Source organism: Acinetobacter indicus (assembly GCF_009914475.1).
GTDB lineage: Bacteria > Pseudomonadota > Gammaproteobacteria > Pseudomonadales > Moraxellaceae > Acinetobacter > Acinetobacter indicus.
In genome coordinates, this window is the sequence record NZ_CP045198.1 from 2,248,089 (window position 1) to 2,305,759 (window position 57,671).

Annotated in this window: 45 protein-coding genes and 3 pseudogenes (2 of these 48 cut by a window edge); 21 read left to right on the top strand and 27 right to left on the bottom strand. The window is 44.2% G+C overall.

What is annotated here, in order from left to right; all coding sequences use genetic code 11:
• Window positions 1-266, bottom strand: the 5' portion of a protein-coding gene (locus tag GA693_RS11160; protein WP_004681441.1) for a copper resistance CopC family protein. It extends 115 nt beyond the left edge of the window; only the first 266 of its 381 coding nucleotides appear in the window; its start codon is at window positions 264-266; its stop codon lies off the left edge, out of view.
• Between the two features lie 351 nt (window positions 267-617).
• On the opposite strand from GA693_RS11160, the gene GA693_RS11165 reads away from it, so the two are divergent.
• The 6 genes from GA693_RS11165 to GA693_RS11190 all read left to right on the top strand — a co-directional run bounded on the left by GA693_RS11165 (window position 618) and on the right by GA693_RS11190 (window position 6,632).
• On the top strand, window positions 618-860 hold the full coding sequence (locus GA693_RS11165) for a DUF2789 family protein (RefSeq protein ID WP_004281876.1): 243 nt from the start codon (window positions 618-620) through the stop codon (window positions 858-860).
• A 725-nt stretch (window positions 861-1,585) separates the two neighbouring features.
• The gene (locus GA693_RS11170; RefSeq protein ID WP_045796004.1) at window positions 1,586-2,017 is read left to right on the top strand and encodes a hypothetical protein; all 432 of its coding nucleotides are present in this window, start codon (window positions 1,586-1,588) and stop codon (window positions 2,015-2,017) included.
• Window positions 2,018-2,045: 28 nt separating this feature from the next.
• Entirely contained in the window at window positions 2,046-2,318 is a 273-nt protein-coding gene (locus GA693_RS11175) for a DUF2933 domain-containing protein (RefSeq protein WP_045796005.1), read from the top strand.
• Window positions 2,315-2,965, top strand: coding sequence for a methyltransferase family protein (locus tag GA693_RS11180; protein ID WP_004663997.1), 651 nt, complete (start codon window positions 2,315-2,317; stop codon window positions 2,963-2,965). The genes GA693_RS11175 and GA693_RS11180 overlap by 4 nt, the downstream gene beginning before the upstream one ends.
• 11 nt (window positions 2,966-2,976) lie before the next feature.
• Window positions 2,977-5,352, top strand: coding sequence for a heavy metal translocating P-type ATPase (locus GA693_RS11185; protein ID WP_138001011.1), 2,376 nt, complete (start codon window positions 2,977-2,979; stop codon window positions 5,350-5,352).
• Entirely contained in the window at window positions 5,349-6,632 is a 1,284-nt protein-coding gene (locus GA693_RS11190; RefSeq protein ID WP_045796007.1) for an MgtC/SapB family protein, read from the top strand. Before GA693_RS11185 ends, GA693_RS11190 begins: the two co-directional genes overlap by 4 nt.
• Before the next feature lie 38 nt (window positions 6,633-6,670).
• On the opposite strand, the gene GA693_RS11195 is transcribed toward GA693_RS11190, so the two are convergent.
• Both GA693_RS11195 and GA693_RS11200 read right to left on the bottom strand, forming a co-directional pair.
• Window positions 6,671-8,071: a heavy metal sensor histidine kinase gene (locus GA693_RS11195; protein ID WP_045796008.1), complete on the bottom strand. Its 1,401-nt coding sequence runs from the start codon at window positions 8,069-8,071 to the stop codon at window positions 6,671-6,673.
• On the bottom strand, window positions 8,064-8,744 hold the full coding sequence (locus GA693_RS11200) for a heavy metal response regulator transcription factor (RefSeq protein ID WP_004679347.1): 681 nt from the start codon (window positions 8,742-8,744) through the stop codon (window positions 8,064-8,066). Before GA693_RS11200 ends, GA693_RS11195 begins: the two co-directional genes overlap by 8 nt.
• A gap of 148 nt (window positions 8,745-8,892) precedes the next feature.
• Here GA693_RS11200 and GA693_RS11205 point away from each other — a divergent pair, with 148 nt between their 5' ends.
• The 4 genes from GA693_RS11205 (at window position 8,893) to GA693_RS11220 (ending at window position 12,287) form a co-directional block, all read left to right on the top strand.
• A complete protein-coding gene (locus GA693_RS11205; RefSeq protein ID WP_045796009.1) occupies window positions 8,893-9,189 on the top strand; it encodes a hypothetical protein in 297 nt (98 codons plus the stop codon).
• Window positions 9,190-9,278: 89 nt separating this feature from the next.
• Entirely contained in the window at window positions 9,279-11,135 is a 1,857-nt protein-coding gene (locus tag GA693_RS11210; protein ID WP_160240875.1) for a copper resistance system multicopper oxidase, read from the top strand.
• Entirely contained in the window at window positions 11,122-12,042 is a 921-nt protein-coding gene (locus tag GA693_RS11215; RefSeq protein WP_104988042.1) for a copper resistance protein B, read from the top strand. The genes GA693_RS11210 and GA693_RS11215 overlap by 14 nt, the downstream gene beginning before the upstream one ends.
• Before the next feature lie 23 nt (window positions 12,043-12,065).
• Window positions 12,066-12,287, top strand: a complete 222-nt coding sequence (locus tag GA693_RS11220) for a hypothetical protein (RefSeq protein ID WP_005180724.1) — start codon at window positions 12,066-12,068, stop codon at window positions 12,285-12,287.
• Window positions 12,288-12,321: 34 nt separating this feature from the next.
• On the opposite strand, the pseudogene GA693_RS11225 reads toward GA693_RS11220, so the two are convergent.
• Window positions 12,322-13,412: pseudogene (locus tag GA693_RS11225) on the bottom strand (IS3 family transposase).
• A gap of 117 nt (window positions 13,413-13,529) precedes the next feature.
• Complete coding sequence (locus GA693_RS11230; protein ID WP_019385588.1) at window positions 13,530-13,745, bottom strand: helix-turn-helix domain-containing protein; 216 nt, start codon at window positions 13,743-13,745, stop codon at window positions 13,530-13,532.
• A 96-nt stretch (window positions 13,746-13,841) separates the two neighbouring features.
• Here GA693_RS11230 and GA693_RS11235 point away from each other — a divergent pair, with 96 nt between their 5' ends.
• Complete coding sequence (locus tag GA693_RS11235; RefSeq protein WP_168382385.1) at window positions 13,842-14,330, top strand: hypothetical protein; 489 nt, start codon at window positions 13,842-13,844, stop codon at window positions 14,328-14,330.
• 76 nt (window positions 14,331-14,406) lie between these two features.
• Here the strand turns inward: GA693_RS11235 and GA693_RS11240 are convergent, their stop codons facing one another.
• The 3 genes and pseudogenes from GA693_RS11240 to GA693_RS11250 form a co-directional block, all read right to left on the bottom strand.
• Window positions 14,407-14,826: a hypothetical protein gene (locus GA693_RS11240; RefSeq protein ID WP_104988039.1), complete on the bottom strand. Its 420-nt coding sequence runs from the start codon at window positions 14,824-14,826 to the stop codon at window positions 14,407-14,409.
• 1 nt (window position 14,827) lies between these two features.
• Window positions 14,828-16,951, bottom strand: a complete 2,124-nt coding sequence (locus GA693_RS11245) for an integrase (protein ID WP_104988038.1) — start codon at window positions 16,949-16,951, stop codon at window positions 14,828-14,830.
• Window positions 16,944-18,029, bottom strand: a pseudogene (locus tag GA693_RS11250) (site-specific integrase); the annotation flags it as partial. The pseudogene GA693_RS11250 and the gene GA693_RS11245, both read right to left, overlap by 8 nt.
• Before the next feature lie 77 nt (window positions 18,030-18,106).
• On the opposite strand from GA693_RS11250, the gene GA693_RS11255 reads away from it, so the two are divergent.
• Window positions 18,107-19,239, top strand: a protein-coding gene (locus GA693_RS11255; RefSeq protein WP_223155595.1) for an IS3-like element ISAba14 family transposase whose coding sequence is annotated in 2 segments (ribosomal slippage) — window positions 18,107-18,359 and window positions 18,359-19,239 — 1,134 coding nt in all. Because the reading frame shifts where the segments join, the coding sequence is not laid out codon by codon here.
• A gap of 61 nt (window positions 19,240-19,300) precedes the next feature.
• Here the strand turns inward: GA693_RS11255 and GA693_RS11260 are convergent.
• From GA693_RS11260 to GA693_RS11280, 5 genes and pseudogenes are all read right to left on the bottom strand, one after another.
• Window positions 19,301-19,786 (bottom strand): annotated as a pseudogene (locus GA693_RS11260) (site-specific integrase); the annotation flags it as partial.
• Window positions 19,783-21,006 carry a site-specific integrase gene (locus tag GA693_RS11265; RefSeq protein ID WP_104988036.1) on the bottom strand — a complete coding sequence of 408 codons (1,224 nt, stop codon included), beginning with the start codon at window positions 21,004-21,006 and terminating at the stop codon, window positions 19,783-19,785. The pseudogene GA693_RS11260 and the gene GA693_RS11265, both read right to left, overlap by 4 nt.
• 156 nt (window positions 21,007-21,162) lie before the next feature.
• Entirely contained in the window at window positions 21,163-21,729 is a 567-nt protein-coding gene (gene ssb / locus GA693_RS11270) for a single-stranded DNA-binding protein (protein ID WP_005180729.1), read from the bottom strand.
• A gap of 51 nt (window positions 21,730-21,780) precedes the next feature.
• Window positions 21,781-23,145, bottom strand: coding sequence for an MFS transporter (locus GA693_RS11275; RefSeq protein WP_075167305.1), 1,365 nt, complete (start codon window positions 23,143-23,145; stop codon window positions 21,781-21,783).
• 152 nt (window positions 23,146-23,297) lie between these two features.
• Window positions 23,298-24,380, bottom strand: coding sequence for a DUF475 domain-containing protein (locus GA693_RS11280; RefSeq protein WP_005180731.1), 1,083 nt, complete (start codon window positions 24,378-24,380; stop codon window positions 23,298-23,300).
• Between the two features lie 267 nt (window positions 24,381-24,647).
• Here GA693_RS11280 and tenA point away from each other — a divergent pair, with 267 nt between their 5' ends.
• On the top strand, window positions 24,648-25,325 hold the full coding sequence (gene tenA / locus GA693_RS11285) for a thiaminase II (protein ID WP_075167304.1): 678 nt from the start codon (window positions 24,648-24,650) through the stop codon (window positions 25,323-25,325).
• A 250-nt stretch (window positions 25,326-25,575) separates the two neighbouring features.
• Complete coding sequence (gene uvrA / locus GA693_RS11290) at window positions 25,576-28,407, top strand: excinuclease ABC subunit UvrA (protein WP_005180735.1); 2,832 nt, start codon at window positions 25,576-25,578, stop codon at window positions 28,405-28,407.
• Between the two features lie 98 nt (window positions 28,408-28,505).
• Here the strand turns inward: uvrA and GA693_RS11295 are convergent, their stop codons facing one another.
• The gene (locus GA693_RS11295) at window positions 28,506-30,212 is read right to left on the bottom strand and encodes a GGDEF domain-containing protein (protein WP_104489298.1); all 1,707 of its coding nucleotides are present in this window, start codon (window positions 30,210-30,212) and stop codon (window positions 28,506-28,508) included.
• A 1,222-nt stretch (window positions 30,213-31,434) separates the two neighbouring features.
• Between GA693_RS11295 and omp33-36 the strand changes: the two genes are divergently transcribed.
• Window positions 31,435-32,322 (top strand): porin Omp33-36, encoded by an 888-nt coding sequence (omp33-36, locus tag GA693_RS11300; RefSeq protein WP_016658761.1) that lies wholly within the window; start codon window positions 31,435-31,437, stop codon window positions 32,320-32,322.
• 65 nt (window positions 32,323-32,387) lie between these two features.
• On the opposite strand, the gene GA693_RS11305 is transcribed toward omp33-36, so the two are convergent.
• Together GA693_RS11305 and GA693_RS11310 are read right to left on the bottom strand one after the other, a co-directional pair.
• Window positions 32,388-34,355 carry a BCCT family transporter gene (locus tag GA693_RS11305; protein ID WP_160240873.1) on the bottom strand — a complete coding sequence of 656 codons (1,968 nt, stop codon included), beginning with the start codon at window positions 34,353-34,355 and terminating at the stop codon, window positions 32,388-32,390.
• Window positions 34,356-34,527: 172 nt separating this feature from the next.
• Window positions 34,528-35,208 (bottom strand): ion channel, encoded by a 681-nt coding sequence (locus tag GA693_RS11310; RefSeq protein ID WP_160240871.1) that lies wholly within the window; start codon window positions 35,206-35,208, stop codon window positions 34,528-34,530.
• 99 nt (window positions 35,209-35,307) lie between these two features.
• On the opposite strand from GA693_RS11310, the gene GA693_RS11315 reads away from it, so the two are divergent.
• Entirely contained in the window at window positions 35,308-36,237 is a 930-nt protein-coding gene (locus GA693_RS11315) for a hypothetical protein (protein ID WP_160240870.1), read from the top strand.
• Between the two features lie 42 nt (window positions 36,238-36,279).
• On the opposite strand, the gene GA693_RS11320 is transcribed toward GA693_RS11315, so the two are convergent.
• Together GA693_RS11320 and GA693_RS11325 are read right to left on the bottom strand one after the other, a co-directional pair.
• On the bottom strand, window positions 36,280-37,995 hold the full coding sequence (locus tag GA693_RS11320; RefSeq protein WP_075167300.1) for a cation acetate symporter: 1,716 nt from the start codon (window positions 37,993-37,995) through the stop codon (window positions 36,280-36,282).
• A gap of 1 nt (window position 37,996) precedes the next feature.
• Window positions 37,997-38,329, bottom strand: a complete 333-nt coding sequence (locus GA693_RS11325) for a DUF485 domain-containing protein (RefSeq protein ID WP_005180745.1) — start codon at window positions 38,327-38,329, stop codon at window positions 37,997-37,999.
• Between the two features lie 184 nt (window positions 38,330-38,513).
• On the opposite strand from GA693_RS11325, the gene GA693_RS11330 reads away from it, so the two are divergent.
• Together GA693_RS11330 and GA693_RS11335 are read left to right on the top strand one after the other, a co-directional pair.
• Window positions 38,514-42,002, top strand: coding sequence for a hybrid sensor histidine kinase/response regulator (locus tag GA693_RS11330; protein ID WP_005180746.1), 3,489 nt, complete (start codon window positions 38,514-38,516; stop codon window positions 42,000-42,002).
• A 405-nt stretch (window positions 42,003-42,407) separates the two neighbouring features.
• Window positions 42,408-43,175, top strand: coding sequence for a hypothetical protein (locus tag GA693_RS11335; protein WP_160240867.1), 768 nt, complete (start codon window positions 42,408-42,410; stop codon window positions 43,173-43,175).
• Window positions 43,176-43,240: 65 nt separating this feature from the next.
• On the opposite strand, the gene GA693_RS11340 is transcribed toward GA693_RS11335, so the two are convergent.
• Window positions 43,241-43,891, bottom strand: coding sequence for a response regulator (locus GA693_RS11340; RefSeq protein WP_005180757.1), 651 nt, complete (start codon window positions 43,889-43,891; stop codon window positions 43,241-43,243).
• Window positions 43,892-44,266: 375 nt separating this feature from the next.
• Between GA693_RS11340 and msuE the strand changes: the two genes are divergently transcribed.
• Window positions 44,267-44,998, top strand: a complete 732-nt coding sequence (gene msuE, locus GA693_RS11345) for an FMN reductase (RefSeq protein WP_075167298.1) — start codon at window positions 44,267-44,269, stop codon at window positions 44,996-44,998.
• A 202-nt stretch (window positions 44,999-45,200) separates the two neighbouring features.
• On the opposite strand, the gene GA693_RS11350 is transcribed toward msuE, so the two are convergent.
• Together GA693_RS11350 and acs are read right to left on the bottom strand one after the other, a co-directional pair.
• Window positions 45,201-46,379, bottom strand: coding sequence for an acyl-CoA dehydrogenase family protein (locus GA693_RS11350; protein WP_160240865.1), 1,179 nt, complete (start codon window positions 46,377-46,379; stop codon window positions 45,201-45,203).
• Between the two features lie 136 nt (window positions 46,380-46,515).
• Window positions 46,516-48,459, bottom strand: coding sequence for an acetate--CoA ligase (gene acs / locus GA693_RS11355; protein ID WP_104483887.1), 1,944 nt, complete (start codon window positions 48,457-48,459; stop codon window positions 46,516-46,518).
• A gap of 343 nt (window positions 48,460-48,802) precedes the next feature.
• On the opposite strand from acs, the gene GA693_RS11360 reads away from it, so the two are divergent.
• Entirely contained in the window at window positions 48,803-49,774 is a 972-nt protein-coding gene (locus GA693_RS11360; RefSeq protein ID WP_075167295.1) for a mechanosensitive ion channel family protein, read from the top strand.
• Here the strand turns inward: GA693_RS11360 and GA693_RS11365 are convergent.
• The 5 genes from GA693_RS11365 to prfB all read right to left on the bottom strand — a co-directional run bounded on the left by GA693_RS11365 (window position 49,760) and on the right by prfB (window position 54,738).
• The gene (locus GA693_RS11365; RefSeq protein WP_104470770.1) at window positions 49,760-50,470 is read right to left on the bottom strand and encodes a 16S rRNA (uracil(1498)-N(3))-methyltransferase; all 711 of its coding nucleotides are present in this window, start codon (window positions 50,468-50,470) and stop codon (window positions 49,760-49,762) included. The genes GA693_RS11360 and GA693_RS11365 overlap by 15 nt on opposite strands.
• Window positions 50,471-50,664: 194 nt before the next feature.
• On the bottom strand, window positions 50,665-51,945 hold the full coding sequence (locus GA693_RS11370) for a 3-deoxy-D-manno-octulosonic acid transferase (protein WP_160240864.1): 1,281 nt from the start codon (window positions 51,943-51,945) through the stop codon (window positions 50,665-50,667).
• Between the two features lie 106 nt (window positions 51,946-52,051).
• A complete protein-coding gene (locus tag GA693_RS11375; protein ID WP_160240862.1) occupies window positions 52,052-53,131 on the bottom strand; it encodes an alkene reductase in 1,080 nt (359 codons plus the stop codon).
• 45 nt (window positions 53,132-53,176) lie between these two features.
• A complete protein-coding gene (locus tag GA693_RS11380; RefSeq protein WP_104489264.1) occupies window positions 53,177-53,476 on the bottom strand; it encodes an ArsR/SmtB family transcription factor in 300 nt (99 codons plus the stop codon).
• 166 nt (window positions 53,477-53,642) lie between these two features.
• A protein-coding gene (gene prfB, locus GA693_RS11385; protein WP_104470758.1) for a peptide chain release factor 2 occupies window positions 53,643-54,738 on the bottom strand; the annotation gives its coding sequence in 2 pieces (ribosomal slippage) (window positions 53,643-54,665 and window positions 54,667-54,738; 1,095 coding nt in all).
• Window positions 54,739-55,182: 444 nt separating this feature from the next.
• Here prfB and GA693_RS11390 point away from each other — a divergent pair.
• Window positions 55,183-55,959: a putative porin gene (locus GA693_RS11390; RefSeq protein WP_160240860.1), complete on the top strand. Its 777-nt coding sequence runs from the start codon at window positions 55,183-55,185 to the stop codon at window positions 55,957-55,959.
• A gap of 57 nt (window positions 55,960-56,016) precedes the next feature.
• On the opposite strand, the gene recJ is transcribed toward GA693_RS11390, so the two are convergent.
• On the bottom strand, window positions 56,017-57,671 hold the 3' portion of the coding sequence (recJ, locus tag GA693_RS11395) for a single-stranded-DNA-specific exonuclease RecJ (protein WP_160240858.1). 49 nt of this gene lie beyond the right edge of the window; 1,655 of the gene's 1,704 nt are visible here — the last part of the coding sequence; its start codon lies beyond the right edge, outside the window — the gene reads right to left on this strand; the stop codon is at window positions 56,017-56,019.

A 57,671-nucleotide genomic window follows, 5' to 3' on the forward strand; every position in this document is an offset into this window, starting at 1 on the left:
TCAAAGGATTTCTTTAAGTCATGAGTAACTTTATATTTTAAAGGAACATCTCTTCGCTGAGCATCCAGTAACTTAATATTCATCAACATAACCTCTGCACCAAAGTTAAGGGTCAAGTTCTTTGGTTGACTAAGGATAGATGCATTTTCCGCAGGAATCGCACTCACTAAACTCACATGAGCGAACGTAGTTGTAGTAGCCACAATCATTGTTGCAGCTACTACAACATTACGTAGAGCAGTCATTTTATTTTGAAATAATTTCATTTACGTTTCCTCTTGATTCGTTAGTTCATTAGAGATGACTTTATAAAATCTATATTTAATGAGACCACATCATCTCCTCTTATATTTCAATTATTAGTGAGAGACAGAAACAGAGCGATGACTTCAAAATTACATTTTTGTCATTTTTAAAATTTAAAATCTTTAACTATTAAAATAATCTTATTGAAAAATAATGATCATTTAACAAACAAATTATGCAGGTGGTTGATTTATGAAATGTAGTAATCATTTTGTCTAAGAAAATAGTAGCTATTTAATTTTTTATATTTTAGTTTAAATATAAACATGTTATGTTTAATTTGATCTAATATAAATTTGTGGGCTAAGCACATGACTCAAACACGTCCAAGAATGACCAAATTATTTGAACAGCTTGGTTTAGCTTCTACTGAAGAAGCAATTGCAAAATTCATAGAGAGCCATCAGCTAGCTGGAGATGTTTTTTTAACACAAGCAATTTTTTGGACTGATGCTCAACGTCATTTTTTAGAAGAAAAACTACACTCTGATGGTGAATGGACGACAGTGATTGATCAATTAAATGAGTCTTTACATGAAAATTCAGTAAAATAATTTTCCGTTAGTATTAAGGATCTACATTCTTCCCTGCATTGAATACAACTCATTCATACAGTAGTACTGTTTTGGAGATGGAATCTCTATTATATAAGTAGTAGATTCCTTACTCTGAAATTTGGATTATAAACCCTAATATTAAAAATAATCTTCTTTACCTTCTATCGGCTTTGTTGCATAAATATGTAAGCATCTGATTTAAATAAATTTAATTTTGGATCAAAAAATAATCAAAACTTCTAAAATCATATAGTTATGAAATCTTTGTGCAACAAAGCCCCTTCTATCTAATAAATATACCAATAAGTTTAATAATTAAATTATCCACCCTTTTTTCTATAAAAAACTATTTTGATCAACTGTATTTTTTCTTTAAAGGAATAAGAGTGTAAATTACATTAAGAATGTGTCTCTAACTAGCCTTGGAGTCATCTAATCATTTCATTTTTATTTTTTTAAGCACATAAAATCATAACAACTTTAATAGTTTTAAAAGATTAATATTAAATAAAATTTTTGTCATCTCAGCATAGACTATATATTTCGAGAAGATCTCAAAATTACATTTTTGTCATTTTTAAAAATAATTAATTAATAGTGCTAAAATTTTTAAGAGAGACAGAGAATAACCAAAAATTTCATCAGTTTAGTAGTCAAATTCCTAGACTCTGTTCAGTACTAAAACATAGCTTTTACTTCCAAATTATTTAAAGGAAAAAATTATGATGAAATTCAAAAACATTTTTTTGGGCTTATGTATCGCAGCCGCGTCATTGAATACATTTGCACAGCAATCCGATGAACACAAAGATCACCACCCTGAAAAAACAGCACCATCTGCAGTAACAATTAAGCAAACAGTTACCAGCACCACTGCTACAGATAAAATGGCTGCAATGGACCAGCACATGAAAGCAATGCAAGCCATGCATGCAAAGATGATGGCTGCAAAAAACCCTCAAGAACGTCAAAAACTTATGGCTGAGCACATGAAACTCATGCAAGGAGGTATGAGCATGATGAAACAGATGAGCGGCCAAAGCATGCATGCAAATATGGCTGACCGTCAGCAAATGATGGAAAAACGTATGGACATGATGCAATCCATGATGCAGATGATGATGGACTGTATGCCTCCCTCCACAACTAAATAATTACCCATGAATTAGAGAGGGAAGCACCATGAACCATCAACCTCAAGAACATAATTCAGTACCTAACTTTTGGTCTACACGTTATGCCATCGGCCTATTCGTGATTGGTGGTGTGGCAGCCTATTTTCTCTTAACCGAGCATTTGGCCCATGTCGTTGGTGTTTTACCCTTTTTACTCCTTTTAGCATGCCCACTCATGCATATTTTTATGCATGGTGGTCATGGACATCACCATCATCAACAGAAAAATCCAGACACATCAGATAATAAAAAATCAAGCGAACCAGGAGACCCCTCATGAATCATGCGGAATCGGCTTATGGTTTATGGACGCTGGTTATCATTAACTCAGCAGTTTTTATCATGTTCGCTTTCAGTTTTTTTAGACCTTCCACTGCGCGCGATTGGCGTACATTTGGGGCCTTTTCGGCTTTTATCATTGCTCTATTTGTCGAAATGTATGGTTTTCCTTTAACCATTTACCTGTTATCTGGTTGGCTTCAAACTCGCTTCCCTCAACTTGACTTACTTTCTCATAATGCAGGTCACTTGTGGTCAACGCTATTAGGTGAAAAAGGTGATCCACATTTTGGCATTTTGCATATCGCCAGTTACGTTTTCTTGGGCTATGGATTTTACCTGTTATCAACGTCATGGCACGTGCTGTACAACGCGCAACGTCAGCATTCTTTAGCGATCACAGGCCCTTATGCACGTATACGTCACCCACAATACGTGGCTTTTGTGATGATCTTGCTGGGTTTTTTATTGCAATGGCCAACTTTACTGACACTGATTATGTTTCCAATCCTACTCTTAATGTACAGCCGCTTGGCAATTAAGGAAGAGGCTGAAATGAGTAAACAGTTTGGCGCTGTCTATGACAGCTATGCTCAACAGACTCCGAGATTTATTCCAAAATTCGGCCATAAAACCACTTTTCCATAAGAGAATTATTTATGTCAGATCAAAAAAATCATAACCAGGACCATATGGCACAGGCTACAACAGACGTACTGAAAGACCCAGTCTGTGGTATGACCGTCACTGAAGAATCGAAATACCATGAGGAATTTAAGGGGAAAACTTACTTTTTTTGCAGTGATAAATGTCAATCAAAGTTTCATAGCAGCCCGGTGCAATATATCGCTAAACCCGCAACGACGACTGCCGATGCACATACACAGCATCATCAGACTGTTCAACACGTTAATGCGGCAAGCACAACAGGTACGACCATCTATACATGCCCAATGCATCCAGAAATCAGGCAAGATCATCCTGGAAACTGTCCTAAATGCGGAATGACACTGGAGCCACTCATTCCTGAATTAGAGGAAGATGAGAATCCGGAGTTACGTGATTTCCGCCGACGCTTCTGGTGGACACTGCCATTGACCATCATCGTGACTTTTTTGGCGATGTTTGGTCATCAAATGAACCTGTTCAATATGGCTGTTCAGAGCTGGATTGAACTGGTGTTGTCACTCCCAATTGTACTTTGGGCAGGTTGGCCATTTTTTTCCCGGGGTTGGCAATCGGTTGTGAATCGCAGCCCGAACATGTGGACGCTGATTGGTTTGGGCACTGGAGCTGCATTTATTTATAGTGTGGTCGCAACCATTGCACCGCAAATCTTCCCAGACTCATTTATTTCCATGGGTCGTGTCGCTGTTTACTTTGAAGCTTCAGCGGTCATCATTTCATTGACCCTACTGGGACAAATATTGGAGTTAAAAGCACGTTCGCAAACTTCTGCTGCAATTAAGTCACTCCTTGGGCTCGCTCCTAAAACAGCTCGCCGAATCCTGCCTGATGGAACTGAAGAAGATGTTCCTCTAACGCATGTCCATGTAGGAGATTTACTCAGAATTCGCCCAGGTGAAAAAGTGCCTGTGGATGGTGTAATCACTGAAGGAAGTAGTTCAGTGGATGAATCGATGCTGACAGGTGAACCTTTACCGATCACTAAACGCATCGGTGATAAAGTCATTGGTGCTACCCTGAATACCAATGGTTCATTGATCATGCGTTCAGAGAAAATTGGTTCAAGTACCATGTTATCCCAGATCGTACAGATGGTGGCGCAAGCTCAACGCTCAAGAGCCCCAATGCAACGCATGGCTGATCAGGTTGCAGGTTGGTTTGTCATGGCTGTAGTAGCCATTGCCTTGCTTACCTTCTTTGGATGGGGACTGTTCGGCCCAGAAGAGTCGAGCTGGGTTTATGCATTAATCAATGCTGTGGCAGTACTCATTATTGCCTGTCCTTGTGCACTAGGCTTGGCAACTCCAATGTCTATCATGGTTGCAACGGGTCAAGGTGCTACTCATGGTGTGTTGTTCCGCGATGCAGCAGCCATTGAGAATCTGCGCAAGATTGACACACTAATCATCGATAAAACAGGTACGTTGACCGAAGGACGCCCTGTATTCGATCGTGTGGTTGCCGCATCAGGTTTCGATGAATCTGAAGTATTACGTTTAGCCGCCAGTCTTGATCAAGGCAGTGAACACCCGCTAGCCGAAGCGATTGTAAACGCAGCACACGAACGTGGCCTGCCTCTTGAAACACCAGAAAATTTTGAATCAGGCTCAGGGATTGGTGTTCGAGGTCAAGTGGGCGATCGTCAGTTAGCTTTGGGCAACACAGCACTGATGGAGCAATTAGGTATCTCGGTACAATCGCTGATTCCGCAAGCCGAAGAGCTGCGTTCAGAAGGTGCAAGTGTGATGCATCTAGCCATCAATGGTGAATTGGCCGGCCTGCTTGCAGTATCCGATCCCATCAAAAAAAGTACCCCAGAAGCACTTGCCACCCTGAAGGAAGCGGGTCTACGTATCGTGATGGCAACAGGAGATGGTCTCACCACTGCCCGTTCAGTCGCAGCACGTCTAGGCATTGATGAGGTACATGGCGAAGTCAAACCCGCAGATAAACTAGAACTGGTCAGCAAATTGCAGAAGCAAGGTCGCATCGTGGCTATGGCTGGTGATGGCATCAATGATGCACCAGCCTTGGCTAAAGCTGATGTCGGTATCGCTATGGGAACCGGGACTGATGTTGCAATGAATAGTGCCCAAGTTACGCTGGTCAAGGGAGATTTACGAGGGATTGCTGTTGCCCGTTCACTTTCGGAAGCTACTGTCGGCAACATGAAACAGAACCTCATGTTTGCTTTCCTTTACAATGCTTTGGGTATCCCTATCGCGGCTGGCGTACTATATCCATTTACCGGTTGGTTGTTGTCACCGATGATTGCCGCCTTGGCTATGAGTTTGAGTTCAGCTTCAGTCATCACCAATGCCCTTCGCCTGCGAAATAAAAAGTTCTGATAGAGAGTTCCTTTCTTCCACCAGATGTATCAGGGCTGGTTGCAGCACTCGCCATCGGCCTGCTCATTGGTTTAGAACGAGGATGGCAGGATCGAGAACTGCCAGAAGGCAGCCGAGTAGCAGGTCTACGTACCTTCACATTGACAGGATTGCTCGGAGGAGTGCTCGGTCATTTACAACCAAACTTCGGAGCTTGGCCGCTAGTTGCGGCCGTATTAGGGCTTTCCTTATTATTAACAGTGTCCTACGCGCGTACTGCAAAACTTTCCGGTAATCTAAGCGCTACCACGACGATCGCGATGCTGTTGACATTAGTTTTAGGTGCATATGCATCCCATGGTAATGTTACTTTAGCATTAACCGCGGCTGTAATCGTCGCTGTATTTTTGGATCTCAAGCCAACCTTACACGGTTGGCTACGCTTGATAGAGCATCGTGAATTAACCGCATCCCTGCAGTTGCTGGTACTTTCTGTCGTTATATTACCCTACTTACCCAATACGGGTCTGGGACCTTTTGCTGCATTAAATCCTTACCAGTTATGGTGGGCAGTGATCCTGATTGCCGGACTCTCTCTGGCAGGTCATTTTGCCATGCGGCTTACCGGTTCAGAAAGAGGCATATTCTGGACAGGTCTATTGGGTGGTTTGGCATCTTCTACAGCTGCAACTGTCGCACTGGCACGCTATACACGCCAGCACCCCGTCATGGTCAGTGCTGCTATTTCTGGAACATTGGCTGCCTGTGGCATCATGTTTTTTCGTATGGTTGTGCTGATAGGCGTCATTGAGCCAGCATTGCTAAGCACTTTTGGTGGTGCAATGATGATTGCGGGAATCCTTCTACTGGGTATGGCATTGTGGAGACAACGCCAAATTACCAGCGCTGAAAACAACGATCGAACAATAGAAGTAATGGCTCCTTTTGATCTTGGGACAGCATTCAGCTTCGCTGTTTTCCTGGCTGTCATGGCAGTCTTGGTCCCGGCAGCAAAACAATGGTTGGGCACCAGCGGCATCTTCGTATTATCGACTATTTCTGGGCTAGCAGACGTAGATGCTATTTTAGTCTCACTTGCCCGCCTGCATAGTACTGAAGGCTTAACAACAAATGTGGCTGCTGTCGCGCTAGGGCTGGCCACACTGAGCAACATGTTAAGCAAAGCGACAATTGCATGGATGACAGGGGGGGCACAGTTTGGCCGAGCTATCATATTTGGCTACACAATTGCCATGATAGGTGCTGGCGTAGCTCTGGCTCTCAGTTTGAGCTTTATGTAAGGTCAACTCGGGTAAATGGAAGATGTTCAAAAAATGAGTTAAAATGATTCCCCTTGCATGGATTCACTTTGAAAAACAATGGTAAAAATGATTCGACCATTGAGGGATTCAGCCTGGATGGTCGCCCCAAGCATATCAAGAATAGATTTTGTTATGGCAAGCCCTAAGCCGGTTCCTTCTTCTGTTCTTTGTCTAGACGCATCTGTTCGATAAAAACGATCAAATAACCTGGATAGTTGTTCAGGAGAGAGTTCAGGGCCTTCATTTTCAATTGAAAATATTGTGTTATCTAAATTCTGTTGAAGTTTTATCTGTATTGTAGAATTCTTGTTTCCATATTTAACTGCATTAGACAATAGGTTGCTGAGTGCGCGACGTAACATAGCAGGATCACCTTTTACATTGCCAGATCCTGTTTGTTGAAGTGTCATATTTTTTTCGGCAGCTAGAGCGTCATAGAAATCAAATAAAGCGGTAACTTCTTTAATGAGGTCAATATTCTGTAAGTTCTGTAAATTTAAGTCATGTTCTGCTTTTGCCAAGAAAAGCATATCGGACACCATTCGAGCCAAACGTTCAAATTCTTCTAAATTAGAAAATAGTATTTCTTGATAAGTACCAATATCTCGGTTACGGGCGAGACATACTTGAGTTTGGGTCATTAAATTATTAATCGGTGTTCTAATTTCATGTGCTAAATCAGATGAAAAATCGGAAAGTTTTTCTAAAGCTGACTCTAGTCTGTCCAGCATAGCATTGAAGGCAATTGCTAATGATTTTAGTTCTGTTGGTGTATGCTCAACTTCTAAACGTTCTGAAAGATGTTGAGCAGAAATTCCTTGTGCGACCTTAGCCATTTTTTGCACGGGTCTTAAACCTCTCCAGGTTGCAAACCAGCCTAAAAACATTAAACAAATCGTACCGGCTAAACCAATGTAAAAAAGTTGACGCTTAAAATCATTTAAAAAATGTAGATGTTCAGATGTATCGATCCCCACAATAATGCGTACAGATTGTATTTCAGTATTTTTGTTTATATCCGTGTTGTAGATCATGCCATGATAGGTCTTATTCTTAATTTTCCATTTAATCCAAGGGTTATTTGCTGACTTGATTAACTGTTGAGTATTAATGATTGAAGGTGTAGAACTAAATAAAATCTGACCTGCCGGTCGTTCTATTTGGACCATAAGATCATGGTGTCCAACTAAAGCATCTTTCAAATATAGATCAAGTTCTGGAGAATTTTTAGGATGCTGTTGGAGAAGATTCTGAATAAGCTGGATTTTACCTTCTAATTGGGTACGATCTTGCGTTTCAAAATGATGCATCACTAATTTATGGATGAAAAACCCCATCATAATGAGAATGCATATAGTCGATAATGAGAAAATAATACCAATACGAAAACTGATAGATTTGAATAATTTATTATTCATCTTCTACCTCTAATACATACCCCATTCCTCGAATATTCTGAATTAACTTAGGGGTAAAATTACTATCTACTTTATTTCTTAATCGTTTAATAGCGACTTCAACTACATTTGTATCACTATCAAAGTTCATATCCCAAATTTGAGATGCAATAAGTGCTCTTGGTAGAATTTCACCTCTTCTACGCATAAAAAGCTCCATAAGCGCAAATTCTTTAGCCGTCAGATCAATGCGTTGACCTGCTCGTGTTACCCGACGTTTTCTCAAATCAAGTTCTAAATCAGCAATCTTAATAATATTATTATCTTCTCTTTGTTGCCCTCGTCTAAGGAGCGTTTTTATTCGAGCTAGAAGCTCTGCAAAAGCAAAAGGCTTAACTAAATAATCATCAGCGCCTAGCTCTAATCCTTTTACTCGATCTTCGATTTGATCTCGGGCGGTAAGAAAAAGAATGGGCATTGTTTTACCGCTGCTACGAATATCATTGATAATATTCCAACCATTTAGTCCAGGTAACATCACGTCTAAAATAATTAAGTCATACTCTTCAGAAAGAGCTTGATGTTTACCCGTTAACCCATCTGTAACCCAGTCCGTAATATAGCCAGCTTCGGATAAACCTTGCTTGAGATAATCACCAGTTTTTTGTTCATCTTCAACTAATAGTATTCTCATTTCCGAATCCTAAGTCATTCATTAAAACTATAATAACGTTATAAAACATCTGATCGAGATAGATTACAAAAATGTCATTTTCAAGTCACTTAGATGTTCAGTGCTTCACTTTATTGTAGTAGCAAGAAATTAACTTTTAGAGAAACTTATGAAAACTGTAGTGCGTCGTAGTCTAACAATTTTAATGTGTGCTGGAACTTTAATTGCTGGTACTCAATCTTGGGCAAAAGATGTATCAACCTCAAGTGCCACTAAAACGGTAAAAGCACAGGAACCTTGTACAAAACCTTGTAAAATGGAAAAAGATGACAAGACTCAGCAAGATCATAGTCAACATCAGTCTCCTAACTCATCTGACATGTCAAAAATGGATCATGCTATGATGAATATGGACCATTCTAAAATGGATCATTCAAAGATGAATATGCCTGGTAGCAATAAATAATTTTATAAATAGCGAGAAAGAAGTATTAAAGTTTATACTAAATATTTGCTTTATTACTTCAATCTTGACCTTTCTAAAGGTGAGATAGAATGTCAAAAAAGTTAAGTCATATACTCTTAATTGGAGTTGGTTTATTTTCATCAACTTGGGTAATGGCGGCAGTTAAAGAATATGATTTAACAATCGCTGAACAAACTGTAAATATCACAGGAAAACCAGTTGAGAGAATTACTGTAAATGGTAAATTCGTTGCACCACTTCTTGAATTTGAAGAAGGTGATGAAGCCGTTATCCGTGTTCACAATAAGTTAAAAAATCAGGACTCTTCAATCCATTGGCATGGCTTATTATTACCTGGAATTATGGATGGTGTACCTGGATTTAACAAATTTAATGGCATTGCCCCTAATACAACTTATGAATATAAGTTTAAAGTCCGCCAAAATGGTACTTATTGGTATCATTCACATAGTAAAGGACAAGAACAAGACGGTTTATATGGTGCTTTTGTTATTTATCCTAAAGATAAAACTCCACTAACAGCTGCTGAAAAAACCGATAAAGATTACGTTGTTTTGCTTTCTGATTTTCATAATTCAACAAGTGATCAAATTATGAAAAATCTTAAAAAAGAAGCAGATTACTATCAGAACCGTCGCGAAACAGTATTCGATGTATTAAAACAAGTTAAACGTGATGGATTAAAGGCAACTTGGCAAGACCGCTCTATGTGGAATCGGATGCGGATGTTGAAAACAGATATGTCCGATGTGACTGGTTATACATTTTTAATGAATGGCAAAACACCTCAGCAAAACTGGACCGGTAACTTCAAAGCTGGTGAAAAAGTTCGCCTTCGTTTTATTAATGCTTCCGCTATGTCATTCTTTGATGTACGCATTCCAAACCTAAAAATGACTGTAGTCAGTGCTGATGGTCAACCTGTAAAGCCCGTTCCTGTAGATGAGTTCCGTATTGGTACTGCTGAAACCTATGATGTCATTGTGGAACCAAAACAAGCACATTACCAAATTGAAGCTGAATCTATTGATCGTACCGGTTTTTCAGTGGGAACATTACATGAAGAAAGCAGCCCAGCAGTCAAACAAATTGAGATGCCTAAATCTCGCCCTCGTGCTTTATTAACTATGGAAGATATGGGGATGAGCCATGACATGTCATCTATGAAAGGTATGGATCATGATATGTCTTCTATGAAAGGCATGAATCACGATATGTCTTCTATGAAAGGTATGGATCATGATATGTCTTCAATGAAAGATATGAATCATGATATGTCTTCTATGAAAGGCATGAATCACGATATGTCTTCTATGAAAGGTATGAATCATGATATGCCGATGAATAGCGCTACTGTTAAGGCGGCTTCAGACAAGAATGATAATACCGTATTTGGATGGGCAAATGCTTCAACACCTGAAGGTAATAAAGCATTGCAATATAGTGATTTGCAATCGTTAGATCCTCAAAAAGACACTCGTGCAGCTGAACGTGAAATAGAGATCCGTCTTGGTGGAAACATGGAGCGTTATATTTGGACAATAAATGGTAAAAAATTTAATGAAGCCGACCCACTAGTGGTGAAGTATGGTGAACGTATTCGCTTAAAATTTGTCAATGACAGTATGATGGCTCACCCAATGCACTTACATGGCATGTTTATGCAGCTTGAGAATGGTCAGGATCCAAGCAATATGCCAAACAAACATACGGTAATTGTTCCACCTGGGAAAACGATAACCACTCTACTCACAGCTGATGAGTTAGGTGAGTGGGCTATTCATTGTCACCTGCTTTACCATATGAGTGCAGGAATGATGAATAAACTCATTGTAGCCCAAGTAGACAAAGATAGTGTTTCAAAAAATATTGTTGCTCAGCCCCCAATAAATGAGAAGGGAGTAAATCCACATGCAAATCACTAAGAATTTCTTCTCAAAAACAGTCTTATCAATTGCATTAATAAGTATATCAAACTTAACTTTTGCTAATAGCAGCACTTCGGAACAAGAAAGTAATATTACAAATGGTATGAGAGTCTTATTACAGGAGTCTGGTGGCTTAAGATATAGCCCCCAAGAATTGTATCCAGAATATTATTCAATGGAAAATGCAAATGGGGGAGATAATATTATTCTGACCGCAAGAAAGAGATCAGCCCCATCTCATGATGATCATCTTAAAGAACATGGCGGACAAATTTATCAAGCAACAAAACTTGAAAATGCATGGATAGTTGATGAAGATGGTAAGGGTACACTAGGAACGAAGTTTGAAACTTTGATTGGGACAGATGAAAATCGTCTATTTATTGAAGCCAATTCGGAAAAGTCAGAAAGTAATGATCCAGAATATGCTGTATCAGCACTTTATAGCCGTAACGTAGCCCCATTTTGGGATGTACAAGCTGGGGTAAGATATAGTGAAGATAAAAATAACAGCAGCAGCGATCGAGTGGATGGGGTTATTGGTATATTAGGTCTAGCTCCTTATTTCTTTGAAACACAAGCATATCTTTATGGCGGTGAGAATAATTTTTGGGGAGCAAGTTTTGAATTAGAACGTGATTTGCTTTTAACTCAGAAACTTATTACTCAACCTTATATCGAAGCAGATGTAATATTTAGCGATGATTCTAACTATGCTGCAAAATCAGGTTTATCAGAACTAAAAACTGGTATCAAAACCCGATATGAGATTACTAAGCGAATTAAACCTTTCATTGATGTTGCTTACCAATATGAAAAAGGACAGAAAGCCACTTCTATGCAAGAGGCAACAGAGTCTGAAAAGGGATGGAAATATGGTGCAGGCATCGAATTAGTTTTTTAAAATAGTATGATTTGGATTCATGAATGGTAGCTTCGGCTACTATTCATGAATTATTACTATTTATTTTCGAATCTGTAAAACTAAAAAAGCTTAATTTTTGGTCTATTTTTATGCAGTGGTTAAAAACATGCTTAAAATTATCACTTATGAGAGTTTTTGATATGCCAACTAAAAAACCAACATCTGAGCGTGATATCGCTAAAGCAGCTGCTTATATATTGCAAGAAAGCTTTATTAAAGGGTAATCCTCCCATAAATAACCGAAGTTAAAAGTAGAGGTTAAGCAGCCATTAGAGGTGGCCTTCCTTTGTTTGCTTGGTGTGGTCTTTCATGGTTGTAATGCCACAACCAGTTTGTTGCATAATCTTGTACTTCATCCAAAGTATCAAATAAATGCTTGCTCAGCCAACTATAACGTATGGTCCGATTATAGCGTTCAATATACGCATTCTGCTGTGGCTTACCCGGTTGAATATATTCAATACGAATACCGTGCTCAGTCGCCCAGCGCACAAATTCGTGACTGATAAATTCGGGACCATTATCGCATCGGATCACTAACGGTTTTTCTCTCCACTCCAGCAATTGATTCAACGTACGAATAACCCTGATTGTGGGCAATGAGAACCCTGCTTCAATGGCTAGGCCTTCGCGGCGGTAATCATCAATCACATTCAATAATCGAAACTTGCGACCATCGGAAAGCTGATCATGCATAAAATCTAATGACCAAACCTGATTTTCTCGGATTGGTTCCTTCAATGGTTCAGGCGCATGCCGTTTTAGTCTTCTTCTCGGTTTAATACGCAGATTCAGTGCCAACTCACAGTAAATGCGGTAAACCCGCTTGTGATTCCAGCAGCAACTCTCAACATGCCGTAAATACGAGAAGCACAAACCAAAGCCCCAATCGGAATTTTCCTCAGTGAGTTCAATGAGCTGTTCAGCAATGAGTGCATTGTCATCGCTGAGTTTGGCTTGATAGCGGTAGCAGGTTTCACTAATGCCAAATGCTTTACAAGCCAAACGAATACTAATGGCATGCTGGGCAACTGCCTGTTGTGCCATCTTACGCCGGCAAGATGGCTTTACCCTTGCGCAGCAGTGCTGCTCATTGCCATCGCTTCCTGGATGATTTCGGCCTTTAATCGCTCTTCCGCATACATCTTTTTAAGTCTGGTATTTTCGGCTTCTAGCTCTTTCAGTCGAGCCATTAATGATGTATCCATACCACCATATTTGGCACGCCATTTATAAAAGGTAGCATTACTCATGCCGTGTTCACGGCAAAGGGTCGCTACAGGTGTGCCAGATTCTGCCTGTTTCAAGATGGACATGATCTGACTGTCAGTAAATTTAGATGTTTTCATGCAGAATCTCCTGCTCGTATCTTAAGAGAAAATTCTACTTTTAGATCCTATTATTTTTAGGGGGGATTACCAGTGAACTTCATGGAACCCTCTTTTCATATTTATAAACTCTACAAATCATACATCATCTGGTAATAAATCTTTCACTGACACATCTAATGATTTCGCTAATTCATATATTTTTTCAATAGTTATATTTACTTCCCCACGCTCAATACGTCCCATATAACTGCGATCAATATTGCTAAGAAAAGCTAGTTTTTCCTGTGATATTTTCTTTAGCTTCCTTTGTTCCCGAACACGTAAACCAAAAGAGACTGTTAGTTCTGACATGTTTTGAATCAACTGCTCAAAAAATAGAACTATCCTAATTTGAGGACTATGTATCCACGGCTTATAATCCTCTTTTTATGTTTTTTAGTTTTTCCAATGCAAACTATCAATTTACCGCTATTCGAAAAATTTCCACCTCTTATTCAGCAATATTCCATTAATAATTGGACTACTAATGACTTTTGGATTGCACTCTCACTTTCAACAAAGGAACGTAATCGCTTTAACCGTCAAAGAATGTATCGAATACTTCGAAAACTTGTTGAATTAGGTTTTTTAGAAAAAAAAGTTAACCATGAAAACTCTCGCTTTTCTTTATTTAGTGAGACAAAGAAAATTAATATATTTAGAGGCATAAACAATGAAAGTGAAGATTTATCGAAAATGAGACTAGAAGAAACTAGAATAAGTTTTAAAATTTCTTTCCTTGAAAAACAAATAGAGGCTTACAAACAATTGGAAATTAATTTCCCAAGCATGAAAAAGAAAATTTTATATGTTAGAAATAATTGTAAGTCCGAAATAATTGAGTTGAAAGCATACCAACTTGCTCTAAAAAGCATTATCTATCCTATTGAAAGTTAAAGATCCAGTTTATTTTGGTTCTTTAACTTTACTATTGCTTCTGAACTAAGGACTCATTTAGCTCTTCGATTGTTAATCAATCCGAACTTTTTTTGCTCATTGGCTCATTCAATTTAGCAATGCTGAGCCCATACTTATGGGCATTGTATTGCCACACCACAAACTGTTCCAACAACATAGCGTTTTCTTTTTCCAATCTAGCATTCTTGGCCTCCAAAGCCTCAATTTTAGTTTGAGCGATTTTCAGACTAGCAGGGAGTTTTTGCTGTTTTGCTTTTAAAATTTCTAATGCTGCTGGAGATTTTTTTCCTAGATCATAAGCGTTCTTAATTTTTGCAAATTTTTGTAGGGTTTGGCGAGTTGGTGCAGGCACAATCTCTAGTTGTACTTCAATTGCTTTGCATAACTTCTCCCACGTTAACTTTTCATTTGGCGACCAATAATCAAGAATTTCAACAATATCTTGTACATTCTGATCTGTTAGATGCTGTGCCATATTAGCTCCATAAATCCAATGATAAAGAATCATGTAAACCTGACTGCTCTTCAAGCTTTTTACGTTGAGTATTCTCAATAATGGGGATACGTTTACGACCTGCTTTTTGATACGCTAAATCAAGATGTGTCACATGTTCCGAAGGCGGCAAACTTAAAGGCGTTCCATCAAGAATGTTTGGATCATCAAGTAGGGCTATCAACTGTTCACAACGTTTAATAGTAAGCTCTCTAGTATCCAACCAAACCGCTGCACCAGTAACATTTTTACTAACAGCCTCCTTATCCTTTGCCCATAAGATTTTTTCTTTTCTAAGTCGATCTTGAAGTCGTTTTTTCTTTTCTTCATCCCCCTTAATACAGACATGCTCTGTACAATTAAGACAGTTTCTATATTTTAGGCAGGGTTCATCAATATAAGAATGTGTACAAAGTCCAAACTCGGTAGTGTGCATGGACAATGTTGTTTTGGTATTTAACTCTTGTAGAGTTCGAGGTGTAGCGATCTGGAATGTATATGTACTATCAGTATCTACTGTACCAACCTCGTTTTTCTGCATTTCAACTAAGCCATCATTACGATCCTCAACCGAAGTATGGTCATATGTTCGATTTTGCTTCAAATCAGCTCGCCCTGACCATTTAGCGAGTAACATGCTATCCATTCCATTGGTATTTGCTATTGTATTGAGAAGATGCCTAAATTGATGGGTAGACACACTGTAGTCACCATATCCCCATCGTTGGAAAATAGATTGAACATTTGCTAACTCATCACTTCCTTTTTTCTTCTTTTTGGTGGGAGATAAGTCTTCATTTAAAGTATCAATATGTGGCATCCATAGCTCAGTAGTTACTGTTGGCTTTTGGGTATGAAATTGATTTGCAAAGCAACAGAAAAGCGCTTCAGACCATTTTATTTCTATGCCAGCACCCACTTGAAACGGTACATATGGGAAGCCTTCAGGTAAGCGACTTCTTATCAATTCATTCAAATCATTCAAACTATATATATTATTCTTTCTTTCTAAACCTCTTACTGCCAAGAATTGATTGCCTGAAGTTCTAGCTGTTGTTGTATCCGAATAATTTGACTCATCAAAACCTAGCGCTTGCAATACTTGTTTTTTTGTTAACAGTTGCTCATCAGAGACTTCTGGACATAATTCATGTCGAGGAAACTTATCACTATTTTCTAACAGAGATGCAAATAGTCTTGCTTTTTCAGAAATTTTTTTTAATCGTTTAATTGCTAATTGAACAGTTGGGATCATGACACCTGGAATATATTTAATATCGTACCCAAAATTTTTCTGCGCATACCATCTAATACCAAATACAGTTTCACTATTAGAACCATCTACTGTAAGCCCTAAACTGCTCTTAGAAAGCGTTTGGGCTTCTTCCTGGTGGATACAATTCTGCTTTAAGAAAAATAGCTCTGATGCTCGTTCTGGCGCAGCTAGAAGCAAACCCACAGCACTGGTGACAAAAATATCTCTATCTGACAGTTCTGAATCTTTCCGCGAGAAAATATCAGCTAATGCAAAAATCGCATCCTCATCAGGAAGTTTAGACTCTCTATGTTCCTCTGACTCCTCATCTAGCACAATCGATTTATCAGCAGGTTTTTTAAGTGGATTTTTCCACTCTGGCAAAGCTAATACCTTTATTTGGCGTAGAAAATCCAAAAGAATTTTTAATTGTCTTCCTACATGATAAGCAGAGCTTGCTTTGTAATTTTTCTTAGCATTTTCAGCAGCCAAGTCAAAATCAGCAATAACCAATTTAGTTAAATCAACTTCACTATTTCGGTCTAAGAATATTTGCTCTATTGCCCGAATTGAAAGAATTGTGTCTTGAGTTTTTAACTTGCTATTAATTCTTTGATACTTAACATACGCCTTTGCAAATTCTAGAATTGAATGATGTAAAAGATTTTCGGGTAATCTATCTTTGGATGAAATACCCATTTTGACAAAGTTTACTTCGCCTTTCCAATAATGGTCTTCAAATCTAATATCTTCATTTAATTCTGATAACTGCTTAACAAAATCAATAAACCGCTTAATTTCAGAGTCAGGAGTTTGGATTCTGTCAGATGGAAAATAAATCAAATTATCCATGATTAAACTCCTTACAAGCATCAATGACTTGCTGAATGGCAATAATTGTTCGGTCATTCACGGCAGCAACTTCAAGACTACACCCCATTGTTATTAGGTCATCTCGTTCTTTCATTAATTGTTTTAAAATAAGATGATGGGGTGCATTTGCCCAAGGCATAAATTTACTACACAGATAACATGCGATTGGTGCATAATCGTTACAGTATTGATGTGTACCACATGAGCCAACATCACAATCCTGCTCTACACAAGAAATTCGATTAGCATCTTCAATTTGTGATTGAGCCTCAATCTCATCCTTTACAACTTTCCCCTGAAAAGCATCTGCATATTTGCGTAAACTCTCATCCATGATGGATGATATTTGCTGTGCAATTTCTGGCACACTTTGTACATAGCAATGTGCATTTTGGGTATCATGATGATCTAATAAATTTGCGATGACAATCACGCCTGCTTTTTGTCTAGCAGCATTTGTACCAAGTGTATAACGAAACCTATAAGAAGTAACAAATATTGGCTTACCTGTTTCCCTTGACCGAACACCAAGCTTTCTTACCGCATCTTTTAACTTTTGAGTTAATTCAACCGTAGGCAAATGAATAATTTCTTTTGGCAAAATTTCTGAAATTTCATGCCGATTTTCCCAATCCAAATTAACCAATTTCTCAAAATCATAAAATAGCGGTAGCTCTGCAAACTCTTGTTCAGATAGCTCTCGTTTTATTTCTTTGCTTAATTTCTGCTTTAAAATTCGAGTATGCTCAAACAATATTTGTACGATACTTTCACGAATTCCTACTTCACGAAAAGCATAACGAAATCCACTAGCACCTCTTATTTTAGCTTTTGGAATATTGAGTACATGAACTTTTTTTTCATCCTTAAACTTATACTTATCGGTCTCGTATAAGTCTTTTACTTTTAACCCAGCAATTTGTATTGGTCGTCTACCTGTCGCACAAAAAACACGAATTAAAGCAGCCTCATAATAAGAAATCCTATTTTCTGCTAAATATTCGTTGGTTCTAGTAATAATTGCTTGGAATTCAAATGGACTAAATAGAGATGGATCCGTAAATTTGAACAACTCCTATAAGTGATATTCTGCTCCTCAAATGATGTTATAAACATCAATATATGGAGTATTTTATGGCACGTAGACCAAGAAGAAATCATTCAAATGATTTTAAAGCTAAGGTAGCACTTGCTGCGATTAAAGCAGAAAAAACACTTGCTGAATTGAGTGCTGAGTTTGATGTTCATCAAAACCAAATTATTGACTGGAAAAATCAATTGATCTCAGCTTCCTCGCAAGCTTTCGATCAATCAAAAGCTCCAACAGAACCACCCATCGATCTAAAAAAACTACATGCAAAAATCGGTGAGCAGGCATTAGAAATTGATTTTTTAGAAGGTGTGTTGAAGAAACTGGGCCGCTTCAACCACAAAAGTTAATCGACGACTCACTTCAGATTTCAGTATCTAAGCAAGCTAAGCTGCTGAAAGTCTCCCGTGGTTGTTATTACTATCGCCCAAAACCTGTGAGTGCATCAGATCTGAAGCTGATGCGATGTATTGATGAATTACATATGCAATATCCTTTTGCAGGCAGTCGTATGATGCGTGATTTGTTGAATCGTCAAGGACATCATATAGGACGACGTCATACACGTACTTTAATGAAGAAAATGGGTATTCAGGCGTTATATTGCAAACCAAATTTAAGCCAGGCTAATCAAGCTCACCGTAAATATCCATATCTGCTCAAAGGGTTGGCTATTCAGCGCAGTAATCAAGTGTGGTCTACGGATATAACGTATATCCCTATGGCAAAAGGCTTTGTTTATTTATGTGCTGTGATTGATTGGCATAGCCGCAAGGTACTTGCGCATAGGGTATCGATTAGTATGGAGGTGGATTTTTGTATTTCGGCTTTAAATGAAGCGATTGAAAAATATGGTCGACCTGAAATATTTAATACAGACCAAGGCAGCCAGTTTACCAGTGATGCATTTATTGATGTATTGAAATCAAATGGCATTCAAATCAGTATGGATGGTAAAGGTCGATGGGTAGATAATGTGATGGTTGAACGATTATGGCGGAGCGTTAAATATGAAGAGGTGTATCTCAAAGCTTATAGCAGTGTCACAGATGCGAAAAAGCAATTAAGTGCATATTTTGAGTTTTATAATTTGAAACGACCTCATTCGAGTCTAGACAAAATGACACCAAATGAGTTTTACTATGATCAGCTACCCCAACAAAACAAGGTGGCTTAACTAGAGCGGAATATCACTTATAAATACGCTTTTAGTTGTTCAAACAAGTGGGACCACCTCTAAATGGACCTTCATCTGGATCAAGAGAAAGAACAGCTGTACCTTTTTCATTTCCAGTTAATTTCCATGAATCCATTAAATCATAGATTTCGTCATCTACTGAAGAGTATCCTAAATTGTATAGTTTTTTTAAAAAGACTCTGAACTTTGCTAATTTATATTCATACTTTTTATCATTAAAATATTTTTTATATTCTAAAATTCCTTTTAAAGTAAATTCTGACTCACCTGTCAAATCAGGATATTTAAGCGCATAACGGATCATTTCTGCTGCATGTGTGCTTGAGCTATATTTAGCAAAATTGATAAAAGTATTTAATACGTCAGATCTAACTTCCTCCGAAAATTTCGAAAGATTTGACATATCAGCTTTGTTGTTAATATCCAACACCCATGTATGATCATAAATATCAACCTGATAGCCTTTGAATGTAGTAAAAGTATTTTTCGACTTATCTAAACTATCGACTTGAGGTAGTTTACTCATTTTTTATCCTCAAAATTTTCTTGAATACTTAAACCTACTTCCATAGCTCGCTTATTTTCTGCACGTCTTGAATATCTTCTCGCACTTTGTGAATTTGGTATCCAACCCATCAGATATGCTCGATCTCTCTCAGCCTGATCTTCTGTTATTTTTCCAGATTTAATTAAAGTCTGAACTTTATCTGTATATTTATCATTCCATGTATGCCTAAATGCATGTGCATGCACATTGAATAAAACGACTTCAGAAATTTCTGAAAAAATTTTGTCTAGTGCATTAATTGAAAGCGGCTGCCCCTTATTTGATAAGATCAAAAAGTCTGTTAACTCTGCATTAGGCACTGTCGATCTATGATTTAGAATATAGATATCCAATTTTTTCTTTAGATTCTGGTTGAGTGCAATTGATCGACTTCTAGTCTTTACCAAAGGTTGATATAACCGAGGATCACTATCATCATGAGGATTACGTCTAATAGTCAGATAAGGTGTACCCGCTTGAGGAGGGGTTATATCTGTAATTTTTAAATTTAATAATTCTCCTTTACGACATCCTAAGTATAAAAACAAATAGATAATCAGCTCATTTCTATAAACTATGTAATCTGAAATCCAAATACGATTCTGATTATCAGGATTAACCGCCTTTAAAATTTTATCTACCTGCTCATCATCAAAGGACACATATTCAGACTGACTATCCATGGGCTTACAAGGCCTACGAGATGTTAATAAATTTTTTGTGCTTGTTATTACTGATGAATGAAAATATATCTCTAGCCACCCAATATATTCAGCAAAATTAGTTAACCGCCGATATATCAATTGTTTGGATACATAGTCCTGAGTAATAACCAATTTTGCTCTAGCTCGCTCTTTGTTATTACTTTTTGGAAAACTTATGATCTTTTTTTTTGAAGCTGTCCCGCTTAATCGGCTACGATTGAAACTGGTTAAATTTACTAAAGCTTCGATTTCATTTAATTTTAAAAAATCTTTATTTTTAATCCTTTGTTCCAAATCAATTCCTAACTTATCCAATAACTGAAACAGCAACTTAATATCTTCTAGAATAGCTGTAATAGTATTGATTGATTGACCACGATTTCTTAAATGAATGATCGTATATAAATTTGGATAAGTCATAGGAACGCCATCACTATTCAAAAGAACAGCAAATCTCTCTCCACTACTCATTACAAATCTTTTAACAGACATCATAATTAAATTTAACAAAATATCTAAGTATTAAATATCATAATATATTAAATAAAAAAATTTACAGAACTATTTCTAGTGTCTGTAAATTTCTTTTGTAACTAACTGCTAATAAAGAATAATTTTATAAACTTTACAAAACATGGTCTCTAGGGTGTACTAGAACGGTAAGTCATCATCCAAATCTGCCGGTGCAGGCGTTGCAGCAGGAGCTGGTTTCGGTTGCTGATAACCGCCCTGGTTGCCATAGCCACCACCAGCATTATTGTTGTTAAAACCGCCTTGAGCTTGCGGCGCATAGCCACCCTGGTTGTTATTGCTATAACCACCGCCCTGGTTATTGTTAAAACGTGGCTGGCTAAAACCATTATCGCCCTGCTCACCTTGCTGACGACCAGAGTCCAGCATCTGCATTTGCTCGCCACGAATTTCTGTGGTGTAGCGTTCCTGACCATTCTGATCGGTCCACTGACGGGTACGCAGCGAACCTTCAATATAGACTTTTGAACCTTTGCGTAAGTATTGCTGCGCGATTTCACCTAAACGGTTATGCAGCACAATACGGTGCCATTCGGTTTGCTCTTTACGCTCACCGGTGGTTTTATCGGTCCACGCATCACTGGTGGCAATGGAAAATTGAGTAAGCGAGCCACCATTCGGGAAAGTTTTTGTTTCTGGATCTCGACCTAAAGTACCAACTAAAATGACCTTATTTACACCACGCATCAGCTGTATTCTTCCTATTTGTTTCTATTATTTACTTTATAAGAGTTATGCTTAAATGGCTACCTCTTTACCCAACAAGTGCGTTAATTGTTGTCGCGCAGTATCATCAATTTGCTGTTTATCGACTTTTATATAGGCAACTTGCTGTTCAGACATCACCACGACTTCTTCAATACCATGAATGGCCAAAAGTTGAGAAGTCCACTCATCCGTTTGTTTGGCCTCAGGCAGGCGAAATACCATCGACGACAGATAACGCGGCTGGGCCAGACCAAAACTCATCAGCAGCCAAATTATAGCAACTGCGGTCAGAATACTCCAACCCATCGCCGTGTTATTCAGCAGTAACAGTTGCCCGCCAATCATGCCGCCAAAGAAGGCACCGAGGAACTGGCTGCTGGCATTGACGCCCATTGCAGTGGCTTTGGATTGAATCGGTGCCGCCTTCGATAACCAGGACGGTAACAGCGCTTCCATCACGTTAAAGGCAATAAAAAATAGGCCCAGTCCAATCAGCAGGATATATTTAGATTCAAAACCAAAAATCATCACGATCAGGCCAAGAATAATCCCGCCAATCGCGGTCAGGAAAATACCGCGCATTTTGCGATATTTTTCCGCCAGAATAATACTTGGGAAGGCAAAAAATAGACTCAGCACCAGCAGCGGCAAATACACCCAGCCGTGACTGGACAATGGCAAACCGGCATATTCAATCAGCTGCGGTGGTGCATAAATAAACATCGCCGTTAGCAGTAAATGCAGGGTAAACACTGACAGATGCAGGCGGTTTAAATCGCCCATTTTTAGCACCTGTTTGAGCTGCGGCAGATAGCCCTGCTGGAAATTACGATGATGGCGCGTGACTTTAGGCACCAGCAGCAACATGGCAATGGCCGCCAGTCCCATAATGGTGGTCACCCAGAACAGCCCGGAAATACCAACCAGTCCGGTCAGCCACGGCCCGGCACTAAAGGCAATCACGAAGGATAAACCAATACTCATGCCCATCATGGCCATGGCTTTGGTGCGCTGTTCTTCACGGGTGACATCGGCCAGTAAAGCCATCACCACGGCAGAGACTGCGCCGCCACCGGCAATGGCCCGGCCAATGATGACCCCATAAATGGTCTCTGACATTGCAGCAATGGCACCGCCTAAAGCAAACAGTAACAGTCCAAGCACCACCAGCGGTTTACGGCTATAGCGATCAGCAATCAGGCTAAATGGAATCTGTAAAATGGCCTGGGTCAGACCATACACCCCAACCGCCAGACCAATTAAGGTCGGGGTTGCATATTGATAGGATTGCCCTGCCACCGAGAAAACCGGAATAATCATGAACAGACCCAACATGCGTAAGGCAAAAATACTGCTTAAGGCAAAAGTTGAACGGCGTTCTAAGGCATTCATCATATCAATAGGCTAAGTGCAACAATTTTGTATGCGAATATCCTACATCATTCATGCTGCAGATGCTGCGATATTCAGCACAATATTCTGCATCTGAACTGCCAGTCATAAAAAAAGGTGCAATTGCTTGCACCTTCTTTAGATCAGACTGCAACTTAGTGCAGTGCCTGACGTTTTTTATATTGAATTGAGGCAAATACCGCCCAGACAATAAAGGCCACACCAATCAGACCGGTGACCACTTCCGGGACATGTAAACCGGTTCCGCTGGCAATCATGATAAAGGCCAGTGCACCAATCGCATAATGCGCACCATGTTCCAGGTAAATATAGGCATCCAGGGTGCCTTTTTCTACCAGATAAATGGTCATCGAACGCACGAAAATCGCACCAATCGCCAGACCCAGCATGATAATTACCACATCCGAAGTAATCGCAAAGGCACCAATCACACCGTCAAAACTGAACGAGGCATCCAGCACTTCCAGATACAAGAAGCCACCAATACCGGCTTTCACCACACCGGTCGGCACGCCATTTTCATCATGACGGATCGCATTGCCATTTTCATCGACTTCAGGTTCGCCACCCAGTAAATGACTCAATACCTGTACGCCAATATAGATCACGATGCCCCAGATGCCGGCCATGGTCACCACCAGACGTTTATCTTCGACCACATTGGCCGCCATGATCAGCAAGGCCACCAGCGCAATAAAGACCGACATGGCCGGTACGCTGGCCAGATTGGATAAACGGCGCTCAATCCAGCGGAACCAATGGGTGTCTTTTTCATCATCGAGGAAGAAGTTCAGGAACACCATTAACAGGAAGGCACCACCAAATGCTGCAATTTCAGGATGATGTGCCATTAATTTGGCCGAATATTCTTTCGGATTATTCAGTGCCAGCTGCACCACTTCCATCATGCCCATATCGGCTGTGACGGCAACAATCACCACCGGGAAAATTAAACGCATACCGAATACGGCAATCAGAATCCCGACCGTCAGGAACAGCATTTTCCAGAAATGGTCCCAACCGCGCAGGACTGATGCGTTAACAACCGCGTTATCAAACGATAACGACACTTCCATAATGGCGAGAATGGCCGTAATGGTCAGTGCTGTGAACATGGTTTTCAGGCCTGCTTCCGGGCCGTGGGTATAGCCCCAATAAGCAGACAAACCGAGACACACGATCGTAAATGCAATAGAGAAACCAAAATGTTTCATCATGACAAATCGACCTATGACATTATTAGATAAAGAAATTCGGTAAATATTAAACTTGAATTACACCGAATGCGCCGCGTGCATCCTGCTGAAGACATGCAGGACCTCGGCGATAGAGATATGGCCGCTATTATGACGCTTTTTCATGACGATGCCAAAACACTTCGTATGCTTTTTTGTTTATTCTGATACAAATCAAAGCGGCTCATCTTTGCGGCGCAAGTATGCTAGTCTTTGGGCATTGATCTTGATGCTTTACAGGAACCGGACATGCGTTTTTCTGAACAATTGTGGCAACAGAATTTAGAACTGTATCAAAACACCCTGGCCCTGCCCTTTAACCAGGAGCTGGCGCAAGGCAGCCTAAGTCGTGAGGCCTTTAGCCACTATGTGATTCAGGATGCGCATTATTTACTGGCCTATGGCCGCGCGCTGGCGGTGTGTGCTGCCAAAGCCTTTGATGCCGATGATGTGATCCAGTTTGCCGAAGCCGCCAAGGTAGCGATTGTGGTAGAACGTTCACTCCATAACGGCTTTATGCAGGATTTTGGCATTAGCAAAGAACAGTTTGAAAATACGCCACTGACCCTGGCCTGCCATCATTACACCAGTTATCTGGTTGCCACTGCCTGGTCGGAGAGTTATCCGGTGGTGCTGGCCTCATTATTGCCATGTTTCTGGATTTATGCCGAAGTCGGTAAAGATATTGTCGGTAACTCGGTCGCCAACAATCCGTATCAGGCCTGGGTCGATACCTATGCCGGCGAAGAATTCCATACCGCAGTGCGCAATGTGATTGCCACGGTTGACCGCGTGGCCGAGCGCTGTGATGAAGACACACTGGCGAAAATGCGTCAGGCCTATACCCGTGCCGCTGAACTGGAATGGCTGTTCTGGGACAGCGCCTATGCACAGCGCAACTGGCCGGGTCTGGACAGTAGTAACTAATCTTTGATCACTCGCCCTGGTGCAAGATCAGCAGACTTGCACAAGGGCCGACAGCTCTCTTTCATTCTTGCGTGCTTTGATCCCCGTACTTTTTCTCCTGACAATTTTTTATCCTTATACGTTTTCAGATCTTGGCCTTTATTTGCAATCAACCGACATAATTTGACGTAGAAATACCTTAAGCCTGCACTTGAACATTTTTCATGCGCTATCATATAGAGGTTTTAAATGAATTTTCTAGGATCATTGCATGAGCCAAAGTCATATCCGTATTCGAGGCGCACGTACCCATAACCTGAAGAATGTGAACCTTGATATTCCACGCGACAAGTTTGTGGTGATTACGGGACTTTCCGGTTCAGGTAAATCTTCCCTGGCTTTCGATACCCTATATGCCGAAGGTCAGCGCCGTTATGTCGAATCGCTCTCGGCCTATGCGCGCCAATTCCTGTCACAAATGGAAAAACCGGAAGTCGACTCGATTGAAGGCTTAAGCCCGGCCATTGCCATTGAGCAGAAATCGACCAGTCACAACCCGCGTTCTACCGTCGGCACCATTACCGAAATTTATGACTATTTACGTCTGCTCTATGCACGCGTGGGTACGCCCTACTGTCCGGAACATGACTTGCCGATGGTGGCGCAGACCGTGTCTGAAATGGTCGATGTGGTTAAAGGTCTGGAAGAAGGTACCGCCCTATTGCTATTGGCACCGGTGGTACGTGAACGTAAAGGCGAATATACCCATCTGTTTGAACAGCTGCAAAGCCAGGGTTTTGTCCGTGCCCGGGTAGATGGCGAAATTATGGAGATTGATCCGCCACCAGAACTGGACAAAAAGAAAAAACACAGCATTGAAGTGGTGGTCGACCGTTTTAAAGTCCGGGATGATTTGGGCAACCGTATTGCCGAAAGTTTTGAAACCGCTTTACGTTTAGGTGGAGATATTGCGATTTTATCGTGGATGAAAGGCGAACATCCGGACCGGGTATTCTCGGCCAAACACTCCTGCCCGGAATGTGACCGTGCCGTGGCCGAACTGGAACCGCGCCTATTCTCGTTTAACAACCCGTTTGGTGCCTGTCCGGTCTGTGATGGTCTGGGCACACGCAGCCATTTTAGTGCCGACAAACTCATTCCCAATCCGGAACTTTCTTTAAGCCAGGGTGCAATTCGTGGCTGGGACCGTCAGCGTCCTTATTATTATGGCATGCTGCAAAAAGTTGCCGATCATTATGATTTTTCCCTGGATACGCCCTGGAATGAACTGGACAAAGACACCCAGAAAAAATTCCTCTACGGCAGTGGCCGGGAAAAAATTGACCTGAGCTATGTCGATGAACGTGGTCGTCGTCACAACCGGGTACAGCCGTTTGAAGGAATTTTGCCACATCTGGAACGCCGCTATCGTGAAACGGAAAGTAATTATGTCCGCGATGACCTGGCGCAGTATCTCTCCAATGCCGCCTGTGATGCCTGTGATGGTTCACGTCTGAATGAAATTTCGCGTCATGTGCGAGTCAAAGACAAAACCATCAGCCAGATTACCAAAATGTCGATTGGTGACGCCGAGCATTACTATCAGAACCTAAATCTGGAAGGTGCCAAAGGCGAAATTGCCGACAAGATTTTTAAGGAAATCCGTGAACGTCTGCACTTTCTGGTCTCAGTCGGCCTGAACTATTTGAGTCTGTCACGCTCTGCCGAAACGCTCTCGGGTGGTGAGGCCCAACGCATCCGTCTGGCGTCGCAGATTGGTGCCGGTTTAATGGGCGTAATGTATGTGCTGGATGAACCGTCTATTGGTCTGCATCAGCGTGATAATGACCGCCTGCTGGAAACCCTGATTCGCCTGCGTGATCTGGGCAACACTGTACTGGTGGTCGAACATGATGAAGATGCGATTCGCGCCGCAGACCATATTATTGATATCGGGCCAGGCGCCGGCGTACATGGCGGGAATGTGATTGCCGAAGGGACCTATCAGGAACTGGCGGCCAATGCCAACTCTCTGACCGGTCAATACCTGTCGGGCAAGCTCAAGATTGAAGTGCCGAAACAGCGCACCCAGCCACCGAAACCAGATGAGCAGATCAAGCTGATGGGCGCCTGCGGCCATAACCTGAAAAATGTCGATCTGACCCTGCCTTTAGGTGTGATGACCTGCGTTACCGGGGTATCCGGTTCGGGTAAATCGACCCTGATTAACCGTACCCTGCTGCCATTGGCCGCAACCCAGCTGAATGGCGCCACCACGCTCAGCGCGGAAAAGTTTGACACCATTGAAGGACTGCAATTCCTGGATAAAGTGGTGGATATTGACCAGAGTCCGATTGGCCGCACCCCGCGTTCCAATCCGGCCACCTATACCGGTCTGTTTACCCCAATTCGTGAACTGTTTGCCCAGACGCCTGAAGCCAAAGGCCGCGGTTATGCGGCGGGCCGTTTCTCCTTTAACGTCAAAGGCGGACGCTGCGAGGCCTGTGAAGGTGATGGCATGATTAAAGTCGCCATGCACTTCCTGCCGGATATGTATGTCCCCTGTGATGCCTGCCATGGCAAACGCTATAACCGCGAAACCCTGGAAGTGCATTACAAAGGCAAAAATATTTCCGATGTGCTGGAAATGACGGTCGAAGATGCCATGCATTTCTTTGATGCCATTCCGGTGATTCACCGCCGTCTGGAAACCTTGAATCAAGTCGGTTTAGGTTATATCCGTCTGGGTCAGTCAGCCACCACCTTATCTGGTGGTGAAGCGCAGCGGGTCAAACTGGCACGCGAACTGGCAAAACGGGATACCGGTAAAACCCTGTACGTGCTGGATGAACCAACCACCGGTCTGCATTTCCATGACATTGCCAAACTACTGGACATCCTGCATGAGCTGCGCAACAAGGGAAATACCATTGTGGTGATTGAACACAATCTGGATGTGATTAAAACCGCAGACTGGATTGTGGATTTAGGCCCGGAAGGCGGTGCCGGCGGCGGGATGATTATTGCCGAAGGTACCCCGGAAGAGGTGGTGAAAGTGAAAGCCTCCCATACCGGAAAATTCCTGAAACCGATGTTAAAATAAAATGAAAGGGCTCTGAGGAGCCCTTTTCTTTATTATTAGATTCACCTGAAAAATATCAAGATATATATTTAAAATATTTTTCTATTTTAATTTACGGTTTAGAGCATACTTTCCACCCTATTCCGCCCCTTCTCTTTGGCCTTAAATAAGGAGTGATCTGCCCGGCCAAACAGTTCCATCCAGCTGCCTGCATCTGCGGCGACCCCGGCACTGACAGAAATATTTAACGGCGTGTCCAGTCCCGGCAGGGTCAGAACATTCTGGCTAATTTCCTGACGTAATTTCTCGGCAATACTCAAGGCCCCGTCCAGATCAATCTGCTCAATCAGAATCAGGAATTCATCGCCCCCATAACGCACAATCAGATCAGATGAACGCACACTGTGTTTTAACACTTCGGCAATTCCCTGAATCACCCGGTCACCGACAATATGCCCATACTGATCATTGACCTCTTTAAAGTCATCAATATCAATAATAATTAAACCGGTTTGATGGAGCTTGTCCGGATTCTGATTCAGATATTGAATATATTCTTCTAGCGCCAGACGATTGGAGACTCCGGTCAGGGTATCGGTATTCGCCATATTACGTAGCTGGAATTCCAGCAAATCCCGTTCAGCCAAGCGTGCCTGCAACTGCTTGAGTGCAGCAAATAAAGAGGTGGGTGAGGAATCTGGAGCTGTGGCCGTCTGCGGCTGGGCTTCAGATAACTCTAAAATCAGATCTCGCGCTTCAATTAAAGGTTTAAATACCTTAAAACGCGCATAGACCATGGTAAACAGCGCTGCCAGCAAGGAAATAATCGACACCGACAGCGTCAGGATAAACTGCTGCCAGGCAGCATGGCGCTCCTGCTGGGCCAGCCAGACACTATAATCCAGCAGATATTTCTGCAGATTCACCACCGTCGTAAATTTATCGACAATATTCAGGGTCAGTTCAGTCCCACTTAACGAATACGGGCGCGCATGCAGACTTTCTTCAATCAGCTGGCTGACAATAGGAACCCCCTGATCCAGATATTTTTGTTTAACCTGTTGATGCAGTCCCAGGTATTCAGGCGTTTTGTGCTGTTCAGGCTGAATCGAGTTGACCAGATCCCATAAATAATAAGATTGCCGCTGGCTCTGTAAGGAATAAGCCAGGTTCTGTTCAGGAATTGGTTCTTTAAAAGTCACGGCCGCCATAATCGTCGAGGCCAGACGTCCGGCCTGATCACGTAAATCGGCCAGTACCAGAATCAGACTATAGGACTCCGACAGCATGGTCTTTTTGCCTTCCGACTGCATCATGACATGCTTCAGCACCTCATAGACTTCATCCCAGGCACGAAACATGGCCTGAATGGCCTGATCCAGCTGTGCTGAACTGCGCTGGGCATAGGGTTGTGCTGCATAGGCATCCACCGCAGCACGTCCTTTTGCCAAAGCCGGTTTTAAATCGGTGGTCAAGGCATTGGCCTGTGCAGCAAAACCGGCGCTATTTAACAATTGCATGGTGTGTTCAATCTGCAGATCGACCCGCTCTCGAAACAGGGTCAGCTCTTTCAGGTTGGCACTCAGTTCATCTGGAGTACTGGACATAACCTTATTGGCCGGACCACGTTCGCGTGAAATCTCGTTAGCCAGATCGGCCACATGACGTAAGACAGAAATTTCGGTCAGCACCACATCGGACTGCTGATAAGAGCGATAACTCTTCAGCGTCACCGGAACCGAAATAAACAGAATCGACAGGATGATAATGAGCATAGAAATAAACAGACGCTGCTTAGTATTCTCTGAATGCAAGCGATGGGACATGTTTATAACCTCACTACCATGAGCATGAACTGAACGTATTGAATCAACAAAGGCAGAGCAACGACCTGAAGCGGATGACCACACTGCTGAGGAAAAATAACAGGACAGCGGTAGCGTTCATTCAACTATAAGTCGAATAAATCAACAAGATAACTAAAAAATTGTGACAAGGTTAACAAATTTATTGATTAAGTTGAATAAAAACCGACGAAATTAGAGTAAGTTTCTATTTTTTTGAAGGGCAACCGAGATTGCATTCTCTTAAAAATTAAATATAAGCCAATGATTTATATAATAAAAATAAGGTTTTAAAAATTGTATAAAAAATTAAAGAAAACATTTTACAGCTGCATCAAATAAGTGCATAATGCACCGCATTGGGGCGACTTTAGATATTCCTCAGCAGAATTTTAAATTTTCCCGCAAATTTTGGCTAAAAAATCCCGGTTTTCGTTGAAAACCGGGATTTTTTTATGGTCATATATTCAATAGCGCTTTTTAATTCAAGAAATATTGCACCAACATAGTGCACAATAAATTTATACTTAAGCGGTTTTTAATCCTGACTACAGGATTCAGGCATAAAAAAAACCCAGCCTTGGGGAAAGCTGGGCATATAAAAAGTAAAACTTTGTGGAGAATCTCAGTGCAGTTCCTCTAACCTCTAGTCCTGCATCAAGAAAAATCATGACCGAAATCACAATTTCGATAAAGCTAACCAAACGGTATAACTTTACCTAGCCATTATGATACTTATCACACTTTTTGTAAAGCCTATTAAAATAGTCTACTTTTAGTTTAACCAGTATTAATAGTCAGCGAATTTAGACCTATAAAAACCAGAAAACGTAGAAAAAAAGTAAAGCGTTATCAATTTCAGCTACATAATCCTGGTCTTAAGTTTCATTTTTTAAGCTTTATGCGCTGCTTTTCACATTTTTATTAGATTGCTTTTATAGATAATTTATATTGAATCAATTCATATTAACTATAAAGAAAAGTGAGGCAGCAAATACTTTTCTTTCGCAAATGAGATTTAGCCGCTTGTTCTTTATACACTTTTTAGGTTGACAACAGATTTATCAATTGACTACTTTTTCGCCTATACATATTTTAGAGTAATTACTCAACTAAATAATCTCCTTTGTCTTCATTGACTTAATAAATTGTTACAATACAATGCCTATTGTTTAATCCATTTTTAACAAAACTGGTAACTATCATGAAAAAACTCGGTTTAGCCACAGCTTTATTATTAGCCATGACCGGTGCTCAAGCGTACCAATTTGAAGTTCAAGGTCAATCAGAATTCCTAGATACAACTGAAAACGATCAAAACTTTACTGGTGCAGTTCAAGGTACTTACTACTTCAAAAATGTTGATTCAACTAAAGGGCCTTTAGCTGAAGCTGCATTTTTAAACCAAGCATCTAACTTTTCTTTAGCTTACCAATATGGTCAATACGATGCGCCACGTGAAGGTGGTCGTTCAGATGTAGAATCTCATGTTTACGGTGCTAAAGCTGAAGCTTACATTCCGACAAAATTCGTTCCAGCCTATGCGAGCGCTTCTTATAGCCACACGCACAACGATGGCAAAAATGAATTTACTGCTGATGACAATGGCGACCGCTATGCATTAGAAGTGGGTGCATTGCTAGCACCAAACTTTCTGGTTGCTGTAGGTTATACCAGCATTGCTGACACAATGGCTGTTGATGCCTTCGGTACACTTGCAAATGGTGCAGTTAAAGCCGTTGGTGAAGCATTAACAATCAATGAAGATCAAGATGCTATTACTGCACGTACTAAATACGTGGGTGCAATTGATGGTACAAACATGGCAATCGGTTTTGAAACTGGCCTTGTTTACGGTGAAAGTACAGCGTACAACCTGAAAACTGATCTTTACTTAACGCCTGCTCTTAGCGTAGGTGCTTCTTATGCTGAAACTAGCGGTGATTTCCTAATTGATTCAGCTTGGGGTGCAAACGTAAACTACTTCATCACTCCAGCAGTTGCAGTTGGCGCAAGCTATGTAAATGCTAACGCTGAAAATGCAGCAGTAGATACTCAAACTGTTGGCTTAAATGCTAAATTCCGTTTCTAATCTGATTTAGAAACTGATGTAAAAAAGACGCTCTATGAGCGTCTTTTTTTGTTTGAAAGAAATGATTATTCCGGACTACGCACAATACTCAGGAAATATAAATGCCGTTCATATTGATCCAGAATATCCTGCAGTAAATCTTCCTGGGTCCAGTCCATCACATCGTAGTTCTGCCCGCCCTCTCTTAAAAATACCTCGGCCTGATAAAACGGTTCATCGGCCGTGACTTCTGGCATAAAGCTCGGCGGCACAGTTTCACGGGACACCACCTGATAAATAAAGTTAATCTCATGCTGATGATCGACCTTTAAACGCAGGCCATCTTCCAGCGAATCAATCGACACAGTCAGATGCCGCTTCTGGAATTCCTTTTGAATATTCTCAAAAGCCTGCTGTACCTGAACCTGAATATACTGTTCTACCTCAGCCTGGCTATGCGGATAATGCATGATCAGCCCCAGACGCTGTTGCCAGCTGCGTGGATTATGAATGGCGCGCGGCGTAATCCGCGCTTCCTGCAAGGCATTCATTTTGGTGACATCTAGCCGTAGGGCTTTGAGCAGGCCCCAGCACATCAGCAGCAGAATGAGGGTAAATGGCAAGGCACTCATAATGGTGGCCGACTGGAGCGCACTCAGGCCACCGGCCAATAGCAGGATAATCGCCAGCACCGCCATCAATACGGTCCAGAACAGCCGTTGCCAGACCGGAGAATGTTCCGTTTTTGCAGTGAGAAAATCTGTGACCAGCGCACCTGAATCTGCCGAAGTAACAAAAAACAGCATCACCAGCAGGGTCGCCAGCAGACTCATGATGGAGGCAAAAGGCAGATTACTTAAAAACTCAAACAGGGCCACCGAGGAGTCCTGCTGTACTGCGGTCATCAATTGCAGATTCGCTTCATGCAAAATGCTATACAGCGCGGCATTGCCCATAAAACCCATCCAGACCAGGGTAAAACCAGTCGGAATCAGCATTACTCCCACAATAAATTCACGGATACTGCGTCCTTTGGATACCCGGGCAATAAACAGTCCCACAAATGGCGACCAGGAGATCCACCAGGCCCAGTACATGATGGTCCAGCCCCCAATCCAGCCACTCGGTTGATAGGCATATAAATTGAAGGTCATATGAAACAGATTCGAGGCATACTGACCAATATTCTGAATGGTGGTTTGCAGCAGATAGATACTCGGCCCCGTTATAAATACAAATAACAGCAGCACCACCGCCAGCACCAGATTCAGCTCTGACAGCCGTTTAATACCTTTGTCCAGACCAAAAAACACCGATAAAGACGCCATGCTGCTGACCACAATAATCAGGATCATCTGGGTACTGGCGCTTTGCTCAATCCCGAATAAATAATTTAAGCCGGAATTGATCTGGGTCACACCAAAACCTAAAGTGGTGGCAATCCCGAAGACAGTGCCGAGCGTGGCAAAGGTATCAATCCCATCTCCGAGCGGGCCGTAAATTTTTGAGCCAATCAGCGGATACAGGGCCGAACGGACTTTTAGCGGCAGATTGTGCCGGTAAGCAAAATAAGCCAGTGCCAGCCCGACCAGCGCATAAATGGCCCAGGCATGAATGCCCCAGTGGAAAAAAGAAATGCGCATCGCCTGCTGCGCTGCCTGGATGGTGGCCGGCTCACCGACCGGTGGTGAAACATAGTGCATCACCGGTTCAGCCACGCCAAAGAACATCAGGCCAATGCCCATGCCGGCGGTAAACAACATTGCAAACCAGGAACCCTGATGATATTCCGGCTGGCTATGGTCCGGACCAAGCTTGATTTTACCCATATCGGACAGTGCTATATAAATCAGCAGAATCAGAAACACCGCCACCGACAGCACATAGAACCAGCTAAAAGAATCGGTAATCCACTGGTTCATGCGCTGGGTCAGCAGTTCAAAACTATTGGGCGCCAGCAGCACCACCGCCAGAAAAATCGCAATAACCGCGACCGTACTGATAAATACATTCGGATTGATATTGCCCCACCAGGGCAATTTTTCGGAAGGCATAACTCCCCCATTTTATTTTTAAAGATGATAGACAGACGCTTCAGGTCCGGGCAGCATTCACCGCAAAGGTGAACAAAAGATGAGTGTCGTGAGCTTAAACTCGCGCACAGCTTAGTCCTCTTGCAGCAGAAACACTATTGAACTGCTGTAACAAAATAGCCCAAGCCGATGATTAATCTTTGTTTCTGGGCAAATGACGAATGTATTGCAAGGCAATCAGCCGGGAAACAATTAAGGCCAGATACATCACCCCGCAAAACATTTGCAGCATGGCAATCACCCGTACTGCCGGACCAATCGGCATCAGGTCAGACAGGCCAGTGGCAGACTGCAGACTGAAACTCAGAAACAGCAGATCCAGCCAGCTTTGCAAATCCGGCTGGGTCGGATGATAAAAACTGGAAGGATCCAGAATCTGGCAAATGTTATAAACAAAGGCAAACGCCCAGGCAATTAAGGTGAATACCGCGCCGGCGGCAAACAGTTCATCGCGGGTTAGATAACGGTCTTCAAACATATAACGCAGCAAACCATAGGCCGCACTTAAATAGGCCGCGGCTTCAAAGGCATGACTAATCACCAGCACGGTCGGGTTGTTAACCCCCAGCACAATCAGCAGAGAAAAGAACAAGGCGCCCGTAACAAAGCTCAGCCCTAAAAAAGTAAACATCGGGGTCTGGCGAATGACTTTGGCAATTAACAGCAATACCACCACACCCAGCATCCAGATCAGCACGCGATAGGTGGTATGATGACTGAGCAGCGACAACACGAGAATAAAAAACTGCATTAACAGCAGCCAGGCCGAAGGCAACAGCCGGAATCCTTTCCATAAATCAATGAATGCTTGCATGGGCACATCCTGGGTATCTTGGTGTAATGCGGACATCACTTTCTTTTTTGTTCTGATTACCATAGCATGCTTAAAAGCGCAGACAGATCACTCCTTTGTATGAAAATTACAGAAAAAGTACGTCAAGAAATCACCCAGATTGAATTCCGGGATGACCTTTCTCAGGATAAAAAAATTGCCAAAATCACCCATCTGGCCTGTGCCACCTGTGCCGGTGTCGCCATTCAGCCCCTGCCTTTTGCCGATATTCTGATTCTGACACCCTTACAAGGCTACTTTGCCAGCCGGATTGCTGCCATTCACGGCATTAAACTGACCGACAATGAAGCGCTGGACTGGGTCAAGGAGCTGATCGGGCTGGTATCGACGGTTAAAGGCATGTTGCATGATATGGAGTTTGTACGGCTGGACCATGAAGATGGCGACAGTCTGTATGCCGCGTATCTGGACCAGCACGACCATACCGATTTTGATGTGCTTCTGGCCGATCAGCACAGCGGCGAAAGCTGGCAACTGCAACTAAAAGCCATCGAAGGTACTGGCACCGGCAAAGACTGGATTGCTGCCCCTCCTGAAGAAATGTTGCTTGCCACTGAAGAAATCGCGGCACAGTTGGGTCTGGAAAGTTCTGGTCTCAGCACCAAAGAGCTGACCCAGAGCGTGGAAGATGCGATTGATGTGATTGTCACCGCCAAAGACCCGAATGATGAACATTTCTGGGACTACTTTCCGGCCATCTCCGTGGCCAGTGTTTCACTGGCGATTTATGAACTGTTCCGGCGCTATCAGCAGCAGGAAATCAGCTGGTCAGAATTTAAATGGATGGCGGCCAAAGTATCTGGCATCAAGGTCAGTAAAATTGCCTTTATTGGTCTGCTGTTGGGTCTACCGGTGGTCGGTCAGGTCACGGGTGCCTACCTGGTCGCCAAGCTGTTACTGAATGCCAAAGCCACCTGGTTTGAAAAAGAATCAGCGCTATATCGCAAACTACAGGCCTACTGGGCCAGCAAGCAAAAACCGCAGCCATAAAAAAGCCCCTTGCGGGGCTTTTTTTAGGCATATCTGCTCATCTTAGTGATCAGATGCACCTGAGATACCAATACCGGTTTGTGAGCGGACAAACTGTGCATCGAATGCTTTACGTTCCGCTTGTGCTTGTGCAGAGTTATCGGTAATCGAGAACAACCAGCAGCAGAAGAATGACAATGGCATTGCGAAGATTGCAGGACCGTTAAATGGCACCACTGGTGTATCAGAAATTGCCAGCGTATCGACCCAAACTGCTTTCGACAATACGATCAGCACGACAGCAGACACCAGACCAGCAACACCACCAATCACTGCACCACGTGTAGTTAAACCTTTCCAGAACATCGACAGAACCAGTACCGGGAAGTTCGCACATGCCGCTACCGAGAATGCCAGACCCACCATGAAGGCAACGTTTTGTTTCTCGAACAGAATACCCAGAATCATCGCGAAGATCGCTAAACCTAAAGTTGCGATTTTAGACATGCGCAGTTCAGATTCAGGTGTAGTTTGACCTTTCTTGAATACGTTGGCATACAAGTCGTGAGAGATTGCTGAAGCACCTGACAGGGTCAGACCGGCAACCACCGCAAGAATTGTGGCGAATGCAACCGCTGAAATGAAGCCCATGAACAGGTCGCCACCGACTGCATCAGACAGGTGTACCGCTGCCATGTTGTTACCACCCACCAGCTCAAGTTTGCCAGTGACTGCCATTTTCGCGACATCCAGGAATTGCGGGTTGTTGGCCACATACAGGATCGCACCGAAACCAATGATGAAGGTTAACAGGTAGAAGTAACCAATAAAGCCGGTTGCAACCACAACAGATTTACGTGCTTCTTTGGCATCTTTTACCGTGAAGAAACGCATCAGGATGTGTGGCAGACCTGCAGTACCGAACATTAATGCCAGACCCAGTGAGATCGCATCAATCGGGTTAGATGCCAGGCTACCTGGACCCATGATATTGGCTGCATCAGCCAGGCTCAGGTCATGTACCTTCGAGAACACCTGAATTGATTGTTCAAACATATTGGTGAAGCTGAAGCCCACGCCTTTCATTACCATGAAGGCCATGAACGTTGCACCAGACAGTAACAGTACCGCTTTAATGATCTGTACCCAGGTCGTTGCCAGCATGCCGCCGAACATAACGTAAGCCATCATCAATAATCCAACCAGCACAACTGCGATGTTATAGTTCAGACCGAACAGCAGTTTGATCAGCTGACCTGCACCCACCATCTGTGCAATCAGATAGAACGCGACGACGACTAGCGAGCTGAATGCCGCCAGGGTACGTACCGGTTTTTCTGATAAACGGAAGGAAACTACGTCAGACAGGTTGTATTTACCCAGGTTACGTAAACGTTCTGCAATCAGGAACAATACGATTGGCCAGCCCACCATGAAGCCCAGTGAATACAGCAAGCCGTCGAAGCCTGACATAAACACCATGGCGGAAATACCCAGGAAAGACGCAGCCGACATATAGTCACCGGCAATGGCCAGACCGTTTTGGAAACCTGAAATACCACCACCGGCAGTATAGAAGTCTTTGGTATTGGTGGTTTGTTTCGCCGCCCATTTGGTAATGAACAGGGTCGCACCCACAAAGATCAGGAACATGATAATTGCAGGCCAGTTGGTGGCTTGTTGTTCTGCTGCGCCCAGATCAGGTGCGGCAAAAGCCATACCTGACATCATCAACGCAGAAGCTGCAGCAGCTTGCGCCTTCAATGAAGTCCATTTCATCTTAGTCTTGTCCTTTTTGTTGTGCAATTGCTTCTACTTCACGCATTGCTTCTTCATTCAGTTGATCCAGCTTGTTATTCGCAATATAGGAATACACTGCACACAAAATGAAAGATAACACGATGATGCCCAGACCCAGTGGAATACCCCAGGTCGTCACGCCACCAGAAATGGAAGATAATAGAAACTCTTTGTTATAGCCAACTAACAACATGAAGCCGACATAAACGATTAACATGATTGCGGTAAGCGTCCAGCTAAGATTACGCTTTTTTGCAACCATTTCTTTGAATTTTGGATTGTGTAGAATTCGATCTACTTGAGCCTCATCCATAGTTTTACTCCTTGAAACGCCCAGCCTTAGGCGTAATTTTTAATTCGAATTATATTCATGATGAAAACTAACAAGTTTGTAGGGTGCTTGTAATTTAGACTTTGGTCGTTAAATTTTGAGCAATTCAAACTGATGCGTTCACGAATAGAGTATTATAACGCGAGATAAATACACCGCGGGTATTATGAACAGCTGGCTGATTATCGGGGTGTTAGCCCTTTATATTGCATTACTTTTTATTTGTGCATTTTTTGGTGAAAAACATGCGAGCCGCCTCAGTACGCGCGGTCGTATGCTGCTGTTCAGTCTGACCTTGGGCGTCTACTGTTCATCCTGGACCTTTTACGGGGCCACTGGTGCAGCGGTGCGTGAAGGCATTATCTTCCTGCCGATCTATTTAGGGCCGCTCTTGTTCGTGGCGGTTGGCTATGACATCTGGCGCCGTTTGGGCCGGGTCCGGCAACATCATGCCATTTCCTCGATTGCCGACTTCGTGGCAGCGCGATATGGCAAAAGTGGTGCCCTGGCCTCGCTGGTGACCATTCTGGCAGTCATTGCAATTATTCCCTATCTGGCCCTGCAGTTACGCGCAATTGCCTTAAGTGCTGCCGTAATTCTGGATCAGACCACCCATGTCGAAAGTACCACCAATGGTGTACTGTTTTTAACCGCGCTGCTGGCAATTCTGGCGATGCTGTTTGGCACCCGGCAAATTGCCAACACCGAACAGCACGGCGGTTTAATGCTGGCGGTGGCGTTTGAATCTTTCGTCAAGCTGTTTGCCCTGCTCTGTGTGGCCGGTTTCTTTGTCTTTGAATCGGCCGATAACCTGAAACAGATCAGCAATGATGTGGCCCAGACCTTCCATGAAGTGCAGCTGTTGGGCGTACCGGAAACTTTCTGGGTGCAAACCCTGCTGGCCGCACTGGCGATTATCTGCTTGCCACGCCAGTTCCACGTGGCGGTGGTCGAATTACGCGATGAAAAACATATTCGCGGGGCACGGCGCTGGTTTGCCGTTTATCTGATTTTAACCACCATCGCGATTATTCCAATTGCCAGCTGGGCCTTACATGCCGCGCCGCAATATCTGATGATTCCGGATGTCGCGGTGCTGTCCTTACCGCTCAGCTATAATCAGGAATGGCTGACCTTACTGGCCTTCCTGGGTGGTTTTTCGGCTTCAACCGGGATGTTGCTGGTGTCTTCAGTGGCGCTGTCGATCATGCTCAGTAATGACCTGATCATGCCGGCGCTGTGGCGCTCGGGCCTGATTTCGCGTCATGACAAACGGTTGCCACTGGTGCTGAAATTCACCCGCCGCATCTGTATTCTGGCGGTGATGCTGCTTGGCTTCCTGTTCTTCCATTTCTTTAATGATATTGACCAGCTTTCGGTCTTCGGTTTACTGGCCTTTAGTGCGGTAGCGCAGTTCTCCCCTGCCCTGATTGGCGGGCTGTACTGGCGCGGCGGCAGTAAACAGGGCGTCTATGCCGGCCTGATTGTCGGTTTTATCATGTGGGCCTATACCCTGCTCTGGCCAACGGTTTTACGCAGTCTGCCAGAACAGTTCTCGGCGATTACCCAGTATTATTTAACTGTGGGGCCATTTGGTATTAATGGCTTACGTCCGGAAGCGCTGTTAGGTTTTGAATCATTTGCGCCGCTGACACATGGTGTGGTCTGGTCACTTGGTCTGAACCTATTGCTGTATGTCTGGGTATCGCGCATATTCCGCCCGAGTGTGGCTGAACAGATTCAGGCTGAAAGTTTCTTCTACTATGAAACCAAGCCGCTGCCATCACACACCACCAGCAATGAAGTCAGCTATTCGCATCAGGATGTGGCGCGTTTAAAAGTCGGTGACCTGATTACGCTGGCCAAACGCATTACCGGCGATGAGCCAACCATGCAGGCCTTCCGGCAGTTCAGTGAACAGAATAATGTGGTGCTGAATGAAAACAGCAATGCCAACGGCATGTGGTGGCGTTTTACCGAACAGTACCTGGCCGGCACCATTGGCGCGGCATCGGCGCGAACCCTGCTCACCACGGCGATGGTCAACAATGGTCTGGCGCTAGGTCAGGTCGCCAATATTCTTGACCAGGCCTCCCAATGGCAGCGCTTTAACCAGAACCTGATCATGACCATGATCGACCACATGACCCAGGGGGTGAGCGTGGTCGATGAAAACATGTGTCTGGTGGCCTGGAACAATCAATATCTGAAACTGTTTGATTATCCAAAAGATATTGTCTATGTCGGCTGTCCAATTGCCGACCTGATCCGCTATAACGCCGAGCGCGGCGAATGTGGCCCGGGCTCGGTGGAAGAACACGTGCGTAAACGGATTCACTGGATGAAAGTCGGCAGTGCGCATGAGTTTGAACGTATCCGTAAAGATGGCCGCGTGATTCAAATGCGCGGTAATCCGATTGAAGGCGGTGGCTTCGTGACCACCTTTGCCGATATTACCGCCTTCCGTGAAAATGAAGCGGTCCTTGAAGCACGCGTGCAGGATCGTACCCAGCAATTGGCCGATGCCCTGGCCGAACAGCAGCTGGCGCGCGAACAGGCCGATAAAGCCAATATGTCCAAGAGCCGCTTTATTGCCGCGGCCAGTCATGACCTATTACAGCCGATGCACGCAGCCCGTCTGTTCAGTACCGCGCTAGAGCAAAGCATCCAGTCGGATGATGACCGCAAAACCTTGCAGCAGCTGGATCGTGCCCTGCATGGCGCTGAAAGTATGCTGTCTGCGCTGCTGGATATTGCCCGTTTAGAAGGCGGCACCATTCAGCCGAAACGTCAGCCTTATCCACTGCATGACCTGCTCAGTGATCTGGAACTGCAATTTAAATCCATTGCCGCGCAGCGGGGCATCCAGTTTGCCGTGCATGATGCCCAGTTCTGGATTGACACCGATCCGCAATGGATTCGCCGGATTATCCAAAACTTTGTCAGCAATGCACTGCGTTATACCGCCAAAGGCAAAGTCGTGGTCGGGGTATTACGTTCTGCACAGCGTCCGCAGCATATCCGCATCGGGGTCTGGGATACCGGTCCCGGCATTGCCGAAGAACAGCGCATTAAACTGTTCCAGGAATTTGAACGTTGCGGCCATACCTCGCCGTGGGGTGAACAGGGTCTGGGCCTCGGTCTGGCCATTGTGCAGCGTATGACCAGCCTGCTGGATTATCCGGTCTATGTCTATTCCACTCTCGGACAGGGCTCCTGCTTCATGATTGAAGTACCGGTGGTGGATGCACCTAAAGCCGTGGCTGCACCGGTTCAGGCCGTACCGCTGAAAACCAAGGCCTATAAAATTCTGTGTCTGGATAATGATGAAACCATTTTAGAAGGCATGGCGACCTTATTGGGCAAATGGGGCTATCAGGTCTTTAAAGCCACCGAACCGGAACAGGCCCTGGAGATTATCCAGCAGGAAAATATTCAGGTCTGGCTGGTCGATCAGCATTTAAATAACAATAAAGTCGGTCTGGACTTTATTCTGGCCAACCGTCAGGAAAATGTACCAGTGGCATTAATTACCGCCGATTCGGATCCGGAATTACCGCAGCGTCTAAAAGAGCTGAATATCGTGTTGCTGAAAAAACCGCTGAAACCGGCCTCCTTGCGAGCCTGGTTATCCGGTCTGAAAATTTCAGCTTAGGCTGACATATTTTGAAACCTCTTTGCGGCTTCGGTAACAAAGAGGTTTTGTATTTTGGGCCTGAAAATGGCGATTTATTGCAGCCCGCTAGGCAAAACTGCTCAAAACAGGCGCTATCTGCCTGACAGCTATTGGCAGAAAATTCCATTGAATTATTTACTATGGCAAAGGCTATCAAAAATCTCAGTGTACAGCTGTACACCTGGTTACAAAATTTTAATCTTATGATTTTTAAAATTATTTTTTGATTAAAAAATACACATTAGACTTTAGTCGTATATCTGATATGTAGCAATACGCGCATAAAAAAGACATTAAAAAGAAAAGATCAGTGTTTAGTCTGGAGATGAGCCCCTGAACGTCCTGTCCGGAGCTGATCATCATCCAGCCTAGAGGAGTTTTTTGATGAGTCTTTCAAGCGCAGTACAGCAAGGTCATGAGCAGAACCAACAGTTTCACCGTCAGTATGGCGCCAATGCCCTGTTGCCGGCCATCGACTGGAAAACCCTGTTTCAGCACAGCAAATTAGAACATGCGCATATTGAAGCCCTGAATACCATTTATCAAACCGCTGTACCGCTGGCCTTACAGGTCTTTGATGAACTGCATTTTGATGTATTTAGTCCGGCAGCCTATAAACCACAAGGACTGGGCCTGTTTGAAAAACTGTCTGAACAGGAACAGAAACTGCTGCGTTCGCTGGAAACTGAATGTGACTGTCTTGGTGCCACCACCCGTCACCAGATCTGGAGCATGCTGCTGCGCGGTGGTGCGGTCCTGGTATTTAAAGCCTGGCTCGGCAAAGTCAAAACCGATAAAACCGAACTCGATACCAGCCAGTTTGATGAACTGTCCGATTTACTATTTATCAAAACCCCGCCGCATGAACTGGCACAGCGTTTAGGTGTGGATATTCATTCCCATGAAGATCATATCTTCCTGATGTATGGCAATGATGTCTATTTGGACCGTTTTAACAGTCTGGAAACTGCCGCGCTATTTGTCGATTTAGGCGTCTATGATCCGGCATTTTTAAGCCTGCGCGATAACCGTATTGCCGACTACTTAAAATCTCAGGACTATGTGACTCAGGAACAGATTGATGAATTGCAATGCGCTTTGAATCCGCTGTTCTGTACCGATGCCACACCGAAACAGGATTGTCTGGCTTAAGCCTTAGCCGATCTGCAAAACAAAAAGGACATCATTTGATGTCCTTTTTATATATTTTTCAATATTTAGATTTTCTTTTCTTCAATATTCAGCGCATTAATCGCCAATACCGCCTGGGTACGGTTTTGTACGCCCAGTTTACGGAAAATCGCCGTCACGTGTGCCTTAATGGTCGCTTCAGAAACATCCAGTTCATAGGCAATCTGTTTATTCAGCAAGCCTTCAGCCACCATCATCAACACACGGAACTGCTGCGGCGTTAAGGACTGAATCCGCTCTGCCAGTGCAGTTTCATCGGCAGCACGCGGGTCAAAATTGACATTGGCCGGCAGGTTTGGCGGTAACCAGATTTCCCCTTCCAGCACCTGACGAATCGCTTCGCCAATATGGCTTGGGTGGGCAGATTTTGGAATATAGCCCATGGCACCGTGCGCAATGGCACGCTGGATAATCGACACTTCTTCATGTGCCGACACCACAATAATCGGAATTGAAGGATATTGTGCACGCACATGCACCAGCGCCGAGAAACCCGAAGCGCCTGGCAAGTTTAAATCGAGGAGAACAAGATCAGGTTCAGGTCCTTTTTCTAAACGTTCATAGAATTCATTGACTGCAGCAGTTTCATGAATTTGAGCTTGCGGTAAGCTATAGCGTACAGCCTGAATTAAAGCATGACGAAACAGCGGATGATCATCAACGATTAAAATATTCATAAGTGACGTGAGAGATCTTGTGCACAATGGCTCCTATTCTACCCATACAAATGCGGTTAAGGATATGCAAGAGTGAACTATTTTTGGCTTAAACGAGATTTTTTGTCCGATTATTCATATTTTCTTACATTTTCTTAAATCTGAGATAGGAAATCTGATTTTGATATAACATTTATCAGCCTGATTCAGATGCTTATCTGAGTCGCATATAAGTATAAATTTCAATTATTTATTTCATTAAATTTGGTTATTAATTGCTCATTTTAAAGTTATCTGAAAAACAGATAACTTTTCTGTATTTGCTTATTTTACAGGGTAATTCAACTATTGATTAATAACAGACATTCCGAGATCAACCACAATTCAGGTAAGCCTATGTCTGTTTTCAATTCAACCAAACCGCTCAATATTGTCGCAGTATCGGGCGGCTTAAATCATCCGTCTAAAACCGAAGCTTTGGTGCAAGCCATTATTGATGAACTGGGCGAAGCCACCCCGATTCAGGTGCATTTTATTAAATTCAGTGAAATTGCCCCTTTGCTGGGCGGTGCCATTTACCGCAAGCAGTTACCACAGCGCGTGCAGGATGATCTGGCTGCCGTTGAAGCAGCGGATGCATTAATTGTCGGTACACCGGTATATCGCGCCTCCTTTACCGGTCTATTCAAACATTTCTTTGATTTTGTCGAACAGACTGCGCTGGTAGATGTACCGGTATTACTGGCGGCATCGGGGGGTAGTGACCGCCATGCCTTGGTACTGGAGCATCAGCTGCGTCCGTTATTCAGCTTTTTCCAGGCGCAAACCTTGCCTATTGGTGTCTATGCCACAGATCGTGACTTTACCCCGGAATACACCATCCATAGCGAGGCCCTGCGTGACCGGATTACGTTGGCTGTGGCACGCGCCCTGCCCATTCTGGAATGGGCACCGGCCAAAGGCCAGCGCGCCGAAGTGGTGAAAAGTAAAACCCAGCAGGCCAACCAGAACCTGGGCATTAATAAACAGATTGAGCAGGATGAAGTACTACCTTCTGCTGCAGTACCTAGTCTGGATGCAGCAGAATCGCGTCTGCATCAGAACAAGGTCAAACCTCAAGTGGCGTAATCTGCTGACCCGCTGGTATCCCCTTCTTCCGAGTGTAGTCTTGGCCATTGATCCTGCGGATTCAGGCTTGCAGCGAAACATCGCTGCAATGCCGGATCAAATAAACACAACAACAGGCCCCTTATTTTTCCCTCAAGACTCGGCTTGAGGGATTTTTTCATTTTATCTGACTCAATGAAATGAGAATGAAGCGGTTTTAGTCCTAAGAATAAAAACTGAGATCTGGCACTTTGCCAGTCAGCACCCATTCGCCCAGTTCCTGATATTTATAATCTACCGGATCATGCAGGGTCTGAGTACGCACATTGCGCCAGAAACGGTCCAGATTCAGCTGGGCGGTGGTGGCCCGTGCGCCCATTACCTGAAACATCTGCTCGGTAATATATAAAGAGGTATTGGTCGAGGCAATTTTGGCCGTAGCAATGGCCACCGCTACTTCACCGCGCTGTTCAGCCGTGAGTTCCGGTCCGATGCGCCAAGCCTGCTGCACACTCTGCACGGCTTTATCTGCCAAAAGCCGGACACTTTCTAGCTGCAGATAAAACTCGGCGCAATGCCGTTGAATAAACGGGTCATCCACCGCCTGCTCGACCCGAGATTTGGACCAGGCTTTTTGACCTTGCACTCTCTGAATCGCTGTTTCAAATGCCCCTTCGGCCACACCCAAAAACAGATGCACAAAAATCAGTTGTGCAATTAGCGGCCGCAAACTGGCATAAGGCGTACTTAGCGGTCCGGGATTCAGCAGCAATTCATGTTGATGAACACGCACCTGTTCAAAATGGGTCGTGCCGCTATCGGTCTGGCGCTGTCCCATATTGTGCCAGTCACCCAGAAAATGGACACCACTCCGGGTACTCGGAATCACCGCAATCAAAAGCCTGCCGGTCGCATCATAACCGGAACAGAGCAACAGGTCTGAATCGACCGAACCGGAGCAGAAGCTTTTATCGCCCTGAAACAGATATTCAGAATCTGCAACCGGTGTGACCGTGGTACGCCGATCCAGCGGATTCAGGGCATTGCCCCAAAACAGCTGCTGCTGAACTGTCTGTTGCAACCAGTGCTGATATTGTGCGGGCTGGGCGAACAGCTGCACGGTGGCAATCAGTAAATGATGAAATGCATAGACATGCGCCAAGGAGCTGTCCGCTTGTGCCAAAATCTGGACCGTTTTAAATATAGTCGACCAGGCGGCACCCTGCCCGCCATATTCTGTCGGAATTGATAAACTCAGCAAACCGCTACGGCGAATCAGATCACGCTCTGCTTTGGGATTACCGCCCTGCCGGTCACGTTCAGCAGCGGTCTGGGCAAACTGGCGGGCCAGTTGCCGGGCAATTTCAAGCGGGTCTAAAACAGTGGCCGTAGTCGGGTTCATCTGAAAATCATATCCTTGATCAATCGTAATACTGTGGGTGGAGCGGGCTGTTGTGCTCGCTTCTGGTCTATCTATGCTACACGGCTTTCAGCATAAAAATACCGCCTGCGAGAGGCGGTATTTTAATATTTATTTTTTAACGGCTGGCTTGCACCGTGGCAATCAGCTGATCCACCACTTGCGGTTCCGCCAGGGTCGAAGTATCGCCCAGACTATCCAGCTCATTGGCGGCAATTTTTCTCAAGATCCGGCGCATGATTTTACCGGAACGGGTTTTTGGTAAGGCCGGTGCCCAATGCAGCGCATCTGGAGTGGCCACCGGTCCCAGATTTTTCCGGACCCAGTTGACCAGTTCGGTACGCAGCTCATCACTTTCTGTCACGCCGGCTTGCAAGGTAACAAAGGTACAAATGCCCTGACCTTTAATATCATGCGGCATGCCCACCACCGCGGCTTCGGCCACCGCATCATGTGCCACCAGCGCACTTTCAATTTCAGCCGTGCCTAGGCGGTGTCCGGAAATATTCAGGACATCATCGACCCGGCCGGTAATCCAGTAATAGCCATCTTTATCGCGGCGCGCGCCATCTCCGGTAAAGTAACTGCCCGGATAGGTGGCAAAATAGGCTTCAATAAAGCGAGCCGGATCGCCCCAGATGGTGCGCATTTGCCCTGGCCAGGAATCCTTGATAATCAGGTTACCTTCGGCTTCACCTTCCAGCTCATTACCTTCAGCATCGACCAGGGCCGGTTGTACCCCAAACAGCGGACGCGTGGCCGAGCCCGGTTTCAGTGGCGTTGCGCCCGGCAGCGGCGACATCAGAATCCCGCCGGTTTCGGTTTGCCACCAGGTATCCACAATTGGGCAGCGGCTTTCACCAACCACGGTGTAGTACCAGTTCCAGGCTTCCGGGTTAATCGGTTCACCAACCGAACCAAGCAGACGTAGACTGCTGCGGTCACTTTCCCGTACAAAGCTGTCGCCTTCACGCATCATGGCGCGAATCGCAGTGGGTGCGGTATATAAAATCGTGACGTTGTGTTTATCAATCAAATGCCCGGTGCGCGCCCAGGTCGGATATTGCGGCACCCCTTCAAACATCACTGTGGTGGTGCCATTCGATAATGGCCCGTAAATTACATAGGAGTGCCCGGTCACCCAGCCGACATCGGCGGTACACCAGAACACATCATCCTGTTTAATATCAAACACTTCACGGAAGGTACTGTTGACATAAGTCAGATAACCGCCGGTGGTGTGCAGCACCCCTTTCGGCTTACCGGTCGAGCCGGAAGTATATAAAATAAATAACGGGTCTTCGGCATTCATTGGCTCAGGCGGGCAAATTTCATTGACCGTCATGATTTCCATGTGATACCACAGGTCACGCCCGGCTTTCATTTCAATCGGGTTACCGGTCCGGTGGACCACAATCACGTTTTGCACCGACTCGGTACCGGCCACAGTAAGGGCCTGATCGACATTGGCCTTTAAATAAATCGGCTTGCCGCCGCGCATGGCCGAATCTGCGGTAATCACCAGTTTGGCCTGACTGTCTTCAATCCGGCTGGCCAGCGAATCTGGAGAGAATCCACCAAACACCACACAATGCACCGCGCCAATCCGGGCACAGGCCAGCATGGCAATGGCAGCCTCGGACACCATTGGCATATACAGCACTACGCGGTCGCCTTTGGTGACGCCATTTTTCTTCAGCACATTGGCAAAGCGGCAGGTTTCATCGTACAGCTCACGGTAGGAAATAATTTTATGCCGTGAAGGATGGTCACCTTCCCAGATAATTGCCGGTTTATAAGGATGTTCTTTTAAATGCCGGTCCAGACAGTTGGCACTGACATTGAGCTGGCCATCGGCAAACCATTCAATCTTGAAATTGTCCGGATCAAAATTGGTATTTTTGACCTGGGTAAACGGTTTAATCCAGTCCAGACGCTTGGCCTGCTCGGCCCAGAACTCGTCGGGTTGTTCAATGGATTGCTGATAACGTTCGAAATATTCTGCCTCGTTGGTACGCGCAGTTTTCTTAAACTCTTCGGGTACAGGATAGATCTCATTCATATTATACTTCCTTGATCTTCTCTCATCTCATCACGAGATGTATGCCACATTCTTGATTTTTTATTTCTGCATATCAGCAGTATGACGCTTATTTTTTCTCCACCACAATCATGCTTTGGTCGTAGCGATTGATTTAATTTTAAGCACAGATACACCAGCAGATTCAATGTCTTTGCCGTACTTTTCAGTATAAAAGCGGTAGCTTTATCTATAAAAACCACCCGCTTGTAGCCAAAACCGCAGTGTACTTTGCAAAAATCGGCAGCGCGCTTGCAGAATGTTTATTAAAATCCGGGCGGATTTCAGGCAAAATACGATTTTATTGCTGAGGACTGGCAGATTCGTGGCCGAAGAAAAAACCCAACTGGGCGAAGTCACCCAAGAAACTTCCGAGCTGATTCAACAGGCCACGGAAAAAACCACCCAGAAAGTCATTGAACATACCCATAAATACAATGATGCCTATTCTGCTATTGATAAAATCATGGAAGGGTTCTGGGAGCGTGTGCCCTATTTCCTGATCGCGCTTGGCGTGATTCTGATTTTCTGGCTGATTGCCCAGCTGTTTAAGTTTTTTGTGAAAAAAACCTTATCCAACCGCAGTTATACCCGGCAGAATCTGGTGCTGGTACTGAACCGGGTCGGCAGTTCGGTGATTATCTTCTTCGGGTTCTTAATTGGTCTGGTGATTGCCATTCCCGGCTTTACCCCGGGCCAGCTGATGAGCGCCCTCGGGATTGGTTCGGTTGCCATTGGCTTTGCCTTTAAGGATATTTTCCAGAACCTGCTTTCCGGCGTGCTGATTTTACTGGGTGAGCCCTTTAAGATTGGCGACAGCATTCTGGTGAATGGACTGGAAGGTACGGTCGAAGATATCCAGATTCGCGCCACCTTTTTACGCTCAGCTGATGGTCGCCGCATTGTAATTCCCAATGCCACGGTCTATACCAGCGCCATTACCGTCAATACTGCCTTTCCACGCCGCCGCTGCGAATTTGTGGTCGGCATTGGCTATGAAGATGACATTCAGAAAGCCAAAGATCTGGTGATGTGCATTCTGAAACGTGACCCGACCATTCTGACCCAGCCGGAATTTAGCGTTAATGTCGATGCGCTGGCCAATTTCTCGGTCAATTTACGCGTGCAATGGTGGATTAATACCAGCGAAACCAATAGCGCGGCATCTATCAGTAAAATTCAGGAAGAAGTCATTCAAAGCTTTGCCGAACAGGGCATTTCCATTCCTTACCCGGTGCAGGAAGTGAAAGTCTATCGCGGTGATCCATCGGTGGCAGACAGCTCAGAGGCTAAATAAACGTCCCAGCACATACGGAATCACGGTTTCCGTGCGGATAATCCGGTTGCCCAGACTCACCGCCTGGCAGCCGTTGTGTATCAAAAGATCGACCTCATAAGGAATAAAACCACCTTCCGGCCCAATCACAATGCTACAGGGATGCTGAATCGCGGCAGGCATGCGCATCTCTGCATAGGGATGTGCCACATAGGCAGGACAATCGGCGCTAATCAGACCCGGTAAAACATCTTCAACAAAGGGTTTAAAGCGTTTGTACAGTTCAACTTTTGGTGCAATGGTATCGCCAGCCTGCTCCAGCCCCAGTTCAATATAATGCTCCAGCTGCTGTAAAAATGGCGTCTGCCAGTAGCTTTTATCGACCCGATAGCTATGGATCAGGATAATTTTTTCCACCCCGACCGTGACTGCATCCATAATTAAACGGCGCAGCACTTTCGGACGTGGTAAAGCCACAATTAACGTCACTGGCAATTTTGCTGGCACAGCTTCTTCTTTTAACGGTTTTAGACGAACTGTTTTGTCTGTAATTTCGATAATTTCCGTGAGATACCGTTTGCCTTCACGAATCCCAACTTTCAGTGTATCACCAACCTGAATATCCAGATGCTGTTGCAAATGCGCTAACTGCCGCGTTGAACTAATCGACCACAGTTCAGATTCAGTTTGGCGAGGATCAAGAAGGACAATATTCATAAAAAAAATAACTCAACAAATCCATCACTGGATAGGCGGAAACGTCATCCACAACGGTCCGAGGCAGGACTCCTTTTTCCAAACTAAAGTAAAAGAAGAAGAGTTCCTGGCATTAAATCGATAAAGAGAAGGCTCAGTTTTAATCTGATCTCGTAAATCCATGAAAATCAGCTTCTTTACCCATCAGAATATCATCAAAGATATTGATCAATCACCGAAATATGCTTTGCCAGTGAACCCTGATTCTGCCGCATAATCTTTTGTGCTGCAGTATTTAAAGTCAGTGCTTTGGAGGAATCCGATAAGATCTCCAGCATGGTCTGTGCCGCTTGTTCAGCATTCTCTACCACCACCACCGCTTGAGCGTCGAGAAACTCATCAACAATGGTCTGAAAATTAAAATAATTCTTGCCCAGAATGGTCGGCACATGCAGCGCAATCGGCTCCAGAATATTGTGTCCACCGCCCGGTTCATTTAAAGAACCGCCGACATAACAAGCTTGGCTAAGTGCATACCATAGCCACATCTCACCCATTGAATCTGCCAGATAAATCTGGGTATCCGCTTCAATTTTCTGTCCCAGGCTACGGCGTTGGGTGCGCAAACCCAAAGCCTGTGCCGCGTGAAAGACCTCATCAAAACGTTCCGGATGGCGCGGCACCACAATACAGACCAGCGCCGGATCTGCCATCAGGGCTGGTTTTAACGCGGCCAGCACATCTTTTTCTTCTGGAGCATGGGTGCTGGCCAGTGTGATCACTTTACGGCCTGCCAGCTGCCAGTCCTGCTGCAACATGTTGGCCTGTTCAATAAAGGCCGGCGGCGCACTAATATCAAACTTGATACTACCCACCACCTGAGTCTGTTCAGCAACTGCACCCAGTGCTACAAAGCGGCTATGTGAGGCCTGATCTTGCACCAACAGCTGCGTCAAACCCTGCAACATCGCCCGGGTCAGGCCGGAGACTTTGGCATAGCCTTTGGCCGATTTTTCGGACAGACGCGCATTCAGCAACAGGCACGGCACATGGAAGTTTTGGGCCTGATCAATCAGGTTCGGCCACAGCTCGGTTTCCATTAACAGCAATAATTTCGGCTGATATTTCTGATAAAAATCCCGAATCAGATGTTTCTGGTCGGCTGGCAAATACACTGCCTGAAACAGCGCCTCATGCGGTGCTTTCAGAAAGAGAGATTTAGCGCGTGCCTGTCCGGTTTTGGTGGTGTTGGTGACCAGCACCGGATGACCGGCTTTTAAATAATGTTCAATTAAAGGCTGGGCCGCGTTGGTTTCTCCCACCGAGACCACATGAAACCAGATCGCCTGCAGATTTTTCGGCGGCTGAAATGGCCCGAAACGCTCTACAATTTCCTGCTGATACTGCGCTTCACTCTCGGCCCGCTTTTTAATACGCGACCGATACAACGGTTTTAGAACAGATAACGCTGCGTTATACCAAAACGGAGTAGCCAAAGAGATGCCTCAAACTGATTTTTTGCCCTGAGAATATAACAGAGCCCTATCCGCATGTTAATGGATATGGCTCCAAATAAAAAAGCAAAGCAACAACGCGGCTGCTTTAGTCGGCATTCACCACGCTTTCAGCCAGAGTTGGATAATCGGTATAGCCTGCTGCACCCTGCACCCCAATCATGGTTTCCAGCTGCAAATCATTTAGCGGTGCATCATCCAGCAGACGTTCATATAAATCCGGGTTGGCAATATAAGCCTTACCAAAAGACACGGCATCGGCTTTGCCTGAAGCCAGCAGTGCAATCGCATCGGCACGGCTTAAACGCATATTGGCAATGTAGGGAACACCACCTGAACGCTGTTTCATATACTCGGAAATACTGTCTTCTGCCAAATATTCACGGGTAAAGAAAAACGCGATCTGACGTTTACCCAATTCCTGCATCACATAGCCAAATGTTTCACGTGGATCATCATCGCCCATATCATGCTCATCACCGCGCGGTGCAAGGTGTACACCCACACGACCGGCACCCCAGACCTCAATCAAGGCATCCACCACTTCCAGCAAGAAACGGGCACGGTTTTCAACTGAACCGCCATACTGATCTTCACGCTGGTTGGTCTTGCTTTGCAGGAACTGGTCAATTAAATAGCCATTGGCCGCGTGCAGTTCTACCCCGTCAAAACCGGCGTCTTTGGCACGTATCGCTGCCTGTTTATATTGCTCGGTAATCACGTGAATTTCAGCAATTTCTAGCGGACGTGGCAGCACATAAGGACGTTTTGGACGCAGCAAGCTGACATGACCAGCCTGTTGCACAGCGCTGGCAGACACCGGCGTTTCGCCTTGAAGTAAATCGGGATGCGACACCCGGCCCACATGCCATAACTGCGCCACAATTAAACTGCCGCGCTCATGCACTGCATGGGTGACCCGCTTCCAGCCTTCAACCTGAGCATCGCTAAACAGGCCCGGAGTATTTAAATAGCCATTGGCTTCTTCAGAAATGACTGTGGCTTCAGAAATAATCAGACCGGCGCTGGCACGCTGGGCATAATATTCCGCCATTAATGCCGTCGGAACGCGATCATCCGTAGCCCGACTACGGGTTAAGGGTGCCATCACCACACGATTTTTTAACTGGAGTTGACCCAGGGTTAAGGGAGTATTCAGTTCTGCCATAGATGCCTCTGTAGCTGCACGCGACCAAACAGATGCTGTTTTGTCTTAGAGTGAGCTTTCTAAAAATTCAATATATTGCTGAATCAGGGCTTCGTTGCGGGAGAAATAGGACCATTGACCATGTTTTTCAGCCTGAATTAAACCGGCCTGCTGTAACACAGATAAATGATTGGACATGGTTGACTGCGACACCTTACCGAGTTTTTCGATATTGCCGGCACAGACGCCACGTTGAAAGCCGCCGCACTGCTCTTCTGACAAAAACTGTTCCGGATGTTTTAACCAGAGCAAGATTTGTCGGCGCGTCGGATTGGCTAAGGCTTTAAAAATTAAATCAATATCCATAATTCAGGCACGTCGCATCAGGCTGTGTTCAAGGAACGCAACAAAGCACTATTCAGTGTTCTTATCCAATATATCGTATTTTTTCGATTTATATATCGATTTTTTTAGATATATTAGTTTTACACTGCTAGTGCCTTGTTGTTGATACTTTCTTATTGCCAGCGGCTTAAAGCCCCTGCTTTAAGCTCGCTTCAATAAATTTGTCCAGATCACCGTCCAGCACTGCACCTGTGTTGGAGTTTTCGACACCGGTACGCAGGTCTTTAATCCGCGAGTCATCCAATACATAAGAACGGATCTGGCTGCCCCAGCCGATATCTGACTTGGAATCTTCAAGCGCTTGCGCAGCTTCGTTACGTTTGTTCATCTCCAGTTCATAGAGTTTGGCACGTAACTGTTTCCAGGCATGGTCACGGTTGGCATGTTGTGAACGCTGGTTCTGACAGGCCACCACAATACCGGTTGGAATGTGGGTTAAACGCACGGCAGAGTCAGTTTTGTTAATGTGCTGACCACCCGCACCTGAAGCACGATAGGTATCGGTACGGACATCTGACGGATTGATTTCAATTTCAATATTGTCATCTACTTCAGGTGAAACGAACACTGCAGAGAATGACGTATGACGGCGGTTACCCGAGTCAAATGGTGACTTACGCACCAAACGATGGACACCCGATTCAGTCCGCAACCAGCCATAAGCATACTCGCCTTCTACACGAATAGTCGCAGATTTAATCCCGGCCACATCACCGTCTGATTCTTCCATCAGCTCGGCCTTAAAGCCATGACGCTCAATCCAGCGCATATACATACGCAGTAGCATTGAAGCCCAGTCTTGTGCTTCGGTACCGCCAGAACCGGCCTGAATTTCGACATAGCACGGATTCGGGTCCATTGGATTGTTAAACATCCGGCGGAATTCAAGTTTTGCCAGCTCTTCTTCAGCGGCGCTCAATTCGGCCTGCACATCTTCCAGCATGGCTTCTTCATCGGCTTCCACCGCCAGATCCAGCATTGCCTGCGCATCTTCGAGCTGTGTTGCCAGACCGTCTAATACATTCAGGACGTTCTCAAGCTCGCCTTTTTCTTTGGCCATGGCTTGGGCGCGGTTCTGGTCATTCCAAATGGCAGGGTCTTCCAATTCACGGAGAACTTCTTCTAAACGCTCTTTTTTAAGATCGTAGTCAAAGATACCCCCGTAGTGTTTGACCACGTTCGTTCAAGTCTTTTAATTGGTTTAGATAAGGATTAATTTCCACGTAAATTCTCTCAATTAACAATGAAGCTCAATAACCAATAATTGTAGCACAGACCTGTTCAGGCATTGCCACCCTGCAGCTATTTCCAGCACAACTTTTCTAGACATAAATAGCCAGCCAATCCCTACGCATATTCAGCTTAAATTTGCCTGAAATATTTAGATCTACAATTTCCATTTACTCTAGCGTTGAAGGAGATCTGACACATATTTGATGGTTTTATAGTCAATATTTAGAAAATTCACAAAATCTACATAGTCTTAATAAAACAAAACATTAATTATTTTATATTATTTATCAATATCTTAAAATTAATCAATTACACAATATTACAGCTGAAACAATGCGGTAACTTTTGCTGGATTGACCAAAATTTTATTTGGCCTAGACTGAAGTTGTAACAAAAAATTAAACAGTCAACCTGATTTCAGAGGGGTAAGATCCATGAAAAAACTAGCAATTGCTTCAGCACTTTTATCTGTATTCGCAGTCGCAGGTACAGCACATGCATACCAAGCTGAAATTGGTGCTTCTGCAGGATTAATTGATCCAGATCATGGCGGCACAAGTGGTTCTTTTGGTGTAGATGGTACCTATTACTTTAACCCTGTTCAAACGCGTAATGCGCCTTTGGCAGAAGCAGCCTTCCTTGATCGTGCCAGCAACGTAAATGCCAAATACCAATATGACGAACTCGGTAATGATGAACGTCATCAATATGGTGTAGGTGCAGAGTACTTTGTACCTAATTCGGACTTTTACTTGAGCGGTAATGTCGGACGTGATGACATTAAATTTGACAGAGGTGGCGATTTTGATACCACTGTATATGGTGCAGAAGTAGGTTATCTGCCAGCACCTGGTTTATTAATTGCTGCAGGTGTGAAAGGTTGGGATACCGATGAAGATGATGGTGTAGATCCAACTTTACGTGCTAAATACGTGACCACGTTGTCTAATGGTAAAGACATCAATTTAGAAGCAGGCGCTGCATTTGGTGATCTAGATGAATACAATCTAGCAGCAGACTACTTCATTGATAAAACCCTAAGCGTAGGTGTTGATTATTACAGCAACGACATCAATGATCGTGATGAGTTTGGTGTGAGTGCACGTAAATTCTTTACTCCACAAGTGAGCTTAGAGGGTCGTGTAGGCTTTGGTGAACAATTCAACAATGACTACAACAGCTTTGGCTTAGCGGCAAAATATCGCTTCTAATCCCTCACATTAAAAGCAAAAAAATCCGCTCAAATTTGAGCGGATTTTTTATTTGGATTACTGCTCCAAATGCACAATCTGCAACTGCAAACTCACATTGCCATTAAACACATTGCGCTCTAATTCATAAACCAAACGCACATCATCCAGCATCGGGTTAAATTCAAATTTATCTTTGGCACCAAACGCGATCGCATCAATCACCTGCCCATTTTCCAAAGCCACGCGTAATTTAAGATGTACATCTTTGAGCCAACGATAATCCACAATCTGAAATTGCCCCTCAAAAATTGGCGGTGGAAATTTCTGCCCCCACGGCGCCAAGTGCTGCAAGGTATGCACAGTTTCTAAATGAAAATCCTCTACCGGCAATTCGCCATCGGTCCATAAGGTGGCCTGAAACAGCTCAGGGTCCATGCTGGCAATCAGCTGTTCAAAAATCTGCCTAAATTCCTGAAAATGAGCTTTTTGAATGGTCAGTCCGGCCGCAGCCGCATGTCCGCCAAAATGGCTGACCAGATGCGGATACTGCTCGGCTACCTGTTCAATCGCATCACGGATATGAATACCATCAATGGAACGTGCCGACCCTTTAATATGAATACCATCTTCATCGGCCGCAAACACAATACTCGGGCGATGGAACTGTTCTTTCAGCCGACCTGCGACAATACCAATCACCCCTTGATGCCAGTGCGGCTCAAACATGATTAAGGCCGCAGGCAGTTCGCTAGCATCGAGCTGGATTTTTTCCAGTTCCTGCAATGCTTCCTGCTTGATCTGCCCTTCAACCTGACGACGCTCTACATTTAACTGGTTTAACTGTTCAGCGAAGCGATAAGCAGTTTGTGCATCATTGGCCAGCAGACATTCAATACCAATATCCATGGTTTCCATTCGGCCCGCGGCATTAATCCGTGGTCCCAACACAAAACCTAAATCCTGGGCTTTTAGGCTGGCTGCCTCTCGTCCGGCTATATCCAGCAGTGCTGAAATTCCCGGCCGACACAGATGTTGCTGGATTTTTTTCAGTCCGGCATCCACCAGAATACGGTTGTTATAGTCCAGACTGGCCACATCGGCATAGGTGCCCAAGGCCACCAGATCCAGATATTGGGTCAGATTGGAACTGGATTTGCCTTGTTTTTTACGATAGCTGGACAGGTTGGCCAAGACATAAAATGCCACCCCGACGCCAGCCAGCGCTTTACTCGGAAATTCGCAGCCGAGCTGGTTCGGATTGACGACGGCATCCGCCGCTGGTGTAGCTTTGGTGGTCAGGTGATGGTCGGTAATAATAACCTGCATACCATGTGCTTGCGCCCGTTCCACGCCGGCATGACTGGAAATACCATTATCAACGGTAATTAATAAATCAGGCTGAAAACGGGTAAAGGCCAGATCGGCAATTGCCGGGGTCAGGCCATACCCATATTTAAACCGGTCCGGCACCAGATACTGCACTTTGGCACCCAATTCACGCAAGGCCAGTACCATTAAGGCGGTACTAGTGGCACCATCGGCATCATAATCACCGACAATGACAATCTCTTTGTGCTCGTCAATGGCCTGATCCAGAAGCTGAATGGCCTGATCCAGCCCTTTCATGGTCGGCGCCAGCAAGTGTTTCAGCTTCAGTTCCAGTTCCTGCTCGGATTGCACACCACGTCGCGCCAAAATCTGGGCAATCAACGGCGTCACGCCCTGAAAAC

Coding starts and splice junctions, on each gene's coding strand:
- GA693_RS11175 (WP_045796005.1), top strand. CDS start 2,046: ATGAACCATCAACCTCAAGAACATAATTCAGTACCTAACTTTTGGTCT.
- uvrA (WP_005180735.1), top strand. CDS start 25,576: ATGAGCCAAAGTCATATCCGTATTCGAGGCGCACGTACCCATAACCTG.
- GA693_RS11310 (WP_160240871.1), bottom strand. CDS start 35,208: ATGCAAGCATTCATTGATTTATGGAAAGGATTCCGGCTGTTGCCTTCG.
- GA693_RS11380 (WP_104489264.1), bottom strand. CDS start 53,476: ATGGATATTGATTTAATTTTTAAAGCCTTAGCCAATCCGACGCGCCGA.
- GA693_RS11375 (WP_160240862.1), bottom strand. CDS start 53,131: ATGGCAGAACTGAATACTCCCTTAACCCTGGGTCAACTCCAGTTAAAA.
- GA693_RS11185 (WP_138001011.1), top strand. CDS start 2,977: ATGTCAGATCAAAAAAATCATAACCAGGACCATATGGCACAGGCTACA.
- GA693_RS11320 (WP_075167300.1), bottom strand. CDS start 37,995: ATGAAATGGACTTCATTGAAGGCGCAAGCTGCTGCAGCTTCTGCGTTG.
- GA693_RS11350 (WP_160240865.1), bottom strand. CDS start 46,379: ATGAACCCGACTACGGCCACTGTTTTAGACCCGCTTGAAATTGCCCGG.
- GA693_RS11280 (WP_005180731.1), bottom strand. CDS start 24,380: ATGATGAAACATTTTGGTTTCTCTATTGCATTTACGATCGTGTGTCTC.
- GA693_RS11275 (WP_075167305.1), bottom strand. CDS start 23,145: ATGATGAATGCCTTAGAACGCCGTTCAACTTTTGCCTTAAGCAGTATT.
- GA693_RS11305 (WP_160240873.1), bottom strand. CDS start 34,355: ATGCCTTCCGAAAAATTGCCCTGGTGGGGCAATATCAATCCGAATGTA.
- tenA (WP_075167304.1), top strand. CDS start 24,648: ATGCGTTTTTCTGAACAATTGTGGCAACAGAATTTAGAACTGTATCAA.
- msuE (WP_075167298.1), top strand. CDS start 44,267: ATGTCTGTTTTCAATTCAACCAAACCGCTCAATATTGTCGCAGTATCG.
- GA693_RS11295 (WP_104489298.1), bottom strand. CDS start 30,212: ATGTCCCATCGCTTGCATTCAGAGAATACTAAGCAGCGTCTGTTTATT.
- GA693_RS11170 (WP_045796004.1), top strand. CDS start 1,586: ATGATGAAATTCAAAAACATTTTTTTGGGCTTATGTATCGCAGCCGCG.
- GA693_RS11210 (WP_160240875.1), top strand. CDS start 9,279: ATGTCAAAAAAGTTAAGTCATATACTCTTAATTGGAGTTGGTTTATTT.
- GA693_RS11205 (WP_045796009.1), top strand. CDS start 8,893: ATGAAAACTGTAGTGCGTCGTAGTCTAACAATTTTAATGTGTGCTGGA.
- GA693_RS11265 (WP_104988036.1), bottom strand. CDS start 21,006: ATGATGTCTGTTAAAAGATTTGTAATGAGTAGTGGAGAGAGATTTGCT.
- GA693_RS11315 (WP_160240870.1), top strand. CDS start 35,308: ATGAAAATTACAGAAAAAGTACGTCAAGAAATCACCCAGATTGAATTC.
- omp33-36 (WP_016658761.1), top strand. CDS start 31,435: ATGAAAAAACTCGGTTTAGCCACAGCTTTATTATTAGCCATGACCGGT.
- GA693_RS11390 (WP_160240860.1), top strand. CDS start 55,183: ATGAAAAAACTAGCAATTGCTTCAGCACTTTTATCTGTATTCGCAGTC.
- GA693_RS11200 (WP_004679347.1), bottom strand. CDS start 8,744: ATGAGAATACTATTAGTTGAAGATGAACAAAAAACTGGTGATTATCTC.
- GA693_RS11240 (WP_104988039.1), bottom strand. CDS start 14,826: ATGGCACAGCATCTAACAGATCAGAATGTACAAGATATTGTTGAAATT.
- GA693_RS11180 (WP_004663997.1), top strand. CDS start 2,315: ATGAATCATGCGGAATCGGCTTATGGTTTATGGACGCTGGTTATCATT.
- GA693_RS11330 (WP_005180746.1), top strand. CDS start 38,514: ATGAACAGCTGGCTGATTATCGGGGTGTTAGCCCTTTATATTGCATTA.
- GA693_RS11195 (WP_045796008.1), bottom strand. CDS start 8,071: ATGAATAATAAATTATTCAAATCTATCAGTTTTCGTATTGGTATTATT.
- GA693_RS11340 (WP_005180757.1), bottom strand. CDS start 43,891: ATGAATATTTTAATCGTTGATGATCATCCGCTGTTTCGTCATGCTTTA.
- GA693_RS11245 (WP_104988038.1), bottom strand. CDS start 16,951: ATGGATAATTTGATTTATTTTCCATCTGACAGAATCCAAACTCCTGAC.
- acs (WP_104483887.1), bottom strand. CDS start 48,459: ATGAATGAGATCTATCCTGTACCCGAAGAGTTTAAGAAAACTGCGCGT.
- GA693_RS11235 (WP_168382385.1), top strand. CDS start 13,842: ATGCAAACTATCAATTTACCGCTATTCGAAAAATTTCCACCTCTTATT.
- GA693_RS11165 (WP_004281876.1), top strand. CDS start 618: ATGACTCAAACACGTCCAAGAATGACCAAATTATTTGAACAGCTTGGT.
- GA693_RS11325 (WP_005180745.1), bottom strand. CDS start 38,329: ATGGATGAGGCTCAAGTAGATCGAATTCTACACAATCCAAAATTCAAA.
- GA693_RS11335 (WP_160240867.1), top strand. CDS start 42,408: ATGAGTCTTTCAAGCGCAGTACAGCAAGGTCATGAGCAGAACCAACAG.
- GA693_RS11365 (WP_104470770.1), bottom strand. CDS start 50,470: ATGAATATTGTCCTTCTTGATCCTCGCCAAACTGAATCTGAACTGTGG.
- GA693_RS11230 (WP_019385588.1), bottom strand. CDS start 13,745: ATGTCAGAACTAACAGTCTCTTTTGGTTTACGTGTTCGGGAACAAAGG.
- GA693_RS11220 (WP_005180724.1), top strand. CDS start 12,066: ATGGTAGCTTCGGCTACTATTCATGAATTATTACTATTTATTTTCGAA.
- ssb (WP_005180729.1), bottom strand. CDS start 21,729: ATGCGTGGTGTAAATAAGGTCATTTTAGTTGGTACTTTAGGTCGAGAT.
- GA693_RS11215 (WP_104988042.1), top strand. CDS start 11,122: ATGCAAATCACTAAGAATTTCTTCTCAAAAACAGTCTTATCAATTGCA.